Consider the following 53,972-nt stretch of genomic DNA (forward strand, 5'->3'; position numbering starts at 1 on the left):
CCCCCGACTGACTAATTCAAATTCTGAATATGATTTATTTTTTGAAGACAATGACAAGACATTGCATTGTTATGTCCCCAATAGACATGGCATTTGGGAAATTCACAAAATTGGTGATGAAAAATTTTCTATAAGGTTGTTCAAACCAGAATCAGTATCGCATAATGATGAGGAAGCCGAATTCCATGAAGGCACGCCTTACCAAATTATACAAACTCAGTATGAGAGAAACCCAAATGCACGAGCTGCATGTTTAAAGCATTATGGACATTCTTGTTGTGTTTGCAATTTTAATTTCACAAGTTATTATGGTAAAATTGGAGAATACTTTATTCATGTTCACCATTTAAATAAAATATCAGATATCAAGAAACATCACTCAATTGATCCGATAAAAGACTTGAGACCAGTATGCCCAAACTGCCATGCTATGCTTCACACATCAAACCCACCTTTGTCTATTGAAGATTTGCAGACAATAATTATAGAAAGAGCACAATAGAATATTGGTTCATCAAACTTTAACAACCTAAGCGAGATACACTATCATTTGCTGCTTAAGTTGCAGCCATTATGAGTCGAAGAGTACTGGAAACCGACGGGCGGGACTGGGTGCAGCGGGGCATCATTGCGGAAGAGCAGCGCGTGCAGCTGCTGGCGCTGTACCCGGCCGAGCGGCCGCCCCTGGCGCTGCTGCCGCTGCTGGGCAGCCTCCTGATTCTGCTCAGCGCCCTGAGCGTGGTGGCGGCCAACTGGCAGGGCCTGCCCGAAGTGGTGCGGCTGGCGTTGCTGCTGGGCTCGTTGGCCGGCACCTACGCCGCCGCCGAGTACTTTCTGCGCCGCCAGTACGAGTCGTTGGGCATGGGGCTGCTGGGGCTGGGGCTGCTGCTGTTTGGCATCAGCATCCTACTCACCAGCCAGATGTACCAGCTCATTGGCTACGACCTGTCGGGGCTGGTGGCGTGGGCAGTGGCGGGCGTGGCCCTCACGTGGGTGTACGGCAGCCGGTTCCTGTTCATCCTGACCGTGGTGATTGGCGGGCTGGTGCAGGGCTACAACACCGGGCAGCTGGGGGCGTTCAGCTACCTCACGGCCGGCCTCACGGCGGGCGGGCTGGGGTACTACTGGTGGCGCCGCCCCGATTCGGTGCTGGGGGCGGTGTTGGCCTCGGGGCTACTCTGGCAGGCGGCGCTGCTCATCAGCCATTTGCACATCAAAATCACCTGGTTTTTCCTGCCGGCCATGCTGCTCTACGCTTTCGGCGACTGGCAGCCTGACCGGCCGGCCGGCCGCGCCCTGCAGGGGCCGCCGCTGGTAGCCGCGTTTGTGTTCACGCTGGGGCTGGCTTTGTTCGGCGAGTCGGACATCTATGCCGGGCGGCTGCGGGCGCCTATGCTGCCGTATCTGGCGGCGCTGGGAGTGGTACTGGCGCTGTCGGCAGTGGGCAAGCAGCGGCGCGGCCGCCTGGGCAGTCTCACCGACTGGCTGCTGCTGCTGCCGGGCTTCTATTTCACGGGCGGACTGCCGCTGGCCGTGGCCACGCTGGTGGTGCTGTACGCCTATTCCGGGGCCGTGCTCTGGCGCGCCCACCAGGAGCAAAACCCCGACCGGGTGACGCTGGGCACCGTGCTGTTCATCCTGACCACCGCCGTAGCCTACTTCAAGCTGACGTGGGGCTTCATGGATAAGTCGTTGTTTTTTCTGCTGGGCGGCGGGCTGCTGCTAGGTTTGAGCTGGTGGCTGCGCCGCCGGGCAGCGCGCACGTTTTCAACCTCTGAAGCTTCCAAGCCATGAGCGCGCCTGCTACGCCCATACCTGCGGCGGCCGGCGCTCAGGTAGCCACGGCCATCGTTCGGCCCAGCCACACGCTGCCCGAGCCCCGGCGGCGCCGCTGGCTGTGGGGGCTGGTGGTGGCGCAGTTGCTGTTTGTGCTGGCGGTGGCCGGAGCCGGCTACGCCACCGAGCAACTGGGCACCACCATCACCCTGCGCACCGCCCCCGCCGACCCGCGCGACCTGCGTTTCCACGATTATCTGGAGCTGCGCTACCTCATCAGTGAGCTGCCCGGCCACCTCTGGAAGGGCAGCGCCGTGCCCCGCCGCAAAGCCCCGGTGTACGTGGTGCTGGAGCAGCGCCAAGGCGTCTACGAGGCCGTGGCTGTGCACCCGGAGCAGCCGGCCATCGGCCCCGGCCAGACTGTTCTGCGCGGCTGGGTGCAGGAAACGTGGCGCCGCAGCATGCGCCTGCGCTACGGCCTGGAGCGCTACTACCTACCCGAGGAAGCGCGCCGCCAGCTGCGCCGCCCGCAGCCGCTGCAGGTCACGGTTAGTATTGCGCCGTGGGGGCAGGCGCGCATCTCGCAGGTGCAGGTGCTGCCCGCTTTGCCCCGCTGATGACGCGCCGCTTTCTGCTTTTGCTGCTGGGCTGCGGAGTGGTGGCCGTTGTGCTGGCCGGCCTGTTGGTGGGGTTCGGGGCGCTGCTGCAGCCGCAGCTGGATATTCAGCTGCACAACACCTACATCGTGCTGCCGCCTTACTGGCTGGTGCTGGCGCTGCTATTGCCTATGCTGCTGCTGGCGCTGGCAGGCACGGCGTTGTGGCGGCGCAGTCCGCGCCTGACATATGCCGTGCTGGTAGCGGCCAGCCTGCTGCTGCTGCTTGGGGCCGACTATGCCACCGACGCCCTTACGCAACTGGCGGCGCTGGCGGTGCCGCCGGCGTTTCCGGCCGGCAGTGCGGCCGCTCCGGCCCGCTGGCTACTGCTGGCGCGGGCGCTGCACCTAGCCGCCATAGCCGGGGTAGGCTACGGGTGCTACCAGTTGGGCCGGCGAGCCATGCGCCGGTAGCGGCTAGTGCCGCACCTGGGGCCGGTAGTCGAGGAGCTGCTGGTCGGCGGGGGTGAAATCAACCAGAGCGTATTGCTGCTGGTCGGTGATGTTCATTTCGTCGAGCACGTCTACCAGGTCGCGGTATTTGGCGTCGGGGCCGGCCTTGATGAGCACGAAGGGCGCAGGCTGCTGCTGCTGGCGGTCCAGCAGAATCTGGCGCAGGCCAGCGGAGCTAAACGTGGTGGTACGCAGCGTCGGCTTGGTTTCCGCATCGTTCAGGCCGAAGAAGTAGTGCACCTGGCTGTCTTTGCCCAGAATCAACGTCAGGGCTTTGCTTTGTTTGAGCGGGGTGGCGGGGCCTTTGCCGGCGGGCATGGTCAGGTCCATGGCATTCTGCCGGGCAAACGTGGTGGTGAGCATGAAGAACGTGAGCAGCAGAAACGCCAAATCCACCATTGGGGTCATATCGAGGCGGAAGGCCGACTTTTTCACGCGGGGTTTCGAGCCACGGGCGGCAGGGGCGGCGGTTTGGAAGTCGGCCATAACGATGCTGGGGGTTAAGTGAATACCGTTTGTATTCAGCCAACGCTATGGTGCAGGTCGGTATTGTGCGCCTGCAGGGTTTGCGGCTGGTCAACCAGTGCTGACACCACTATGGTAGGCTCCACCGCCACCTACAGGCGCTTACGGTTCATCTGTTGCGCGTATTCAATCAGTTGCTCGTCTTCTGCCGTGAGGTCTGCTATGGCGTAATTGCTGGTTTCCGTAATGTTCATTTCGTCCAGCACATCTACCAGCGCTTGGTAAGACGATTGGTTGCTGGGTTTGATGAGGACTAACGCTGCATACGGATTCTTCCTGTTCTCTAACAGCACTTGACGCAAGCCCTCAGCACTGAAATCAGTCTGCTTCAAATCGGCTTTAGACAGCACCGAAGCCAATCCAGGATAACAGTAAAGTTTATCGTCTGCATCAATCAATACTGTCATAACATTCAGATAGCCACCACAAACAGCGCCCATATCCTCTGGCTTTGGCTTCACGGGCATCGCCAGTTCCATAACCGTAGGCCGGGCAAAATAAGCCGCCATCAAAAAGAAGCTAACCAGCAGAAACCCCAGCCCTACCATCGAGGTCATATCGGGCGACGAGGCAAGGCGGCGGCCGGCACGACGGGCGCGACCGGTGAAATGCGGGGATTGAATGTGGGCCATAGCCTGAATGTAGAGAATCGGCGTCATTCACGCACATCTACTCCACACAAAAAACTGGCTTACAGCGGCTCTCCGCCTAAAACCACCACACCCGTTCGGGCGTGAGGCAGGCATGCAGGGGCACGTCGCCGGCCCAGGCATCGGTAATGCGCGCAACCGGCGGCTCCAGGCTTACGCCAATACGCAGCGCGTCGGGGCGGCATTCAGTCAGAAAACGGTCGTAGAAGCCTTTACCGTATCCGACGCGGTGGCCGGCTTCGTCGAAAGCCAGCAGCGGAATCAGCACGGCATCCAGTTGTGCGGGGTGCACTTCGGCGGCACTTACCGGCTCCGGAATGCCCCAGCGGTTTTCTACCAGCGTCGTTTCGGGCGTGAGGTGGAAGTGGCGCAGCGTGTGGCCGTCGGGCTGCACCACGGGCACGGCCAGCTGCAAGTGCGGCTGCTGCGCCCACAGCTGCCGGATCAGCGGCCAGGTATTGGGCTCGTGCTGCTGCGGAATTGGCAGAAACAGGTGCAGCCACTGCCACTGCGCTACCGGGAAACCGGCCTGCAGCTGCTCCCACAATGCGGCGCTGCGGTGCGCCACTTCGGCTTCGGGCAGGGCGCGGCGGCGGGCCAGGGCTTCGCGGCGCAGGTCGGCTTTGGTCATGGGCGACGGGCAGGAGCCAGTTGGAAGGCCTTCATTGCCACGGTGCTGCCGGCGTCGATGCCGAAATAGTCCCACGGGTACGGGGGGAAATGACCGCCCAGCGCTACCAGAATGGCGTTGCGCTTTTCCCGCTCCCCTACTAAGTGGTACAGATAGGCTAGGTTGTTATTGGCATAGATGGATACCAACGTGTTGCTCAGCGGCAGCTGCGGCTGCGCCAGCACTTCTTCCAGCAGCTCCTGGTAAGCCGGATACCACCGCTGCAGGGCCGATGACTCATTTTCCAGGTCGGCGTCGCTGTACGCCTCTACCAGAAACATCAGCCAGAGCGTGTGGCGCAGCGCATCGTCCTCCACCGACTGGATGTAGCCCACCAGCTCTTCTTCGCTGCCCAGCCATTTGGGCGAGGCCAGCTTGAACACGTGGTGGTAGGCCCAGAACTTGCGCGCGTCCACCGCAATGCTTTGGTGAAAGGCCGTCATGGCGTGGTCGGGCTCACTCAGGCCCATTTCCACCCGCACCAGCCGGGCGCGTGCTTCGCAGAGGAAGGCTGGGGTGGCGAAAGGGCCACCCAGTAGCCCGCGGGCCAGCAGCAGGTAGTGCTCAAAGCCTTCCATCTGTGACTTCGATACATCCTTGGCCAGCAGGCCGGAGCGCGCCTGCCAGGCCTGGTAGAGGTACCAGGCTCCCAGCACCAGCCGGGCAAACTCCGGCTCTGGGTCCTTTGCCAGCGGCAGAATCTGCTTATTGAATTGTTCGGTCAGGCAGATACCGTCCAGCAGGCGGGAAAGCTCATCCGAAGTCACGCTCAGCGCTATCTGCCCGATTTGGTCCCACTTTTCCTGCTTTACCAAAGGCGTCAGCTGCCGGGCCTCCAGCAGGCCAAACGACAAATCACGGGCAGTAGGGGCGCCAAACAAAGCACGGATCCGGGAAAACATAGGTTGCAGTTATAAGGCCGGCGGGCGGCGTAAAAGCCCTCAATATATACCGCAGGCTGATTTGAATGGTCGGCGGGCCAGTGCTTACAGCGCTAGTCCTGCACCGTCACGTAGAAGCTGGCGCGGGGTTGCATACCTGCCAGATACGCCCCGGCCGACTGCCGCTCCCAAGTTCCCTGGCTGGTGGTGCGGATGTACAGGTCGTTGTTGGTATACCCGATGCTGGCGGAGAAGGCCAGGGCATTGGTGACTTTGGCCGCATCTGCTCCGCCAATCCATTCCAGCGCCAGAAAGAAGTCGTCGTCGAGAATCAGCTGGTCGGCGGTCAGGTCCACGGTAATCGGGCCTTTGGCCACGCTGCTGGTCACGATGATGTCGCGCTGCACCAGCTTCTCCATGGAAGGCTTACCGTTGGGCAGCAACCGGTACAGGTTCACCCGGAACTTCAGCGCGCCGGCCCGATTGTAGGCCACGTTGAAGTTGGCGTTGAGCACCTTCGTGGGCTTGTGTTTGAGGCTGATAACCGTCCCGATTTCCGCCCCCAGGTCGGTGGCCGCCAGCGTAATGGTAGAGTTTTCGGAGTTGGTGCTGATGCCCAGCGTGCGGGTGCGCCGGAAGTAGCCTTTGGCTTTCACCTTCACTTCGCGCAGAGCCACGGCATCCTCGGTAAGCTGCACGTTGGGCTGGGTTAGCAGGGCCTGCACCGTCAGGCGGCGCGGCCGGAACCCGATACTGGAAATGCGCACCGTGTCGGTGGGAGCGGCAACGCTCAGGCGGTAGCGGCCCTGTTCGTCGGCCACGGTACCCACGGCTTTGCCCGGCACGCCAATGTTCACGAACGGCACCGGCTCTTGGCTGCCAACCTTCGTGATGATGCCATTAATGGACTGAGCCGCGGCACCTGCGGCCACTGTCAGCAGCAGAATGAAGAGCGTAATCGAAAGGCGTAATGACCGCATAAAACTCCGGATAGTGTGAGGGATATGCGGGCAAGATACCGGGCGGCGGCCAACCGTTGGCTGAGCGGGTATTTTTTTGAGCCGCTACTCCTCCTCCAGCACCGTAAACTCCAGCGCCAGCGGGTCGAAGGCATCCAGCAACTGCCCGATAAAGCCGGGGTTGTTGATGAGGATGCTGAGCACGTTGTCTTCGCGCTCCTGCAGGTGGCCGTTGGGCATCAGCTTGTCTTTGAGGGCTGTGAGCTGGTTGTAGGCGGTTTCGTGCTTGGCTTCGGCGGCTTTGCTCAGGCGCTTTTCCAGGCCCTGCACAATGCCGACTACTTTCTGTTGTTCGGCAGCCACCGTTTTCACCAGCGTCGGATCGAGGCGCTGGGCGAGGTCCGACATCTGCTGGAAAGCAGAAGCCAATTGCTGCTGCTGCTGCAGCAGGCTCACTTCCTCCTGACCCAGCGTGGCGCCCACCTGCTTTTTCAGCTCGGGTAGCGGCCGGAAAATGTCCAGTGAGGTGAGGCCCAGCTTGCGCAGCTTGCCGGCGTTGGCCTTGCCCACGTACTGGGCCGAGTTGCGGGGCAGCAGAATGGGGAACGGCACCTTATTCTGGTCGAACACACCCTTCAGCTGGAACCAGTAGGCCACTTCCGCCCCACCGCCGATGTAGCAGAGGTTGGGCAGCAGCAGCTCTTGATACAACGGCCGCAGCACCACATTGGGGCTGAATTGCTCGGGGTGCTCCTGGGCCAGCGCCAGCAACTCGGCCTGGGTGTGGCAGTGGCCGGTGTTACGCACCGTAATCTGCACGCAATCTTGGGCCGCGTCGTACTCCAGCCGCTCCCGCTTGCCGGCGTCGGTGAGGAAGAACAGGTTGAGGGGGCGCGAATACACCTGGGGCTTGTAGCCAGCAGCTTCGAGGCGGGCGTTGGCCGCCTGCACGGCCTGGTTGGAGGCCTGCGCCTGAATTTCCTGCTCCAATACCGGAACCAGCGCCTGCTTCAGCGCCGGCGCATCCGCATCCAGGCTCACCAGCCCGTACTCCCCAAACAGGTCGTGCGTAAGGCGGCGGGTGGCTTCAGCCAAAGTACCCGACTGCTCATACGCCTCGCGGAACAGCGCCGGCACATCGGCGGGCAGCTGGTCGAGCAGCTCTTCTCTCAGGCCACCAAGCGGCAGCCGGCCCACGGGCCCGCCCTGGTCGGCGGCGTTCCACTCGTATTTCTTGCCGAACAGATTGAGGTGGTTGATTTCGGCGAAGTCGTGGTCTTCGGTGGCCATCCAGTACACCGGCACGAAATCGTACTGCGGGTACTGCTGCTTGAGCTGCCGGGCCAGCTTCACGGCCGTTACAATCTTGTAGATGAAGTACAACGGCCCGGTGAGTAGGTTGAGCTGGTGGCCGGTGGTGATGGTAAACGTCGTGTCCTTCGCCAGCAGCTCCAGATTGGCCTGCACCGCCGGGTGCACCGCGGGCAGCGCGGCGTACTGGCGCTGCAGCTCCGCCGTGAGCCGCTGCCGGGCCGCGGGCGGGTACTGAGCCTGCTTTTCCTGTATCTGCTCCTCGAAAGCGGCCAGCGTGGGGAAGCGGTGGTAGAAGGGCTGCAGCGCTTCCGCTTGGCCCAGATAATCAGTGAGCAAAGAGGAAAACGCGCCGGTTGCGGCGTACGAAAGAGTCGTGACGGACATACGAGAGAAGGATAATCGGGCTATAACCGGCCAGCGGCCACAAAGTAACTGAGCTTTTTTAAGCTGTTGGCTTTTAGCTGCTGGCTGATAGCTCTCCGGGCTCAGCAAAAAACCTTAAAAGCAATTGGCTGTCAGCTGGCGAGGCATCTACACCTTTCACCAGCTAACAGCCAACAGCTAGTAGCTAACAGCTCAAAAAAACCTACACCAGCTTACCGTACAGGTCGAAGTCGGAAGCTTCCGTGATTTCCACCTGGGCGAAGTCGCCGAGGCGCACGTAGGTGTCTTTGGTGGCGGGCACCAGCACTTCGTTGTCCACTTCGGGCGAGTCGTACTGGGTGCGGCCCACGAAGTAGCCGCTTTCCTTGCGGTCGAAGAGCACCTTGTGGGTCTGGCCCACGCGCTCCTCGTTCAGCTCCATCGAAATGCCCTGCTGCAGCTCCATGATCTGGTCGGCGCGGTCCTGCTTCACCTCGGCCGGCACATCATCGGGCAGCGTGAAGGAGTGCGTGTTGTCCTCGTGCGAGTAGGTGAAGATGCCTAGGCGGTCGAAGCGGGTTTCCTCCACGAAGTGGTAGAGGTCCTCAAAATCCTGCTGGGTTTCGCCGGGGTGGCCGGCAATGAGCGTGGTGCGCAGGGCAATGCCCGGCACCCGCTGGCGGATGGTGTCCACCAACTCCACCGTGCGGCGCTTGCTGATGCCACGGCGCATGGTTTTCAGCATGTTATCCGAAATATGCTGCAGGGGCATATCCAGGTATTTGCAGATGTTGTCCCGCTCGTTCATCACGTCCAGGGCATCCATCGGGAACTGCGAGGGGTAGGCGTACTGCAGCCGAATCCAGTCGATACCGTTCACATCCGACAGGTTGCGGAGCAGGTCGGCCAGCTTCCGCTCGCCGTAGTGCTGCAGGCCGTAGTATGTCAGGTCCTGAGCAATCAGAATCAACTCCTTGGTACCCATGGAGGCGAGGCGGTTGGCTTCCTTCACAAGGTCCTCAATGGGGCGGTCCATGTGCTTGCCGCGCATCAGCGGGATGGCGCAGAACGAGCAGGGCCGGTTGCAGCCCTCGGCAATCTTGAAGTAAGCGTAGTGCTTGGGCGTGGTCAGCAGCCGCTCGCCCACCAGCTCGTGCATGTAGTCGGCCTCCAGCGTTTTCATCAGCTGGGGAAGCTCCAAAGTCCCGAAGAAGGCATCCACCTGCGGGATTTCCACCTCCAGGTCGTCCTTGTAGCGCTGGGAGAGGCAGCCCGTCACGTAGAGCTTTTCCAGGCGGCCGGCTTCCTTCTCGTCGGCATAGCGCAGGATGGTGTCGATGCTTTCCTGCTTGGCGTTGTCAATAAAGCCGCAGGTGTTGATGATGACGATGTTGGCGTCACTCTTCTCGGCTTCGTGCGTCACCTCAAACTGGTTGGCGCGGAGCTGGCCCATGAGCACCTCCGAGTCCACGATGTTCTTGGAGCAGCCGAGGGTGATGACGTTGACTTTATTGGCCTGCTGGCTTCTTACTTTCATGCTGGATTGGGTAGGCGGGTGGCCGGGCAATTTCTTATCAGTGAGAAACTTGCCTGCCTAAAGCCCGCGACGAAAATCGGACCGCAAAGGTACGCAGGCGGCAACGCCTTTTCCTACTGAGGAAGTTTCTTTGTGCGCCGGGACCGTGGGTATAGAAACAGTCATTCCGAGCGGAGCGAGGAATCTCGCGTGCTGACGTTGAGTCACTTCTGCAACGTCAGCACGCGAGATTCCTCGCTCCGCTCGGAATGACGACCCGGATGATAGGGCCTATTTCTTAAACAGCGAATTCACAAACGTTGTCCTGTCGAACAGCTGCAAATCGGTCATCTTCTCGCCCACGCCAATGTAGCGCACGGGCACCTGGAGCTGGTCGGAAATACCGATGACCACGCCGCCCTTGGCCGTGCCGTCGAGTTTAGTGATGGCCAGGGCCGATACCTCGGTGGCTTTGGTGAACTCCTTGGCTTGCAGGAAGGCGTTCTGGCCGGTACTGCCATCGAGCACCAACAGCACCTCGTGGGGCGCATCGGGAATCACCTTCTGCATCACGCGCTTGATTTTGCTCAGCTCGTTCATCAGATTCACCTTGTTGTGCAGGCGGCCGGCCGTGTCGATAATCACCACATCGGCCCCCATTTCCACGCCTTTCTGCACCGCGTCGTAAGCCACGGAGGCCGGGTCGGTGTTCATGCCGTGCGAAATGACTGGCACGCCCACCCGCTGGCCCCAGATGATGAGCTGATCCACGGCCGCCGCCCGGAAGGTATCGGCAGCACCGAGCACCACCTTCTTACCGGCCGAGTGGAAACGGTGCGCCAGCTTACCGATGGTCGTGGTTTTGCCCACACCGTTCACGCCCACTACCATAATCACGAAGGGCGAGCCGGGGCTATCGGGCCTATCCAGGATGGCGCGGGAGCCGGTGGCGCCGCTGTTGGCGTCGAGCAGCTCCACGATTTCCTCGCGCAGGATGCGGTCCAGCTCCGAGGTGCTCACGTACTTGTCGCGGGCCACGCGCTTCTCGATGCGGTCAATGACCTTCACCGTGGTGTCGATGCCCACATCGGCGTGCACCAGCATGGTTTCCAGGTCGTCGAGCACCGCCTCGTCGACGGTGTTGCGGCCGGCTACGGCTTTGCTGAGCTGATCGAAGAAGCTGGTTTTGGTTTTTTGCAACCCCTCATCAAGGGCCTGCTGCTGCTCCTTGCTTTCCTTATCCTTCTTGAAAAAATCGAAAAGTCCCATGCGGAGAGTAGCGCGAAGCTCCAGCTTCGCGCATCGTTGCTGACGATGGACGATGACGCTGGCCCTGCCCGCACGACGGGCCGACCAGCGGCACGCGAAGCTGGAGCTTCGCGCTACAACGCAAAAAAGTCCCACGCTGGCGGGACTTCTTCACTTCAAATCAGGGAGCCACAAAGGCGCTGGTTTACTTAACGCCGGTGGCGAGGTAATCCTGCACTTTGTCAACGGGCACCATTTCCTCGCGGAAGGTATAGGCACCGGTTTTCTCCGATTTCACGGCGCGAATGACTTTAGCCCAGTCCTTGCCGCCTGGAGTTTTCAGGGTTGCTACTACTTTCTTAGCCATTGCTCAATTACTTGATTTCCTTGTGAACGGTCATCTTCTTGAGCACGCTGTTGAACTTCTTCAACTCAATGCGCTCAGGAGTGTTCTTGCGGTTCTTGGTGGTGATGTAGCGCGAGGTGCCCGGCTGCCCCGAGTTTTTATGCTCAGTGCATTCAAGGATCACCTGCACCCGATTGCCTTTCTTAGCCATCTCGACGGGGGTTTTGGGATTAAGGACTGCAAAGGTACGAGGGTTTTCGGAATAGGCAAGCTGTTAATTGTTTAATTGTTAAATGGTTGAATGGCTGCGTATTCCGGCCTTTAACGACGCCGGAATACGTCCCGCTGGTCAACAATTTGACAATCAAACCATTGAACCTTAGAGTTTCGGCAGCTGCAGGCTCTCCAGCACGCTGGGCTTGGCCATCAGGGCCTCAATATCGGCTACGGTGCGCGGCGCTTCCTTCGACAGATTTTCGGGTCCGGCGTTGGTGATGAGGATGTCATCTTCGATCCGGACGCCGATATTCCACCACTTTTTGTCGCAGGGGCTGCCCTCCGGAATGTAGATACCAGGCTCTACGGTGATGACGTTGCCGGCCTGCAGCGGGCCGTAGGCGCCCCGGTCGTGCACGTCGAGGCCGAGGTAGTGGCTGGTGCCGTGCGGGAAGTAGCGGCGCATTTCCTCGGGCGTGGCAATGATGCCCAGCTTCTGCAGGCCGGCAGCCACTACCTGCTGGGCCGCCTTGCCCGGGGCCCGGAACTCGTTGCCGGCGCGGCACTCCCGGATGCCGGCTTCCTGCGCCGCCAGCACCAGCTCGTAGATCTGGCGCTGGGCCGCACTGAACTTGCCCGAGGGCGGCACGGTGCGCGTGACGTCGGCGGTGTAGCCGTGGTATTCGGCGCCGCAGTCCATCAGCAGCAGGTCGTTGCCGAGACGAGGCTTGTCGTTGGTTTCGTAGTGCAGGATGCAGGCGTTGTTGCCCGCGCCCACGATGCTAGGGTAGCCCTCGAACTCAGCCCCGTATTTCTTGTAGATGTACTCGTGCAGGCCCTGCACTTCCATCTCGCCCATCTCGGGCCGCACGGCCTTCATCACCTCCTGCTGCCCAACGGCACTGATGCGGATGGCGCGGCGCAGCAAGGCCAGCTCCTCGGGCGTTTTCACGGCCCGCAGGGCGTCCAGGGCGTCGTTGAGGGTGGTGTTTTCGTGGCGGCTGGGCGGGCGCGTGGTGAGGGCCTGCTGGCGGGTAGCGTCGGTGGTGGCCTGCAGGTAGCCCAGCACATAAGGGTCGGTGGCCAGCACCGGCTGGGCTTTCATCTGGTTTTCCAGGTAGGGGCGCAGGGCCGTGGCATTCACTATGCCTTCGCGCTGCATGGTCAGGTACACGGCTTCGCGGCGGGCGTCGTAGTCGGCGGGCACGGCGGCCTGGCGGCGGAAGGCGGCTACCAGGTTGAACAGGTCGGCGGGGTCCTGGGCATCGTCGCGCACGTCGGTGGGCAGGTCCAGGAAGTGGATGCGTGCGAAGCTGGCCCAGCGGATATCAGCCGTGGCAAAGGCCGTGTTGTCGGCCACGTACTGCAGCTTGAGCTGCTGCTTGGCGCCCTCGGTGCCCAGGCGGCGGCCGGTCCAGAGTTCGGCTTTGGGGTCGCGGGGCTGCACAAACAGCGCCTCCGTGACGCCCGCCTGCCCGCCCAGCGTCTGGGGCTCCTTGAACAGCACCAGCACCGCGTCGGGCTCGTCGTAGCCGGTGAGGTAGTAGAGGTCGGGGTGCTGGTGGTAGAGGTAGTTGACGTCGTTGGCGCGGTTGCGGACCGGGCTGGCAAACAGCACCGCCACCGAGCCCGCCGGCAGCGCCTGCCGCAGCTGCTCGCGCCGGCTTTTGTGGAAGGCCGGGTCGAGGAAGTCGGTGGGGCGGCCGGGGCCGGCGGCACGCTGGGCGTGGGCGGCCGGCGCCAAGGCGCTCAGCAGCAGGAAAGCCCACAGGCAGCGGGCGGCGGAAGTCAGACGGAATACGGACACGGCAACGAAGCTAGCAGGCAGATACAACAAAGACGCGTACCCGCCCCGGAAATTGCTTCCGGGGCGGGTACGCGTCTGAATACAATTCGCTCCGAGAAGCGGCCGGGGGCAGACTAGTAAACGATGAAGCCTTGCTCCTTCGCCTTCTTCAGGACCGACATGATGCCGTTCTTGTTGATGGTGCGGATGGTGCTGGTAGCTACTTTCAGCGTTACCCAAGCATCCTCTTCGGGGATGTAGAAGCGCTTTTTCTGCAGGTTCGGGTAGAACTTGCGCTTGGTCTTGTTGTTGGCGTGCGACACGTTGTTACCTACGCGGGTACGCTTGCCGGTCAAATCACAAACTCGGGCCATGATATCAGGAACTTAGAGGTTTCAAAGCGGAAAAACGGGGCCGCAAATATCGGCATAAGTTTGATAGAAGCAAAACCACTGACTGAAAAATAGCGGGTTAGCATTTCGGGGAAGGGTGACAGGTGACACGTAACAGGCGAAAGGCGGGTTGCAAAAGCGTTGTCCCCGGGCGCTAGGCACGCCTTTTTTGTTGTTTCGTCAAGCTCAAGTGCCCTCGCGACCGGCGCCTGGCGGCCAAGTCTTCCCTTTCTGCCGACCCTCTCCACACTCCCGCCTCAGCCTGGATAAGCTTTTGTGCATCAGCCAAATCTGCCGCACACTGCTCACCCACGTGGCGGCAGCAGGCCTGCCAGCGCACCGGTCGCCGCTACGCGGCTGCTCCGCCATCCAAGTTTACCAACCAGCCCGCCCTACACCTCATCACCTGTCACCTCATTACTTCATCACTTATCCCGCTTGCCCTTTTTGCGCCAGGGGCAGTGGCGGCAGCCGTTGCCGCAGCAGCTGCCGCGGCGCAGGTGGTACTGCTCCGTAAAGACCATGTAGCCTTCCGGAGTGAAGTAGAAGTCGCCGGGGTGGAGCGGTTGCGGGGTGGAATCGGGCACGGATGGCACAAATGGGCCCGCAAGATACGTTGGGCAACAGGAAGTGCTCATACCGGCCATTTATAGTATCTTTCCACTATATAATTAAACTCAACAGTTGTTTCACGCTCATTCTCTGCCCGAATGCGGTACTGGATTCTGCTTTTGATGTTGCTGGCGGCGGGGCCGGCAGCACACCCCCAACAGCCCGAAATGCCGGTGGCCGCCACCCGCCTAGCGCTGCAGCTGACCACGGCCGAAACGCTGCCCGCGGCCCCGCTGAAAGAGGCCCGGCGCACGCTAAACCAGGCCCGGCAGCGCTTCAACCGGGGCTTGCCCACCGGCGACAAGCTGTTTGTAACGGCCACGCTGCTGGATGATGCCGCCAACCGGGTGCCGCAGCTGGTGCAGGTGTACAGCTGGCAGGATGGCCGGGTGGCGGGCCGGCTAGTGGGCACCAACCTGCCCGAAGGCAACAACCGCGAGGAGTTCGACGAGGCTGACATCGTGGACTGGATGATTCTGCACCCCGACGAATCGGAGGAAGGCAACTACGTGGGCAAGTTCCTGGACCTGGAAGACCGGCTGGGCAGCCTCTCGGCGCCACGCTGAAGCGGGCCGCCGAAGCGCGGGTTTTTGCGTAATTTTCGGCGGTGGGCAGCGTAGGCGGCTCACCGCTTTTTGCTGATCTGCCCCCAAACTCCTGCCCATATGCACGCTCCCTCCGCCCCCACCACCCAGCAAAGCCGCAGCCAGGAGCTGATGGCCCTCGAAGACCAGTACGGCGCCCACAACTACCACCCACTGCCCGTGGTGCTGAGCCGCGGGGAAGGCGTGCACCTGTGGGACGTGGAGGGCAAGCATTATTTCGATTTTCTCTCGGCGTACTCGGCCGTCAACCAGGGCCACTGCCACCCGCGCATCATCGGGGCCCTCACGGAGCAGGCCCAGAAGCTGACGCTCACCAGTCGCGCCTTCTTCAACGACCAGCTGGGTGCGGCTGAAAAGCAGCTCTGCGAGCTGTTCAACTACGACAAGGCCCTGCTGATGAACTCCGGGGCCGAGGCCGTGGAAACGGCCCTGAAGCTGGCCCGCAAGTGGGGCTATCAGGAAAAAGGCATTGCGCCCAATCAGGCCCGCATTCTGGTGGCCGAGCACAACTTCCACGGCCGCACCACCGGCATCATATCCTTCAGCACCGACGGCGACTCCACCGGCGGCTTCGGCCCCTACATGCCCGGCTACCAGGTGGTGCCCTACGACGACCTGGCGGCGCTGGAAGAAGCCCTGCAGGACCCGCACGTGTGTGGCTTCTTGGTCGAGCCGATTCAGGGCGAAGCCGGCGTGATGGTGCCTTCTGAGGGCTACCTGTTCAAGGCCGCCGCGCTGTGCAAAGCCCACAACGTGCTGTTTATTGCCGACGAGATTCAGACGGGCCTGGGTCGCACGGGCCAGCTGCTGGCCGTGTGCTACGAAGGCGTGCACGCTGATATTCTGATTCTGGGCAAGGCCCTAAGCGGCGGCGTGCTGCCGGTATCGGCGGTGCTGGCTCGCAACGACATCATGCTCACCATTCAGCCCGGGCAGCACGGCTCCACCTTCGGCGGCAACCCGCTGGCCTCGGTGGTGCTGCGCGCGGCCCTGGACGTATTGCTGGAAGAAAAGCTGATCGACAATGCCCGGGCCATGGGCGAGGTATTCCGGGAGCGGATGCGCCGCGTGATGGCCAAGCGCCCCGACGTGGTGGAGCTGGTGCGTGGCAAAGGCCTGCTCAACGCCGTGGTCATCAAGCCCGCCGCCGACGGCCGCACGGCCTGGGACGTGTGCGTGACGCTGATGGAGCGCGGCGTGCTGGCCAAGCCCACCCACGGCGACATCATCCGGTTCGCGCCCCCGCTGGTCATCACCGAAGAGCAGCTCCACGAAGCCTGCGACATTATCGAGCAGGTGATTCTGGAGTTCTAGCCGTCCTCTTCTCTTTTATTGCCTCACTAGCCGTTGCCGGGTTGGATACCAATGGGTGTCCGGCCCGGCAACGGCTGTTTTGGGGGCGCTTGGGTGAAGGGCGGAGGCGCTTTGGCAGGGTCATCCGCCCGCTGGTCGGGCGCGGCGGGGGCTTGGTCGAGTAGGAAAGCAGCGAACCGCCAGAGGGCGTAATTTTGTCGTGTTAGTCCTTCATCTGCACCTGATTATGTTTACGCTTCGCCCGCTGATTGTTGTATTATCTGCCGTACTGTTGCTGCTGGCGAGCTGCCAGACCAGCCGGGTAGCCTTCCAGGCCCGGCCATTCGGGCACGTAGCCGCCACCCCTACCGATACGGCCACCACCGTGCTGCTCCTGCACGATTCGCAGGGCCCGCAAGCCACCCGCGTTTCCCTGACCACGGCCGAAGCGGCCGTGTGGCGGCAGCAGTAAGCCGGCCTGGCCGGGCGGCCGTGGGCGCACCAGTTTCCTTCTGATTATTTTGCTGATCTGGCCGGCGGCCTTACTTCCTGTTTGGGAGTGAGGCCGTCGGCCAGCTGCTTTTCGGGGCTGCAGCCGGCCGGCGGCGCATGGCAAAGCGTGCAGGGCTGGCTACCTTGGGCCATCCATTCGCTTTATCTCTGCCCATTGAACTTCCGTTTTTCTCTTTTCGGCCTGCTGCTGGCTGCCGGTTGCCGCGGCCCGCAGGCTGCTTTCCGCTTCGCGCCAGCTCCGGCCCCCGTGGCCGTAACTCCGGCTTCCGCAACAGTCCCGACCGAACCCGTAGTAGCGGCACCGGCAGCCCGCCAGGCAGCTGATGGTCAGCAGCCCAAGCATCCTTTGCCCAAAGCACCACGGCACGCACACCGGGCAGTCGCCATGCGTGCGCCCCGGCTGCGGACGGCAGCCACGGAGGCAGCCAGCCACCAGCTACGGCGGCAGCGGCGCCAGTCTTCGCGGCCGCAAGAGCCGCAGCTGGAGCACTCCGGGGCTTTCGTGCTGGGGGTGGCGCTGGTGGCGGGTGGCGTGGTGGCGGGCTTGCTGCTGGGCGGCTGGCTGGGGCTGGGCGTAGGGGCGCTGGTGGTGCTGGGCGGCTACTACTTCCTGGGCGTGGGCCTGGGTGGCAAGCATGCCTGGCTGGAGGTGTTTCAGGAGTTCTTCAATATGTGAGTTGCCCTGCGGGAACGGCTGGCCGAATAAAGCTGCCGCCGGCAACCTTACCTTTGTGCCGGTTGTTCTCTCCCGTCTTACCAACTGACTTTCCTCATGCCCCAGCTCCCCACGCACCGCCCGCGCCGCAACCGCAAGTCGCAGATTATCCGCGACATGGTGCAGGAAACCCGCCTGACTACGCACGACTTCATCTTCCCGCTCTTCCTGATTGAAGGCCACAGCCAGCAGGTAGAAATCCACTCCATGCCGGGCATTTTTCGGTTTTCAGCCGATAAACTCATCGATGAGGTGGGCCGCTGCGTGGAGCTGGGCATCCAGAGCTTCGCGCCGTTTCCGAGCATCAACGACGGCCTGAAAGACCGGCTGGCGCGCGAATCGGCTAACCCGGAGGGGCTCTACCTGAAGACCATAGCCGAGATTAAGCGCCAGTTTCCGGATGTGGTACTGATGACTGACGTGGCCATGGACCCCTACTCCTCCGACGGCCACGACGGCGTAGTGGATGCCGAATCGGGCGAGATTCTCAACGATGCCACCCTGGAGGTGCTCGGCCAGATGGCGTTGGCCCAGGCCCGCGCCGGCGCTGATATTATCGGCCCTTCCGACATGATGGACGGCCGCGTGGCCTGGATTCGGGACGTGCTGGATAGCAACGCCTTCAGCCACGTGAGCATCATGAGCTACACGGCCAAGTACGCCTCGGCTTTCTACGGCCCCTTCCGCGACGCGCTGGACTCGGCCCCAAAAAAAGGCGACAAGAAAAGCTACCAGATGAACCCTGCCAACCGCCGCGAAGCCCTGCGCGAGCTGGCCCTCGACGAAGCAGAAGGTGCCGACATGGTGATGATCAAGCCGGCCCTGAGCTACCTCGACGTGATTCGGGAAGTGCGCGACAACACCCACCTGCCCGTGACGGCTTATAACGTATCGGGCGAGTACGCCATGGTGAAAGCCGCCGCCCAGAACGGCTGGCTCGACGGCGAGAAAACCATGATGGAAGTCCTCACCAGCATCAAGCGCGCCGGTGCCGACGCCATTCTGACCTACTTCGCTAAGGAAGCCGCCGAAGTGCTGCGGCGCGGGTAAGTCTCGATCAGCCAAATAGTTTTGCAGGATAGGCAGTAGTTGTGGCAAGCGCCGCAACTACTGCCTAATTTTGTTCCAGGGCCTGTACTAACCAGCCCTCGTACACGATGAACCAGGAATTGCGGAGCCGACTAATACCCCTTACAGGACTAGCACTGTTGATCTTGACAGGGGGCTCCCGAGCACTGGCTCAACAGCCCAAAAAGCCGCCAGTATCCCCGGAGCCCTACGCGGCCGTTGACCACAAGATGGAGTTGGTCCCCGACTCCTCGACCCACTCGGCGGCGGGGCTGGCCCGCTACATCACGGCCAATTTTACCACCGAATCCGACCGGGCCCGGGCCGCGTTTAGCTGGGTAGCCCGCCACATCCGCTACGACCGGGAGAACATGTACCTGCTGGAGTTTGAGCGCGAATCGGCAGTGGTGGTGCAGGAAACCCTGGAAAAGCGCCGAGGCGTGTGCCGCCATTATGCCGAGCTGTACGCTGCCATTACCAACCTGACGGGGCTGAAATCCTACATGGTGCCGGGCTACGCCAGCCTGCGCGACCCAGTGGGCCATGCTTGGTGCGCCACCCGCATTGATGGGCAGTGGTACCTGATGGACCCTACTTGGGCCCTGCAAACCCGGACGGTCAATGGCAAGCCGCTGGTGGTCTTCCGCGACGACTATTTTCGCATGAAGCCCGCGCAGGCCATCGAGTCGCACATGCCCTATGACCCGCTGTGGCAACTGCTGAAAGCCCCACGTACACCCATGCAGTTTCAGGTGGGCACAGTGCCGCCGCCCCCGAAGCACCCCTTCAACTATCCCGATTCGGTGGCGGCGTATGAGCAGCAGGATGAGCTGCAACGCCTGCGCGCTACCAACCGACGCGTGCAGCAGAACGGTGTGAAGAGCGGCCTGATCTTCAACTATCTCAGCAACAACCAGGTGAAGGAGCATAACTACTTCATCCACCTCGATAACCGGCAGCAGGCGGCATTCAATCAATCGGTGCACACATTCAATGCGGGCATTGAGAAGCTCAACTTGTTCATTGAGTACTACAACCACCAGTTTCTGCCCAAAAAGTCCGACGATGAGCTGCGGCAGATGCTGGCCGCAGTAGCCGCAGACTTTGCCCAGGCTCAGGCATTGGAGGCCCAGGTACAGTTTCACTCCCCCGACCTTGTCGCGCTGCACCGGCAGCAGCAGCAGTTGGCGCAGCAAGCCAGCGTTAAGCTGCAGAGCTGCCAGGTGTTTGTAGATCGGTATTTGCGTACCGGCAAGCTGCTGCGCCCCACGCTGTTCCATCCACTCAGTGGCACCAACGAAATAGTTAACTGAGCTATACAACCCGTGGAAGCGTTTCAACTGGCTGCGGTTGGCTTCACAGTTTCTTCTGCTCGTTCCTCCTCTGTACTCTGTATGACTACACTTCTGCGCCTCGCCACCGCCGCCGACCTACCCGCCATTCTCGACCTCATCCGGCAGGTGGTACCGTTGATGAATGCGGCCGGCAACTGGCAGTGGACGGCAGAGTACCCGAACGAAGAAGTATTCCGGCGCGATATTGCCCAGGGCCACCTCTGGGTGGCCAAGCTGGACGGCCGCGTAGCCGCCGTGGCCGCCCTCACCCACAACGACCAAGATGCCGAGTACGCCCAAGCCGACTGGGACGCCACCGAGCCGGCTCTGGTCACGCACCGCCTAGCCGTGCATCCGCAGGCGCAGGGCCATGGCTTGGCCGCCACGCTGCTGGCTCAGGCCGAGGTGCTGGCGCGGCAGCAGGGCCTGCGGGTACTGCGCGTAGACACCAACTCCGAAAACCAGGCTACCCAACGGCTTTTCCCGAAGCCAGGCTACCGCTATGCCGGCGAAATCACGCTGGCGTTCCGGCCGGGCCTGCGTTTTTTCTGCTACGAGAAGTGGTTGGGGTAGCGGCCAGCACTTCAGCTACCGCCCGAACGGCCAGCGGCCCAGCCGGCGGCTCCAGAGCAGAAACGCCCCCACCCCGGCCCCGATAACGGCCAGTCCGGAGAGCATGAACTGCGGGCCGGTGCTCCAGAACACCCACAGCCACACGGCCACCACCAGCACCACCGGCAGCGGATACAGGGGCATCCGGAACGGCAGGTGCGCCGTGCCGTTGCGGCGGCGCAGCAGCACCAGCCCCACGGCCTGGCCCACAAACTGCACCAGAATCCGCATGGCCAAGATGGCCGAAATGACCTCACCCAGCCGAAACAGCAAGCTGAACACAAACCCCACGCCGCCTAGAATCAGCAACGACACGTGCGGGAAGTGCTTGGTGGGGTGGGTTTTGGCGAAGATGGGCAGAAACTCGCCGTCGGCGGCCGCCGCATATGGGATGCGCGAGTAACCCAGCAGCACCGCAAACAAGGAGGCAAACGCCACCCACAGCACCAGCGCCGTAGCGGCCTGCGCCGCCAGCGGCCCGTAAATCTTCTCCACGAAGCTGCTCACGATGAACTCGGAGTGCTGCGCCTCCTGCCACGGAATAACCGAGCCCACGCTCCAGTTCAGCAGCAGGTACAGCGCCATGATGCCCAGAATACTCAGAAAGATGCTGCGCGGAATCACACGCTGCGGCTCCTTGATTTCGCCGCCCAGATGGCACACGTTGTAGTAGCCGAGGTAGCTGTAGATGGTCTTGACGGTGGCCTGCCCCATGGCGGCCGAGAGCAGCACGCCCGGCAGCGCCGACAGGCCGCCCTCGGGCAGCCACGCCACCGGCACCGTGGCGTGCGTGACGCCCCCGAAAATCAGCCAGCCCATGAGGCCCAGCACCCCCACCCACAGCATCACGCCGAGCTTGCCGATGTCCTCGATGCGGCGGTAGAGCAGCGCAATCAGCAGCACCACCACCACACCCGACACCAATTTGGGCTGCCACCATTCGGTAAGTGGGACCAGATAGCCGAAGTACTGCGCGAAGCCGATGGCACCCGAGGCTACTACCAGCGGCGCCTGCACCAGCGTCTGCCACACGTACAGGAACGAGAACAGCCGGCCCCACTTCTGCTCGCCGTAGGCCAGCTTGAGGAAGCGGTAGGAGCCGCCGGCCTCGGGGTAGGCCGCGCCCAACTCACTCCAGATCAGGCCATCCACGAGGCTCAGGCCCGCCCCCACCAGCCAGGCCAGCAGGAAGTTCGGCCCCATAAACCCCATCACCAGCGGCAGCGTCACGAAGGGCCCGATGCCCACCATGTCAATCATGTTTAGGGCCGTGGCCTGCACCAGCCCCAGGCGGCGGCGCAGCGGGGCAGTGGTTTCGGAAGTAGCAGTAGGGGAGTCGAGGTCGGGCATACGCGGGGAGAGAAGCTGTAAAAGTCGCGGAAACCCGGAATGTTCAACCGCCCGTAGTCTACGCTCTTCGAGGAAGGGGCGGTGAACCCGGCTGCGCATTTCCAACCTCAATCCGATGCGGCGCGTACCAGCAGGCACACGCACTCTACCTTATGTCTGCCGGTTCTTCCAAGATTGCCATTTACGGGGCCATTGGGGCCAACGTCGCTATTGCCATCAGCAAGTTTGTGGCAGCTTTTTTCACCGGCAGCTCGGCCATGCTGTCCGAGGGCATTCACTCCCTGGTGGATAGTGGCAATGGCCTGCTGATCCTCTACGGCGTGAAGCAGTCGGAGAAGCCGGCCGATGCCCGCCATCCGTTCGGACGCAGCAAGGAGCTGTATTTCTGGTCGCTGATTGTGGCCGTGCTAGTGTTTTCGGTAGGCGGCGGCATGTCGTTCTACGAAGGCATCGAGCACCTCAAGCACCCCGCCCCCATCACTGACCCCACCTGGAACTACTGGGTGCTGGGCCTCTCGATGTTGTTTGAAGGTATTTCCTGCTTCTTGGCGTTCCGCGAGTTCAACAAAACCCGCGGCGACGCGGGCTTCTGGGCCACGCTGGGCAGCAGCAAGGATCCCTCGGTTTTTGCTATCCTGATGGAAGACTTGGCCGCCCTGGTCGGCCTCACCATTGCCCTGATCGGCGTGTACCTCGGGCACGCCCTCAACAACCCGTATTTCGACGGCGGCGCCTCCATCTGCATCGGCGTACTGCTAGTATCGGTGGCCATTTTCCTGATCTATAAAACCAAAGGCCTGCTGGTGGGCGAAGGCGTGGACGACGAAACCCTCGACAGCCTCGAAGCCATTGCGCGGCAGCAGCGCGGCGTGGAGCAGGTGCGCCGGCCCCTCACCATGTACATGGGCCCGCAGGATGTGGTGCTGGCCCTCGACGTGGAGTTTCACGACCACCTGTCGGCCGTGGAGGTGGAACGTGAGGTAGACGCGCTGCAGGACAGCATCCGGGCCAAACACCCCGAGTTCAAGCGCATTTTCATCGAGGCCAAAGGGCTGACCGGCAAGGAGCGCGGGCCGCTGGACAGCGCATCGGTATCACCGCAGATTTAGCGGCGGGCGAGGCCGGCGGCGAAGCTCCACGCTAACCCCACCGGCGGTTTTGCGGTACACAAGGCGGTGCGGCCACCCTTCCGGGGCGGGCCGCACCGCTTTTTTCGTTCATCTACCCGCGCTCCTATGTCTGTTGCTACTGCCCGCTCCAATCCGTTTCACTCGTTCTGGATGGCCGGCTACGAATGCACCGATCAGCTCAACGCCTTCGGCCACCGGGTTGATTTTCTGCCCCTGACCGGCCACCTGCAGTTCATCGACGACGATTACCAGGCCCTGCACCAGCACCAGCTGGGCACCGTGCGCGAAGGCATCCGCTGGAGCCAGATCGAGAAAACGCCCTACCAGTACGACTGGAGCACCGTGCGCCAGATGCTGGCTGCCGGCCAGCGCCACGGCATCCAGCAGGTCTGGGACATCTGCCACTTCGGCTACCCCGACGACCTCACGCCACTGCACCCGCTGTTTGCCCGGCGCTTTGCGGCGCTGTGCCGCGCCTTCGTGGCTTTCTACCGCGAAGTGAGCCCCGAGGGCGAGCTGATTGTGACGCCCATCAACGAGGTGAGCTTTATGAGCTGGCTGGGCGGCGACGTGCGCGGCACCTCGCCCTACTGCGTGGGGCAGGGCTGGGAAGTGAAGCGCGGCCTGATGCGGGCCTACATTGAGGGCGTGGCCGCCATGCGCGAGCTGGACCCCAGCGTCCGGATTCTGACCACCGAGCCCCTTGTCAATATTGTGCCGCGGGCCGGGGCCAGCCGCCAGGAGCGCCAGCGCGCCGCCGAGTTTCACGACAACCAGTTCCAGAGCGTGGACATGCTGGCCGGGCGGCTGTGTCCCGAGCTGGGCGGCCGCCCCGAGTATATCGATATGCTGGGCTTCAACTTCTACTACGACAACCAGTGGGAACTGGACCCGCACTGCCGCATTCCGTGGGCCGACGTGCCCGCCGACCCACGCTGGCAGCCGCTGCGCCACCTGCTGGCCGCCGCCCACCGCCGCTACAATTGCCCGGTGGTGCTCACCGAAACCAGCCACCCCGGCGTAGACCGACCCCTCTGGATTCGGATGATTGGCGAAGAATGTGCCGCCGCGCTGCGTATGGGCGTGCCGCTGTGGGGCGTGTGCCTCTACCCTATCGTGGACCGGCCCGACTGGGACTTTCCGGAGCGGGAGTGGCACCGCTCGGGCCTCTGGGATGCCGTGCTGCGGCCCGACGCGCCCCCGCTGCGGGTGCTGCACGCGCCCTACGCCGAGGCCCTGGCTGAAGCGCAGCAGGTGGTGGCCGAGGCCGCGCCGGAGCTGGCTGGTTCGCTGGCGCTTTCTTTATCTTAGGCCGCATGAACCCACGGCCCAACTCCCCCACCGACCTGCTCCAGCACTTCCAGCGCGCCTTCGCCGATTCCACCCTCTCGCCCGACGAGGCCCGGCAGCTGCGCCAGCGCCTCACCGAGCGCGCCCAGCACCCGGCCGGCCTCGCCGATTTGCGCCACCGCCTGTTCGGGCTGGCCCGCGACCGGTTCAACAACTTTCAGGATAAGGCCGTGGTGGAATGGCTGGAGGCGGCCAGCGCCCTGCTGCTGCCAGCTCCCGCGCCGGCGGCAGCCCGCGCCACGCACGCCGAGGTGTATTTCAGCCCCAACGACGACTGCGTGGCGGCCATCCGGCGGTTTCTGGGGCAGGCCGCGTGCCAGCTCGATATCTGCGTGTTCACGATTGCAGATGACCGCCTGACCGACGCCGTGCTGGCCGCCCACCGGCGCGGCGTGCGCGTGCGCCTGCTCACCGACAACGACAAGCTCCACGACCGGGGCTCCGACGTGCGCCAGCTACACGCCGCCGGCCTCCCCATCCGCGTCGACCGCACCGACAACCATATGCACCACAAGTTCGCCGTGGCCGACAACCGCACCGTGCTGACCGGCTCATACAACTGGACCCGCTCCGCCGCCGAACTGAACCTGGAAAATCTGCTCATCAGCGACGACGAAACGCTGGTGAAGCGCTATACCGGTGAGTTCAACAAGTTGTGGGACGCGCTGGAGGAATTCCGGGGCTAGGTCAGCCCCAGCATCACCTACCCAACGAAACAGCCCGCCCCGGATGTACTATCCGGGCGGGCTGTTTCGGTATGTAGAGGCAGTGAAGCCTTGCGCAAGGCGTGGCAGCTATTTAGCGGCTTCCGGCTCCGGCGTAGCTTCCGGAGTACCTGCATTCGGGCGGCGGATGCTCACCATCTGGCGGGTGGTGGAGGCGCCTACGGTCAGGTTGAGGTTGTAGTCGCCGGAGGGTAGGCCCGTGAAGTCGATGGTCTGGTGGTGCGAGCCAGCCGTCTGGCGGCGGTAGTCAGACACGCGCACGGCCGAGCCGCGCTGGTCGTAGAGCACCCAGCCCATGGGCTGGTCCTGGCCGAGCTGGTAGGCCATCTGCACCACGCCGCTGGAGGGGTTGGGGTACACGCTCAGGCGGTTGGCCCCCGTCACGGGCACGTCGGCGGGTGGGCCCGCGAACTGCTGTTGCTGCTGCGCCACGGCCTGCAGCTTCCATTGCTGGTTGGGCTTGCTGGCGTAGCGGCGCTGCTGCAGGCCGCCTTCTTCCTCGGTGCCGGCCGTGAGGGCCTTTTTGCTGTGCTTGGCAGTGAGCTTGTAGTAGCCGTCGCCGGCATCTTCAATTTTCCAGAGCTGGTTGTTGCCGCTGTAATACGGCCACAGGCTCAAGGGGGCGCCGTTGGACGTGGAGCTGCCCAGCACCTCCATCACCTTGCGGCTGCCCTGCACCGTGAGCTTGTAGAAACCGGCCCCGGCTTCCTCAATCTGCCACTGCGGAGCCCCGGCGGGCGCAGAAGCCAAACCCGGCTCCTTGGATACAGGGGCTTCGCCCTGCACTTCCAGGGGCTTGCCATCGGTGCGGCCCATGATGGTGAACACGCCCGGAATGCCCAGCGTCTTAGCCAGTGCCTCCGGCGCCGGGGCCTCGGCTTTCGCGGGCTTAGCCGGGGCTGGTGCTTTGGCTACGGCCGGCTTGGCCGGAGCAGCGGGCTTGGCAGCGGCAGTAGCTTTGGCGGCAGTAGCTTTGGCCGCAGCGGCTTTCGCGGCGGCCGCTTTGGCGGCATCAGTTTTGGCGGTGGCTTTGGCGGCCGCGGCGGCCGTAGCTTCGGCATCGGCTTTGGCGCGGGCCTCAGCCTTAGCAGCAGCTTTGTCTACAGCGGGCTTGGCTTCCGGCGCTGGCGGCGGCGTGATGGCCACCGGCGGCGCCGCTACCGGCATGCCCGGGCCTTCCAGCGGATACAGATATACCGAAGGCACCGTCTGGGGGCCCTGGCCGGGGCGCACCCACTGCAGGCGCACGGTGGCCTCACCTTCCTGGTCGTAGTATTCCACCTTGATGGTCGTCCGCTCGCCGGCGGCCAGGCTTACCTCGGCGCTGGTGATGGTGGTGGTGCCTTGCCCGCTCCAGTTGTCGAGGATCTGCTTGCCGTTCACCCAGAGGCGTACGCCGTCGTTGGAGCGGGTGATGAACTTGTAGCGGCCCGTAGCCGGGGCTTCCACCTGCCCTTCCCAGCGCACCGAGAAGTTGTCGTTGCGTACTCCGGGGGCCGGAATGCCTTCCTTCCACTCAAAGTCCACTACTGCATCTACGCGCCGTAGCAGCGGCGTGCCGGCCAGCGAGCCGTTGTTGAAGTAGGAGCCGGTGAGGCCCGTGCCTTCGCCCACTCCGGCCAGCCCTGCTACGGCAGGAGTGCCCGGCAAGCCGGCGGGCCCCGAAACGGCGGATCCGCCCAGCGCTGGGGCCGTGGAGAGCAGGCCGGCTACGAAACAGAACAGTAAGTGTCGCACAATGCGTTAGGTCTAAAAATGAATGAATTGCATGCATCATGGATAGAATGAAGCAGCAACTGGGAATCATTATTTCCAGCCGCCGTTTGCCGCATGCTGAAGCAATATAAAGCATTCTTTTTCCACCTGCATTGCCGGACTCCGGACAACCTGTTCATTTCCAATTTTTTCCTCCGTAGAGTCCATTACCGGCGATATTCCGCGGCTGGGACGTGATGAGCAGGCTTTTTTGCATTTTTGCTCTTTCCCATCTTGCTCTCGCCCTAGTCTATGATTGACACGCAGGCCTATCTTTCCACGCCGCTCGGCTGCCTGCGCCTGCAGGGCTCTGATGCCGGCCTGGCCGCCGTAGAATTTCTGGAGGCAAACGCCGCGCCGGCCCCTACGCCCCCGGCCGCCGTGGCCACACCGCTGCGCGAAGCCTACCGCCAGCTCCAGGCCTACTTCGGCCGCGAGCTGCGTGACTTCCAACTCACCTACGACGTGCAGCAAGGCACCGACTTCCAGCGGCGGGTGTGGGCGGCCCTGCCGGCCGTGGGCTACGGCCGCACGGCCTCCTACCTGGATCTGGCCCGGCAGCTCGGCAACCCCGGCGCCGTGCGGGCCGTGGGGGCGGCCAATGGCCAGAACCCTTTGGGGCTGGTGTGGCCCTGCCACCGCATCATCGGGGCGGGCGGGCAGCTCACGGGCTACGCCGGCGGCCTCTGGCGCAAGAAGTGGCTGTTGGAGTTCGAGCAGCCCACCGTGCAAACGGCGCTGTTTTAGGGCTTAGGATGTATGAAAGAGGCCCCGCCGGGTTACGGCGGGGCCTCTTTTCTTTCGGTTTATTTGAGCATAATCACCAAACCCTATTACCTAAGCCCTGTTCCCTAAGCCCTAAGCCCCTATAAACTTCAGCAGCTCCTGATAGATGATGTTGTGCTGGAAGTAGAGTTGCAGCACCATGGGGGCGTGTTTTTTGCCGGGCAGCACGGTCAGTTCTGGCTGCTGGCCCAGGCCCTGCAGCTTGCTCACGAACTTGCGGCTGCTACTGCTGATGGACGGATACGTTTCGCCGCCGATGAACAGCCGCATGGGCGGCGTCTGGGCCGTGACGTGGTACATGGCCGACACCTCGCGCCACACGACCGGATCCTTGCCGAACGGCACCAGGTACTGGGCGTCACCGGGGTACTCCTGCTTCTGCAGGTAGTCGTACATATCGAGGCCGGCAGGGTCATCGAGCAGGACGCCTTTGACGGGGTTCTGAGGCCAGCCGTGGCGGGCCAGCAGGCGGTTGTCGGCGGCCAGTAGTGCGGCCAGGCCGGCACCGGCCGAGTGGCCCATCAGGAACAGGCGCTGGGGGTCACCGCCGTACTCGGCAATGTGCTGCGCGGTCCAGGCCACGGCGCGGGCGCAGTCATCGGCCATCTGGGGCACCTGCACGGCCGGAGCCAAGCGGTAGTTGATGACCACGGCCACCACGCCCTGCTTGGCCAGCCGCCGCCCAATAAAGGAGTAGAAGTTCTTGTTACCGCTGTTCCAGCTGCCGCCATGGATGAACACCACCACCGGATACGGCGCCGCAGCTTTCTTCTTGGGCGTATATACATCGAGGCGGTGACGCTCGGTGTCGAAAGCAGGGTCGGAGGCGGGCACGTAGGCCACGTTTTGGGTGCGGCGGCTGGGGCGGGCGGTGGCGTATTCGTTGGCCAAACCTAACAGCAGGGGCAGCACCAGCAGAGCCGGCAGATAGAGCCAGCGGCGGGAAAAAGACATAAAAGCAGAGAAAAAGCAGGGCCGGACCGGCCGCGCTTTGCACCTACGCAGCCAGGCCCTGCCCGGATGCCACCCCGCTGCACACCAGCGCCCGGCAAGCCGGCGTTATATTTGCCGGAAGCCCCTGGCTGCCAGCCGGCGGCTTCGTTCTCCGTTCTTCTGTTCTCTCCATGAAATACCCTTTCTACGCAGCCCTGGGGCTGCTTACGCTACTGGCCGCTCCTGCCCACGCCCAGCGCAAAGTCAAAGTTAAAGGCGACGCCGCCGTGGCACTGAGTGCGGCCAATCGCCTGCAGCCGCTGTTCGGCGGCGCCACCCCGGCCCAGGCCGAGGCCCTGCTGGGCGCCGGCTACGTGGAGAAAGTGGCCGGCAGCTTTGCTTCCCGCGAAGAAGCCAGCCGCTTCCTGTCGGGCAAGGGCTACGAGTATCTCTCGGAAGGCCTCACCGACACGGCCGCGTTCCGGTTCAACCTCGCCTGGCTGCTCGACGCCAAAAACCCCGACGTGTACCGCGGCCTGGGCATCGTGGCCAGCCGCCAGCCCACCCCCGACCAAGCTATTGCCCTGCTCACGCAGGGCTTGGCTTTGGCGCCCACCAACGCCCTTATGCTCAGCGACCTGGGCTCCAGCCACCTAATTCGTTACGAGCAAACCAAGAAGAAGAAAGACCTCACAACCGCCACCGACCTGCTGCAGCGCGCCCTCACCGCCAGCCCCGACAACGCCATTGCCTGGCAGCAAATGGCCCGCGTGCACTACCTGCAGGAAGACTACGCCAAAGCCTGGGAGGCCGTCCACAAAGGCCAGGCCCTGAGCATGACCAGCATCGACTTCGACTTCCTGAGTGAGCTGATGACCAAAATGCCCGACCCGCAGGGGAAGTTTAAGTAAAATGTGATGAGGTGATGAGGTGAAACGGGGCAGGAGACAAGTGACAGGTGACAGGCTATACGCCACAGGTGAAGGGGGTAATATGCGTGGCAGGGAGGGAAAGTGACGCGCGCAGAAACCTATTTTCAGACCAAAGCCGTACTTGCTTGCGTTGTAGGCTTGCCGCTGCCCCAACCGCGCCGGCAAGCCTCTCCCCTACCCCGTCACGTATCACCTGCTACGTGTCACCTCATCACCCCATCACCTCATTACCCCCACTGCGTGAAGCGTCTTGTGCTCCTTTCTTCTTTAACGGCCAGCGTGCTGCTGGCCCACACCGCCACCGCGCAGGATGGGCCGGAGCGTCGCCGACGCTACTATAGCAGCCAAGCACGGGCCTATTACCGGGGTCCGGTTCGCTTTACAGTGGGCGGTGGCGCGGCCTTTTACAACGGCGACCTGGCTGGCAACCTCAGCAATAACCTGCCGGGCCCCAGCGCCAGCCTGGGTGTGCTCTACCTGCTGCGCCCGCGGCTGGTGGTAGGCGGCGAGGCCACGTATTTTCAGATTGGGGCCAAAGACCAGCTGCCGGAGCGCGGCCTCGCTTTCCAGGGCCGCAACGTGACGGGCGTAACATTTCTGCGATATGAGCTGCTGCGCGACGAAAGCCAGTTTGCCACGCCCAAACGCCCCCCGTCCCTGATCAAGCCCTACGTGAAAGCTGGCGCCGGCTTCCTGCTCTACAGCCCCAAAGCCTACCGCGGCACTCTGCGCCCCGACGACCGCACGAACTACCTGGAGCCCGAACGCAACGACTACCCCGCCCTGGGCCTGGTCGCGCCGGTCGGGTTCGGGGTAGTGTTCCGGCTCACGCCGCAACTCAATGCCACCGCCGAAGCTTCCTACTACTTCACCACCACCGACCAGCTCGACGACATCAGCCCCGCCAGCGGCCGCTCCAGCTCCAGCCTCAACGACGGTTACGGCCTGGCCGAAATCAAGCTGGAATACGCGCCCTGGGGGCGGTAGAGCAGCTTATTATTTCAACCGGCACCTGACTAATGCCATCGGCTACGAGCCGGCTACACCCCAAGGCGTTGTTCATAAACCACAAAAAAAGGCCCGTCTTGCGACGGGCCTTTTTCATTTTACTGGCAGCGCAACGCACTGGCCGGGGTTCGACTATTGCTTGATGAAGCGCTGGTGGAACACTTTCTGGCCGTCGGTGGCGGTGAGGGTGTATATGCCCTTGGCCAGTGCCGATACGTTCAGTTGGTCGCCTTCCACCTGCACGCCGGTTACTTTGGCGCCGCGCAGGTCAGTCAGAGTTACGGATACCAGCGGAGCGTTGTCGGGCATGCTGATGCGGACTACATCGGTAGCAGGGTTCGGGTACAGCTCCAGGCCGCGGGCTGTGGCGCCCTGCGTGAGGCCCATGCTGCTGCCGCCGCCGGTGGTTACGCCGGCAATGGCCGCGCCGCCCGTGATGGTCACGGTGTAGTCTTCGGTTTCGCCGTAGCTGTAGCTGTTGCAGCTGGTCGTGGCCGAGTTGTCGCTCATGATGACGCGCAGACGGGTAGCGCCGTTTTTAGCCGTAGCCGGAACCGTGAAAGTACCCGTGAGCGTGCCGGTGCTGGCCGAAGAGCCCGATACTACCAGTTCGCCGGCGTCCGTGAACAGGCCGTTCTGGTTGTAGTCGATATAGATCTTCCAGTTTTCGGTGTACGCCGTGGAAGCAAAGCCAGCCGAGAAGCTGATGGTCTGCGACGAGCCAGCGGCAATCGAGGTGCTGGTAGCAGTACCGTTGTAGTAGCCGGCGTCAGCAGCCGAAGTGCGGGCGATGGTGCCCAGCTTCACGTAGTCGATCCACTCGTAGGCTACGCTGGTGCCTTTGCTGGCGCAGTAGGTAACCGTGGTTGGAGGAGGCGTAGTGCCACCACCGGCGGCAGCGCCTACGCCCACAGCGTACCAGGCGTTGGTAACGGCCGTTACCTGAGCCGAACCGGCACCGTACAGGTCGGTGGCAGCGGAAATGGCGCCGGCGCGGGCGTTAGCGTAGGTCGACGAAGCCGTCAGGTACACACTTTCGGTGCGGTAGGCAATTTTGGCGGCGGCATCGATGCCCACACCCGTTACCGAGTAAGCGCTGCCGATGTCGTTGGTGCCCGAGCCACCCTGGCTCAGCAGGTAGAACCAGAAGTTGAGCACACCCGAGTTGGTGTGCACTCCACCATAGTCGTTGGCCTGAGTAGGGCTGGTGGTGGTGGCGCGCCAGTTGGTGCCTTTGTAGGTGTCAGGTTGGCCGTACTGGTTGGGGTTGCTCATGGAGCGCAGAGCGCCGCCGGCTTTCATGATTTCCTCGCCGATGAGGAAGGTACTCTTGCCGGTCAGGCCGAAGGTCGAAGCTGCGCGGGCCTCTACGCAGGCACCCCAGATATCGGAGAAGCCTTCGTTCATGGCGCCCGACTCGTTCTGGTAGGTCAGGTTAGCGGTTTTCTCGCAGATGGCGTGGCCGATTTCGTGGGCGCACACGTCCAGCGACGTGAGCGGCTTGAAGGTGCTGGCCCCGTCGCCGTAGGTCATCACCGAGCCATTCCAATAGGCGTTTTCGTAGCCCGCGCCGCCTGGCACGTCATCGAAGTGCACGTAGCTCTTGATTTTAGCACCGGCGTTATCGTAGGAGTTGCGGTTGTGCACCAGCTTCCAGTAATCGTAGGTGGCCTGAGCGCCGAAGTGGGCGTCGCCAGCGGCATTGTCGAAGTTGGCGTTGTTGTATTCGGCAGCCGTCCAGTTGTTGTCGGCGTCGATGAAGTCAACGGCCGCGGTGTAGCTGTTGCCTTTCTTGCAGTTGTAGGTTTCGATGCCGAGGCCACGGGTGGCTTCGCGCAGGTTGTAGCCGCCGGTGGCGGTGCTGTTGGCAATGGAGCGGGTGCCGCTGTAGGCAGTAGCAAACGTAGCCGTAGCCGCCGCGTGCTTGATGATTTTGTCCTGGGCTACTACGTCGCCGGTGTGGGCATTCACATACACGTACGCGCGGCTAACTGGAGCCTGAGCGTAGATGTTGAATTTCCAGGCCAGTACGGGCTTACCGGCCAGCAGCGGATTGCTGGTGCGCTCGGTGCGCACCACCACCAGTTCGCCCTGAGGCAGGTACGTGGCGTTGGGGTTGTTTTCCTGCTGCTTCAGGCCGGCTTCCTCGCGGGCATCCTGCCACATGTATTTGCTGGCTCCCACAAACGAGAGGGCGCGCTGCAGCGCGTCGGCCGCCGTGAGGGAAGGCGTGGCGTTCAGGCCGCGGATCTTCTCAAACTGGCCGCTGATGCTGGCCACTTGGCCCTGGCGGGCGTGCACCGAGTAGGTGGCGTGCTCTACCTTGATGCCTTTGTAGTACTGCTGGAATTTCTCGTGCACGAAGCCCAACTGATCGGCTTCCGATTTGGCGGGCAGCAGCTGGTCGTCGGCGGTCAGCTGGAGCTGCTCGCGCAGCAGGGTGCCGGCTTCCTGCAGCTTGTAGGCGTTGCCATCGGCGCGGAACTGCACCAGGTAGGGCGTGCCGTCATCGTTGAGGGTTTTAGCCTGCACCCGGGAAAAGTCCTGAGCCAGTGCCGATGTGGTAAGGCCACCAAGCAGCAAGAGTGTTGCCGTAGAGTACTTGTTGAGCATACAATGTGGTTGTGAAGAGGTGAGAAAGCGCGAACTGCCTTATTTCGATAAAGCAGGCTGCCAATTTACAGTATTTTCAAATTATCAATCATTCTGTTGATAATTTATTTTCAAACCACACCATTCGTTACAACGCTTATAAATGAACATGTATTCATTTATAACAATTTAATTTCGTTTTAATACAACTATCCTGCTATTTACCCTCCTCCCGGCTGCCCGTCTCTGCGTAGACATTGCCTGATTCTGTCCAACTTTTTTTCTGACTACCCCATGCATTCCCCCGCTTTTTCCGCTACATATTCCTCCCGCTGGCGCCTCGATGGCCAGCTGGCCATCGTCACGGGCGCCTCCAAAGGCATTGGCGCCGCCGTGGCGGCCGAGCTGCTGAACCTGGGCGCCACCGTGCTGGCCGTAGCCCGCCAGGCGCCCGACCTGGAAACCCAGGTGGCCGACTGGCGCGCCCAGAACCTGGCCGCCTACGCCATAGCCGCCGATGTGAGCACTGCCGACGGCCGGCAGCAGGTGCTGGAGGCCGCGGGCCGGCTTGGGCCTGCCCTGCACATTCTGGTGAACAACGTGGGCACCAACATCCGCAAGCCCACCATCGAATACAGCCCCACCGAGTACCAGCACCTGCTGGCCACCAACCTGGAGTCGGTGTTTGGGCTGTGCCAAGGCGCGTATCCGCTGCTGCAGGCGGCGGGCGGCGCCAGCATCGTGAATGTGTCGTCGGTGGCGGGGCTCACGCACGTACGCACCGGCTCCATCTACGGCATGACCAAAGCCGCCATGAACCAGCTGGGCCGCAACCTGGCCGCCGAGTGGGCCCCAGCCGGCATCCGGGTGAATACGGTGGCGCCGTGGTACATCCGCACCCCGCTGGCCGAAACCGTGCTGCGCAACCCCGAGTACCTGGAGCAGGTGCTGAGCCGCACGCCGGCCCGCCGCGTGGGCGAGCCGGAAGAAGTGGCCGCCGCCGTGGCGTTTCTGTGTCTGCCCGCCGCCAGCTACATCACCGGCCAGACCCTGAGCGTGGACGGTGGCTTCAGCGTGAATGGTTTCTGAATCACGGATTTTAGCGAATTAGACGGATTGGTCGGATTTCGTGGACGATTCTGTTCTGCCGGATTGGGCGGATTTTGTGGACGATTCTGTTCTGCTTGGTTCTGCCTTGATTGCCTATTCAGCCAAACAGAAAGGGCTTGCCGTGTGGCAAGCCCTTTCTGTTTAAAACGAAATCTTCTACAAAATCCGGCTGTTCCGGCTAATCCGCTGACATCCGTGCTAAGGCCTGGCTGTAGCGGGTGAGGCTGTGCTCGTCGGAGGCCAGGTAGAGGAAGGGCTCGATAAGCTCCAGCTCCATGAGCAGCAGCTCGCCGTTGGCGTCTACGCCGTCCACGCGGGCGTAGAGGCAGTTTTTGGCGAAGTCACGCACGATCTGGTCGGCGGTGGCGCGCAGGTGGGTGGGCGCCTCTTGGGGCTCGATGCGGCCGCCGAGGTAGTGCTGCACCCGAAAGTCGCCGGCTTTGGGGGTTTTCAGCACGCAGTGGCTGAACTCGCCGCCCAGGTAGATGAGCGACCATTCGCCCTCGGTCTGAATTTCGGGCTGGAAGGGCTGGGCCAGAAAGTCCTCGTGGCGCAGCAGCTCGGTGAGCTCCGGCGCGCGGCGCAGGGCTTCCGGCAGCGTGAGGTCGAAGGTATTTTTGGCGCCGCCGCTCACGGCCGGCTTCACCACCAGCCGCTCGGTGCCGAGGGCCGCAAACACGCTTTCAGCATCGAAAACGGTGTCTTTCGTGAGCCAGTGCGTGGGTACGATGCGCACGCCGGCCTGCTGCATATCGAGCAGGTACTTCTTGTCGGCGTTCCAGCGCACGGTGGCCACGGGGTTGAGCAGGCGCACGCCCAGCGCGTCCAGCCGGTCCAGCCAGGCGTAAAACTCCTGCACCCGGTCGAAATAGTCCCACGGCGACTTGAGCACCACGGCGTCGTAGCTCAGCCAGTCCACTGCGGAGTTGCTCCAGATGCGCGGCTCTACGTGGTGGCCCTGCGCCCGCAGGTGGCGCGTGAGCAGGTTGTCTTCATCATCGACGTTGGGAGCCGCGTATTGCGCCAGAGTTTCGCAGGTGACGAGGGCGATATTCATTGTGATGGGGTGAATCGTGATGGGGTGAATCGTGATGGGGTGAATCGTGATGGGGTGAATCGTGATGGGGTGACAGGTGATAGGGAGAAGTTGGCAAGAAAGGGCGTCGCGCAAGGAAGAGCTTCTGCGTGGAGGCGTCGATGGGGCAACGGGGCGCAGGCGTCAGCGCGCGAGATGCTTCGCTCTGCATGACGTTCTTTTTCACCTGTTACCTGTCACGATTCACCTCATCACCCCATCACCTCATCACCCCTCACAACTCACTTTTTCATGGTTAGATAGTCGGCGGCAAGGGCGGCGAGGGTGCGGACGCCGAGGGTGAGGCCGCTTTCGTCGATGAAAAAGCCGGGTGTATGGTGCGGGGCGGTGGTAGCGGCGTCCTTGCCTTTGGGCATGCCGCCCACAAACAGGAAGAAGCCGGGCACTTTCTCCTGGTAGTAGGCGAAGTCCTCGGCACCGGTGACGGCCTTCTGCAGCACCACGTGCTCGGGGCCGGCCACGCGGCGCAGGGTGGGCAGCATCTGCTCGGTGAGGCGCACTTCGTTGAAGGTCACGGGCGCGTAGTTCACGATGTCAACCTCGGCGGTGGCGCCGGCGCTTTCGGCAATGTTGGTGGCCGTGCGGCGCACAGCGGCCCAGATCTGCTGCTGCATTTCCTTGTTGAGGGTGCGAATGGTGCCAGTCAGCTCCACCTGCTCCGGGATGATGTTGTTGCGCACCCCGCCGTGCACCATGCCTACGGTCAGCACAGCCGCGTCCTGCGTCAGCTCGGTCTGGCGGCTGATGATGGTCTGCAAACCCACTACAATCTGCGCGGCCGTCACCACGGGGTCCACGGCCAGCCACGGATACGCCCCGTGCGCCGACTTGCCTTTCACCTTGATGGTAAATACATCCGACGAGGCCATGGTTCCCTCGGGGCGGTACTTGAGGGTGCCCACTTCGGTCTGGGCGTTGATGTGCACGCCGAAGATGGCGTCGACCTTAGGGTTGTCGAGCACGCCTTCCTGCACCATCAGCTTGGCGCCGCCCGTCACGCTGGGCAGGGAGCCTTCCTCGGCGGGCTGGAAGATGAACTTCACGGTGCCGCTGAGGTCTTTCTTCATCTCACTGAGCACGTTGGCGGCGCCCAGCAGCATGGCCACGTGGGTGTCGTGGCCGCAGGCGTGCATCACGCCCACTTCCTGGCCGTTGTACTGGGTGCGGGCTTTGGAGGCGAAGGGCAGCGTGGGGCTTTCCGTCACGGGCAGGCCGTCCATGTCGGCGCGCAAAGCTACCACGGGGCCGGGCTTGCCGCCGCGCAGGATGCCTACCACGCCGGTGCGGGCCACGCCGGTCTGCACTTCTAGGCCCAGCCGCTTCAGCTCCGCCGCAATGATGCCGGCCGTGCGGGTTTCCTGGTTGCCCAGCTCGGGGTGTTCGTGCAGGTCGCGCCGCCAGGCAATCACCTGCTTTTCCTGCTGGGCGGCCAGCTTGGCAATGCGGGCATCGAGGGCGGTGGTTTGGGCCGACGCGGCCAGGGGCAGCGTGAGGGCAAGTACGGAAAGCAGACGCTTCATAAACTACAGGCTGAAATGGGCCGCAAAAGGTACAACACGCGCGCCGGAGTGCCCCGGCATAGCGCTTGGTTTGTGGGCGTACCTGCCGCAATAAACTCCCGAGCGTACAGCAGGCTTGGCAGTACACGCCGGTCAGGCTGTACTTTTGCCGCATGCCTGCTCCTACCGCCGATTCTGCTGCTGCCTCCCCTCCCCTGCGCTGGCCCGAAGCCTGGCGCACGCCGGGCTTCCGGGCGCGGCTGCTGCTGGTGCTTGTGCTGCTGCTGGCACTGCTGGCAGTGCTGCCGCGCTTCTTCGCCTACATTCAGGCTCGCCCCGGCGTGGTGCTGCCCGACCCGCTGCTGGCCGCCCTGCCCGCCCACGACGTATCGGGGCTGGTGTTCGGGACCATCTACCTGAGCGTGGTGACGGGCTTGTGGGTGCTGCTGCCGCGGCCCCGTCTGCTGCTACGGGCGCTGTGGGCGTATCTGCTGCTGCATGTGTGCCGCTGCCTGCTGCTGTGGCTGCTGCCGCTGGAGCCGCCCGTGGGTTTGGTGCTGCTGCAGGACCCGCTCGTGGATCAGCTGGTATACGCCGCGCCGGCGCCCATCACCAAAGACCTGTTTTTCTCGGGCCACACGGCCACCGTGGTGCTACTGGCGCTGGCCGTGGGCCGAGGCCGGCTGCGCACTGTGTTGCTGGCGGCGGCGGCCGTAGTAGGCGCGCTGGTGCTGGTGCAGCATGTTCACTACACCTACGACGTGTTGGCCGCGCCGCTGTTTGCCTGGGGCTGCTACCGGATGGCTGGGTACCTCACCCCCTAACCCCCTCTCCGAAAGAGAGGGGGAATTAGCTCTGGAGTTACAGATTTAGAAAGTTAGGACTAGAGCCCCTCTCTTTTGGAGAGGGGTTGGGGTGAGGTGCCTTACTTCAGGTGCTTTTCGTAGATGCCGGCCGCAATCTTCTCGGTCAGCGACTTGGGCACGAGGCCGGTGAGCTTCGAGGAAATCTTGTTCAGGGCGCCCGGAATCAGCTCGGCCTCACCGGAGAGCATGGCCTCAATGCCGGCCTGGGCCACCTGCGCGGGCGTCATGGATACCTTGTTGGCGGTTTCCTGCAGGCCGGCGCTCATGCCGGCGCGGTCGGCGAAGTCGGTGGTGGTGGCGCCGGGGCTCAGGCAGGTGACCGACACGCTGGTGTCGCGCAGCTCGTAGCGCAGGCCGCGGGAGAAGCTCAGCAGAAACGCCTTGCTGGCGGCGTAGAGCGTGAGCGTGGGCACGGCTTGGTAGGCGGCGGTACTGGCTACGTTCAGAATGTAGGCCCGGGGCTGCCGGCGCAGCGTCGGCAGCAGGCGGTGCGTGAGGGCCACCGGCACGTGCATGTTCAGCTGCAGCATGTTCTGTTGCTCTTCCAGGGCCAGGTCCTCAAACCGCCCCCACAACCCGTAGCCGGCATTGTTGACCAGCACAGCCAGCTCCTGCGTCTGGCTGCCGGCCCACTCTGCCACAGTTTCCACGGCGTGCGGCGCGGCCAGGTCCTGGGCCAGCACGGCGGCCTGCACCTTGAACTGCTGCCGCAGTTCGGCGGCCACTTCTTCCAGCTGCGCCGCCGAGCGGGCCACCAGCAACAGGTTGTAGCCGCGGCGAGCCAGCTCGGCGGCAAAAGCACGGCCGATGCCGCGGGAAGCGCCAGTAATGAGAGCAGTAGGCATATGGTGGGGTGATGGATTAGTGGGGTGGTGGATTAGTGGGGTGGTGGGTTATTCTTCCCGGATGGTGCGGCGGGAAGAGGCCAGCACGGCAGTGATTTTGTTGAAATCCTCGTAAAGCGCCGCCAGCTTTTCAGGGCGAATGATGCCGGATTCCATTAGCAACTCCATCCAGTACAGCGTTTCATCTGCTTCCTCTACGCAGATGCAGAGTTTCGCAAAGTACTCGGCACGGGAGCGGCCACGGCAGGCAGCCCGGTGATTGGCTCCAACGGATGTAGCGGAGCGTAGTAACTGCTTGCCCAATATCCGCGCCTCGTCGGTTTGAGGCATTGCCTGATACAAGCGAATCACCCGTAGCGCAGCCTGCTTGGTACGCTGACGCGTTTCTTCTGCAAAAGCCGCTGATCCTTCCATCATGCTGATAAATGAGGTTGGTTCACGCAAAATAGCGCATCCCACCAATCCACCACTCCAGCAATCCGGCTCTACTTCACCAAGTGCAAAAACCGCAGATAAAACGGCGTGGGGCTGTTTTCGTGCTTGGGCTGGTACTTGCCGGCCACGATGGGCACGTACATCACGCGGCGGCGCGACACCTCCCCTACCAGCGGCGACTGCGCCACGCGGTGCCACATGCGGCCGTCGTGCACGGTCAGGTCGCCGGGCTCGGTTTCCACGGCTATTTCGTGCGGGTCGGGGCCCACGTCTTTGTAGTACTTCTTGCGGAACAGCATTTCGCGCAGCGGCTGCTGGTGGGTGCCCGGAATCAGGCGCAGGCCGCCGTTGGTGGCGGGGGTGCCGTCGAGGTGGAAGCCTACGTTGAGCATGGGGCCGATGCGCTTGCCGTAGAACACGTCACGCAGCGAGTCGGTGTGCCAGCCCATCTGCGAGAACTCCGAGCCCGGCACATTCACGTAGTGGTTGATGACGAGGCCATCCTTCTCATTAACACCTACCCGGCCGCCGGGCGCTTCCAGCAGTGGAAACAAGGCCCGGAACCGGGCATCCTCCAGGAAGTCGGCCAGCACGGGGCTATAGTGCGAGGCAAAGGCGAAGCGCTGTACGATGGGCGCGCCATCCACGTCTTTGCCGTATTTGATGGGCACGCCGTTTACCTTCTGCACCCCCTCGGCCAGCCACTGCTGCTGCACCGCCTCGGTGGCGCGCAGCAATTCCTGCACCTGCTCGGGGCTGGCAAAGGCACGAAAATGAAGGAAGCCGTGCTGTCGGAAAAAGGCCTGTTGCTCAGCCGTGAGCGTGGCCCCTAAAGTAAACCGCGGATAAGATTTCAAGGACGTCATAAGAACCCAGGCCGCCTGAAAGCGGGCCTGCGGGGGCAAAGATACGAGGGGAAGATGGCGCACCTCGGATACGCAATGAAAAACGACCACCTGAGTAGCCGCTAATCTGCGCCGGGCAGCGTGAAGAACAAGTGAATAGCAACCGCCCGGGCGCGCGCAGGTTTTCGGCGCCCCTCGTACCTTCGCCGGTATGCCTGGCTATCAGTTACTCCCGTTTTCGTTGCGCCGGCCGCTGTGGGCGGTGGTCGGGCTGCTGCTGACAGCCGAAGCCGCCGCCCAAACTCAGCAGCCCCCCAGGCTGGTACCGTTCCGGCAGGGCAGCCGCTTCGGCTATGCCGACCTCTCGCGCCGCCTGGTGCTGCCCGCCCTCTACGACGACGCCGGCCCCATGGTGAATGAAGTGGCCTGGGTGCGCCGGGGCGCGCTCTACGGCTACATTGATGGCAGCGGCAACCCCGTGACGCCAGTGCAGTACGCCGCCGCCGGCACCTTCGGGCCCGACGGCCGCGCCACCGTGGTGCTGGCCGCCGACACCTTCGCCATCGGCCCCGACGGCCAGCGCCTGACCGGCCCCGCTGCCCCCGCCTCCGAAACCGACTACCTGGAGCAGGGCGACCTGGTGCGCCGCCAGGGCAAGGTGGGATTCCGATTCACGAGCGGCTCCAGCACTGTGGTGCCGGCCGAGTACGACGAAATCCGGGACCTGCACCACGACGGGCTGCTGCTGGTGCGCCAGGGCACCAAATGGGGCGTGCTCAACGCCAAAGGCCGCCTCACGCTGCCCTTGGAGTATGATGCCATTCGGGCCACGCCAGCCAACGGCTTCGTGCTGCCAGTGGTGGAGCAGGCCGGCCGCTTCGGCTACCTCGGCCCCGACGGCAAGCTCCTGACGCCCATCAAGTACGCCACCGCCGCGCCCTTCGTGCAGGACGTGGCCCGCGTAACCACCGCCACCGGCCAGCCCGGCTACCTCGACAGCCGCGGCCGGGAGTTCTGGGACGACAAGTAAGCGTAGCTGTGGCCCGGACTTCAGTCCGTAGCCCGTTGGTACCGCGCAATCTATCGGGCTTCAGCGGGCTACGGACTGAAGTCCGTGCCACAGGCAGGCGCCGCCCGCAATAATGCGGCGCGGAAAGCGTATTTTTCAGGAGCTATCTATTCCCTCCTGCCTATGCTACCGCTGCCTATCCTCGACGTGCGCCTGCAGCCCTGCTCCGAAAACTGGCAGCAAATGACGCCCACCGCCCAGGGTCGCCACTGCGCCAGCTGCCAGCGCACGGTGTTCGACTTCACCGACAAGACCTCAGCCGACCTCGAAGCCGCCCGCGCCGCCTCCCCCGATGGCCGCCTGTGCGGCCGGTTCCGGCCGACGCAGCTGGCCCACCCGCCCCGCCTGCGCCCCAGGCTGCGGCGGTTTCTGGTGGCGCTGGTGCTGGTATGTGGCCTGGGCTTAACGAGCCAGCAGGCTATAGGCCAATTTCTTGCCTGCGCAAAACCTCCTACAATAGATTTTCAGTCCATTGCTGATGCTACAGCAGAAGCATTAGGATTGGAGCCTGTATCAATCTCTCGGACGCGTGAGTATCCTATGACTGGATTCATAACAACCGAACCCATGCCGGTTTTCCCAGGCGGACAGGATTCTCTGGTGGCTTACATGAAAAGAAACCTGCGCTACCCTGATTCCACCTCTGACGAAGGCAAGGTGTTTATTAGCTTCGTCATCACGAAAACCGGGCACATCGCGCAAGCAAAAGTGTTGAAAGGTGTCACTCCAACTCTGAATGCTGAAGCGTTGCGGGTGGTGCGTCAAATGCCCCGCTGGATACAGCTGTCCCGGCAGCATCCGATAGAAGTGAGCTACACGCTGCCCATCACCTTCAGCCAGAAGTAGCCATGAAACTGCTGCTGTTTCTGACACTGTCGGCGCTACTGGCTTCGCGCACGCAGGCGCAAAGCCCCCGCCCGTTCGGCCCGCCGGACGACCCGCTGTGGCACTGCTTTGCGTGCAAGTATCCGGAGTATCTCGACGGGGGATTTGAGGGGATGCTGCGGGCAATTGGCCAGAACGTGCGCTTCCCGCAGCAGTTGCAGCAGTTGCAGCAGGATGGCCGGGTATTCGTGCAATTCACCGTCAGCGAGCAAGGGCAGGTGCGCAACGCCGTGGTGGCGCAGTCCTTCCGGCCCGATGCCGATTCGGCCGCCGTACAGGCCGTGCGGCGGCTGGGAGCGTTCAGGCCGGCCCTGGATGCGCAGGGCCGGCCCATTGCCGTGAAGCTGACGGCGCCCATCCATTTCAGCCGGAAATAGCCATGAAAACGATGATGCTCTTGGCGCTGCTGTGCCTGCTGAGTGGCGAGGCATGGGCCCAGGCGAGGAAGACAAGTACGCCGGTCGCTGCTCAGCCCCGACAGAAGCAGGCCCGAAAAAAACCGTTACCTGGCAAGCCGCATATCGAAGCGCCTACTTTGTCAACGGTTACCGTGGTAAGTGACAATGAGCAGCAGGTGTATTGTTTGAAAGATACCACAAGCTCAACCACGCCCATCATCTACAACTACGTCAGGCAGATGCCGGCATTTCCGGGTGGACATGAGGCCATGCAGGCGTTTTTGCAAAAGAATCTACGCTGGCCCGAAAACGGCGGAATGATCTGTGCCGAAGGACGTGTGTTTGTCAATTTCATCGTCGGTAAAGAAGGCCGCTTGCGGGAGTTTAAGGTGCTGAAAGAACTTGATCCGTTGCTGGATGCCGAGGCGCTGCGCGTAGCCCAGCTGCTGGATGGCCGGTTTACGCCCGGCGCCCAAGATGGCCGCCCAGTGGACGTATATTATACTGTTGCAGTCACCTTCCGTATCAGATAGTCAGCCATGCGAGAATTATTACTTCTGCTAATGGCCCTGCTTCTGCACCACGTCGGTACTGCCCAAACCGTCCCGGCGACAGTCAATACAACTAGAACTTACATACCAGAAGTCATGGTTGCCCCCACTTATCAGCCCACCCAATCATTGCCGGGCCGAAGCGTGCACATCGACCAAATGCCCGTATTTCAAGGCGGCACTGAAGCCTTGCACTGCTTCCTTTACCAGAATAACCGATTGAGCCAACCAAAAAGTGGATACCCGACCGGAATAGTATTCGTCGGGCTCGTCGTAGATACTGCGGGGCGAGTACGAGATGTGCGGATTCTGCGCGGCCTGCACCCGGCCCTGGATGCTGAAGCATTGCGACTGACGAACCTGCTGAGCGGGCGTTTCACACCGGGGCAGAACAACAAGCGGCTGGTTGCCGTCCCTCTTACTCTCCCAGTTCGATTTCCGGCAATAGCCCCCGTTGGCAGAAAGCAGCAGAAGCGCTGCGCTTCATCTTTTACTACCAGTACCCGTTGAGGTAGCGAAAACCTTCCTATTTTCCCCGACCCGATTCCTCACTCCAACCGCGCCCGCCCTATGGTCTTCACGCCCAGCCCCATGCTTCTCAAGCTGCTCTACACCCGCGGCAGCCTGCACAATACGCCCGAAGGTGTGGCCTTCAGCATCAAAAACCGCCTAGATACGGTGCGCATCACCCGCATCGATCATGTGCAGCTGGATGGCGTGAAGATTGGCGTGGAGCAGATTGCGCTGGATTTGGGCGAGGGCGACGTGCGGCCCGCCACCATCTTCAACGCCGACAGCGCCGGCTACACGCTGCCCGTTGGCCAGGCTGCTACTTTTCACCTGGCCACCGAGCACCTGAAAGAAGGCCTGCACACGGTGCAGGTACAGTTTGTCGCCGACCCCTTCGGCGACCTGAACGTGGAGGTGGAAGACGCCATTGCCGCCCAGCCCGACAAACGCACCCGTATTCCGCGCTCCGACCAGGACGACTACTCCGACGACGCCATCCGGGCCCGGCAGCAGTTTGCCGAGGAGTTTTCGGGGCAGGAATTCAAGCACCTCAAGCACTACTCCTTCGATGCCCACGACCTGCAGGGCAACTGCGAGCATTTCACGGGCGTGACCCAGATTCCGGTGGGGCTGGCCGGCCCGCTGCGCGTGAATGGCGAGCACGCCGACGGCGAGTTCCTGATTCCGATGGCCACCACCGAAGGCACCCTGGTAGCCAGCTACAACCGCGGTATTCAGCTCCTGAACCTGTGCGGCGGCGTGAAGTGCACCGTCATCGGCGACGCCATGCAGCGGGCCCCGGTGTTCGTGTTCGACGATGCCCGCGGCGCCCGCGACTTTGGCAAGTGGGTGGAAGACAACATCGACCAGATCCGGCCTGAGGCCGAAAGCACCTCCCGCATTGCCAAGCTGCAGTACATCGACACTTACCTGAGCAACAAGTTCGCCTTCCTGCGCTTCAACTACAGCACCGGCGACGCGGCCGGCCAGAACATGGTGGGCCGCGCCACCTTCGCGGCCTGCTCCTGGATTCTAGAGCACTACAAAGGCGCGCCCATCCGCCACTTCTACCTCGAATCCAACTTCGCCACCGACAAAAAAGCCTCCCAGATCAACGTGATGCGCACCCGCGGCAAGCGCGTGGTGGCGGAGGCCGTCATCAAGCGAGACATTCTGCAGCAGCGCATGCGCGTGACGCCCGAGCAACTGGCCTACCACGGGCAGGTCAGCAACGTGGGCGCGTTCATCTCCGGGGCCAACAACAACGGCGCGCACTCGGCCAACGGCATCACAGCCCTGTTCATCGCCACCGGCCAGGACGTGGCCAACGTGTCGGAATCCTCAGCCGGCGTGCTCTACTCCGAAGTCACGGCCGAGGGCGACCTGTACATCAGCATCACCATCCCAAGCCTGATTGTGGCTACGCACGGCGGCGGCACCGGCCTGGCCACCCAGAACGAGTGCCTGCGCATGCTGGGCTGCGTGGGCCGCGGCACGGTCAATAAGTTCGCTGAAATAGTGGCCGGCGTGGTGCTGGCCGGCGAGCTGAGCCTGGGCTCGGCCATCAGTAGCTCCGACTGGGTGAGCAGCCACGAGCAGTACGGTCGCAACCGGTAGACGCCGGGCACGAGCATCCACCCACAAAAAAGGCCGCCCTTCTCATGTGAGAAGGGCGGCCTTTTTTGTGAACCATCCAGCTACTGCAGTGCGCTACAGCGGGTCGGCAGTTACTTTGAACTTAGAGTCGGAACGTAGCGTGAGCTCCCGCGCTACGTTGCCGCGCAGCGTTACCTCGGTGTAGAGCGTGTAGCTGGGGGCCTTCAGGTACTTGTCGAGCTTGGCGTTGCTCGACTGCAGTTCGATGCTGGATACGCCCGTCGGAACGTTATCCAGCGAAGCCAACGGCACTTTGTCGTTCTGGTCGGTGCCGATGGAGATTTTAATGCTGCGCAGGAAGTTGAAGTTCTCGGCAGCCGGATCGGTGATGGTGAGCGTGAGCTTGGTGAGGCTGACGTCCTTCACTAGGTCGGCGCTGGTGTTGTTGTTTTTGAAATTCTCCTGTGAGCGCGCCGGCACGGCTATAGGCAAGATGATAGGCGGCGTAACCAGACCGCTGGCCGGGATTTTAATGTTCTGTGAATCCGAAATTTCGAACGTCAGCAGGTCGTTGATTTTTTTGCAGCCTACCGTGAGCAGCAGCACCGCCAACGGCAGCAAAAGCAGGATTTTTTTCATGGTCATTGAATTTTTCCCCGAAGATACGTAGTCCGGCGCATGATGGACTTCGTAACGGCCGGGGCAATACTACCGGCCCGCGTTAGAGTTGGTCGGCCTGCATCTGGTAGCGCAGCTGCAGCTGCACTCGGGCCACCGTCTGTCCGGGCTGCCGGAGCTCCAGTTGCGGCGTGAGGAAGTACTGGTCGGAGTGCAGGTAGCTCAGCAGGGCGGCATTGGTGGGCGTGAGCGTCAGGGTAGTGGCACCAAGAGGCACGTTCGGCAGCGTCGCCAGCAGTATCCGGTCGTTGCCCTGCTCCGAGGTGATGTACCAGGTCAGCTGGCGCACAAAATCGAAGTTCTGGCCGGCGGGGGCCTGCACCGTAAGCGTGGCCTGGCTGAGGGTGGCCTGCCGCAGCTGCTCCAGGGTGGTTTTGTGGCGGCGGCAGGAATCCGCAGTGGCAGAGTAGATGCGGGTGGTGGGCAGAAACAGCGTGAGCGGGCCCCCAGCCGGCGCCGTTACATCCAGGACCGCCGCCCAGGTATCCACCACGTCAAAGGTCACGGTGGTGTCCTGCGCCTCTTTTTTGCAGCCGAAGCTCAGAGCGGCCAGCAGCAGAAATCCCAGCAAGTTGTGTAGGCGCATATCGTAGCTAAACAGGTAACATTCCCGCAAACCTATGCCCCGCACGAACCGGGACGCTTGATGCAGATCAAGAAAAAACGAACGGGGCCAACCGGTTTCCCCAGCCAGCCCCGTCCACAAAATCCGGCTAATCTGCCCAAATCCGTGATTAGTCCATCATATCGGCCGACCGTGGCGGGTCGGGCACGAAGCCAGGCTGCCAGCTCATGGGGTAGTGCGGGTCTACGTAGGGAAGCGCGGCCTCGGTGAGGTAGAGCGGGCGGAAGGTGTCTACCATCACGGCCAACTCGTGGGTTTCCTTTTTGCCGAGGCTGGCTTCCACGGTGCCGGGGTGCGGCCCGTGCGGAATGCCGCTCGGGTGCCACGTAAACGAGGCCAGATCCACGCCCTTGCGCGACATGAAGTTGCCGGCCACGTAGTACAGCACCTCGTCGGAATCGACGTTGGAGTGGTTGTAGGGCGCCGGAATGCTCAGCGGGTGGTAGTCGAAGAGGCGCGGCACGAAGGAGCAGATGACGAAGTTGTTGGCCTCGAAGTGCTGGTGTACCGGCGGCGGCTGGTGCAGGCGGCCCGTAATCGGCTCGAAATCGTGGATGCTGGTGGCGTAGGGGTAGAAGTAGCCGTCCCAGCCCACCACGTCGAACGGCGAGTGGCCGTAGGTGAGGTGGTGCAGTTGGCCTTCCTTCTTGATCTTGACCAAGTACTCGCCCGACTCCTGCACATCGCCCTCAATCAGCTCGCTCGGCGGCCGGATGTCCCGCTCGCAGTAGGGCGAGTGTTCCAGCAGCTGCCCGAAGTGGTTGCGGTAGCGGCGGCACGTTTCCACGGGGCTGAACGACTCGATGATGAGCAGGCGCACCGGCCCGTCCTCGAAGTGCAGCTGGTGGATGATGGTGCGCGGAATAACGATGTAGTCGCCGGGCTCGAAGGCCACCTTGCCCATCTGGCTCCACAGCTCGCCGCGGCCCTCGTGCACGAAAATCACCTCATCGGCCAGCGCGTTTTTGTAGTAGTACTGCATCCGCTTCTCGGTGGGGTTGCAGATGCTCATGGTCACGTCGGCGTTGCCGAGCAGCGTCTGGCGGGCCTGCAGATAGTCGCCGCCGGTGCTCACCTGGCCGAGGGTGCGCAGGTGGCTGGGCTCCAGCGGCCGGTCTTTCAGCAGTTTGGGGCTGTAGGGCTCGGGCGTGCCTACCTTCTGGATTTCGGTGGGCGGATGCTGGTGGTAGAGCAGCGACGAAACGCCGTGGAAGCCCAGCGTGCCCACCAGCTGCTCGGCGTAGAGCGTGCCGTCGGGCTGGCGGAACTGGGTGTGGCGCTTGCGCGGAATCTGGCCGAGGCGGTGGTAGTAAGCCATTGCGAAACGGACGTTGGGTGGGTGGGAAGTATGGGGAGGTGAAGGTAAGAAGGTTTGGCGGCACCCACGCAGCCCGCGGCCCCACTGGAAAACGGCCAGCTCTAATTGCACCAACTTCAACCGTTAGGCTCCAATACCGGTCCGGGGCGCCGGCTGCCGAAACGGAATGGCCTACCTTTGTGTTAGCACTATCCAGGCGGCCGTTGCCGCTGTTTTTCTGTTCGTTATGCGCTTTACCTTGCTCCGCTGCCTGCTGCCCGCTGGCGTCGCTTTGCTGGCGGCCGGCCCCACGTCGGCGCCCCGCACCCGCACCTTCACCTTTGAGTACACGGCCACCGTACCCGCCCTGCCCGCCACCACCGACTCGCTGGAGCTGTGGCTGCCCGTGCCCCACCCCGACGCCTCGCAGGAGCTGCGCAACCTGAAAATCAGCACCACCGCGCCCTACACGCTCACCAAGGCGCCGTTCGGCAATACCATGCTGCACCTGAAAGTGCCCGCCGCCCAGGCTGCCGGCCTCACGGTGGCCATGCGCTTCGAAGCCACCCGGCGCGAGCACCAGAACCCCTACCTGGCCGGCGCCGCGCCCAAGAAACTACGCGCCGCCGATGCCGCCGACCCCAACATGGCCCGCTGGCTCCAGCCCGACCGCCTCGTACCGCTCGACGATAAAATCAAGTTTTGGGCCCTGGAAGTGGTGGCCAAAGCCGGCGCCAAAACCGACCTCGAAAAAGCCCGCGCCATCTACGAGCACGTGGTGAGCACCGTCACCTACGACAAATCGGGGCAGGGCTGGGGCCGCGGCGACATCTACTACGCCTGCGACGCCCGTCGCGGCAACTGCACCGACTTCCACGCCGTGTTCATCGGCTACTGCCGGGCCGTGGGCATTCCGGCGCGCTTCAGCATCGGGTTTCCGGTGCCCGCCGAGCGCGGCACCGGCGAAATCAAGGGCTACCACTGCTGGGCTGAGTTCTACACCGCCCAGACCGGCTGGGTGCCCGTCGATGCTTCCGAAGCCGCCAAAGACCCCAGCCGCCGCGCCTACTTCTTCGGCGCCCACGACGAAAACCGCGTGGAGTTCAGCCGCGGCCGCGACCTAGCCCTCACGCCCCGTCAGCAGGGTCAGCCGCTCAACTACTTCATCTACCCCTACGCCGAGCTGGGCGGCAAGCCCTTCGAGGGCGTGAAGCGCGAGTTCCGGTATCAGGATGTAGGGAAGTAACGGGGGGAGTCCCGTAAGAATGTCATGCAGAGGCGCAGCCGAAGCATCTCGCTAGTGTAGTAATCAATGAGGTTACCACACTAGCAAGATGCTTCGGCTGCGCCTCTGCATGACGTTTCGGTTTTACTCAGATTCCTCCTTCGTCGGAATGACAGTTCTTACCCACCCCCAAAATCAAAACGGCCGGAGTCCCCACCCCGGCCGCTTCGCAGTATAGATTTCCCCTAATTGTAATGCACTTATTTCATGGACAGCTTTTGCATGGGATTGGCGGAACCGTCGGCCATGGCCTGCACCGCCTGTTTCAGCTCGGCGTCCTGCTCCCGCAGGGTGGCGTAGTAAGCGGGCTTACCATAGGCACTACGAGCAATATACGCTTTTAGTTGATTACGAAGTAGTTCGGCACAGCGCTTCAGGTGAATGGGGTTGGCCGGCATGCCGTCTTTGGCGGCCACTTCGGCCAGCTCCTGCAGCTGCGCATCGCTGATGCGGAAGGTGGCCAGGTACTGCTCGGGGCGCAAAGCCTCCAGCTCTGCTTTGTGGCCCTGGAAGTAGTTGAGCGCAAACTCGCGCACCAAATTGTGGCTCTGCAGGCGGGTGTAGTAGGCCGAAAACGCCGTGGTGTCGCGCGGCACAAACAGGTCGGGCATGATGCCGCCGCCGCCGTACACGGTGCGGCCGTGCACCGTTTTGTAGCGCAGCGAGTCGGCGAAATGGATGCTGTCGGCGTGGAACAGCTCGCCGTGGCGCAGGCGGTTCTGCAGGTCCTGCTCGTAGGCGGCCAGCCCGTGGCTGTATGATTTCTGAATGCTGCGGCCCGAGGGCGTGTAGTAGCGTGCAATGGTCAGGCGCAGCTCCGAGCCGTCGTTGAGGGCAATGGGCTGCTGCACCAGACCCTTACCGAAGGTGCGGCGGCCTACCACCAGCGCCCGGTCGTGGTCCTGCAGAGCGCCGGCCACCACCTCGGCGGCCGAGGCCGAGCCTTCGTCCACGAGCACCACCAGCGGGCCTTCCTCGAACTCGCCCAGCACCCGCGAATAGGTCTGGGTGTCGTACTGGTCGCCTTTGCCGTCGGTGTACACGATTTTGCGGGTTCCCCCGATGAACTCGTCGGCCAGCTTGGTGGCGCGGTCGAGGTAGCCGCCGGGGTTGCCACGCAAGTCCAGCACGAGGCCGGTCATGCCCTGGCGGCGCAGGTCGCCGAGGGCCTGCTTGAACTCGTCGTAGGTGCCGCTGGCGAAGCGGCTGATTTTGATGTAGCCGGTGGTGGCGTCGAGCAGGTAGGCCACGTCCACCGAGTTGTTGGGGATGCGGTTACGCACCAGCGCCACGTTGATGGGCTTGACCACTGTGTGGCGGCGCAGCTGCAGCACCACCTTGGAGCCGCGCGGACCGCGCAGCTTCTGAAACATCTGCTCGGTGCTGATGTGCATGCCCGACACCCGCTCGCCGTTCACGGCCAGAATACGGTCGCCGGCCTGCAGGCCCGACTGCTCGGCCGGGCCGCCGCTGAGCGGGGCCACCACCGTTACGGTGTCGTGGAAAATATTGAACTCCACCCCGACGCCGTCGAAATCACTCTGCAGAAACGCCGAGGCGGCCTGCTGCTGCTTGGCCGGAATGAATACCGAGTGCGGGTCGAGCCGCTCCAGCATGCGCGCAATGGCGTAGTCGGACAGGGCTTCGGCGTCCACGGAGTCCACGTAGTCGCGGTCCACGTAGCTCAGGATTTCCTTGAATTTCAGGTAGCCACGCGCCGTGCCGTCGGGGTTCTGGTCGGAAGGCCGGAACGGATTGGCCCCGATCAGCACGCCGCACACCAGCGCCAGCGCCAACAGCCACGGCTGCCGCGCCCGCCGCCGCGCAAGACGCGGCTCAGGCCCGGGAGAAAGCACTGGCTGAAGCAAAGGCTCGGCTGCCATAAGACACTGAGGGAGTAGAGGTTGGGGCTATAGAAAACGCTTCTGATAATGGACAGGATTTCAAATCTATTGAAACTTTTCCAAGAAAATTACAGTGTACATACAGTGATATGAATTATCCGATAACAATGCAATTTCATCTTTGTATAGCTCAAAATATTGCCATTTCAGGCCGAAGTCAGTGCAAATCCTTTTGCCTTGCGGCGACAGGCAATCAAAGGTATGTTTATGATTATATGGGGATTAAATCTTTCGCTGAACCTTACGAATTCCCGGACCGACCGGATTGTTGGGCCGTTGGATTGTGCGCGGCACCGGCACACGGTTCCAGCCCCCTGTCGTATCTTTGCAGCAGCCGGCGGCGGGTGCTGCCAGGCCGCGTACTTTCTCCTTTGCTTCCGTGATGGGCCGTATTCTTGCCATCGATTATGGCCACAAGCGCGTGGGGCTGGCCGTCACGGACCCGCTCCAGCTGATTGCCACCCCCCTCGACACCATCCACAGCAAAGACCTGCTGGCCTACGTGAAGGCCTACCACCTGCGCGAGCCGCTGGCGGCGCTGGTGGTGGGCATGCCGCGCACACTGCTCAACGAGGCCACCGACAGCACCAGCGCCGTGGTGGGGCTGCTGCGCACGCTGCGCCGCGAGTTGCCCGAAGTGCCGGTGCACGAAATCGACGAGCGCTACACCTCGCGCATGGCCCAGGCCGCCATGCTGGCCGGCGGGCTGGGCAAGAAGGACCGCCGCGACAAAGCCACCGTAGACAAGGTGGCGGCCACCCTCATTCTGCAATCTTTCCTCGAATCAAGATGATTTACCCCATAGTTGCGTTCGGCGACCCGGTGCTGAAAGCCCGCGCCAAAGACATTCCGGCCGATTTTCCGGCCGCTGACCTCCAGCAGATCGTGCAGGACATGTACGACACCATGTACCACGCCCACGGCGTGGGACTGGCCGCCCCGCAGGTGGGCAAAGGCATCCGGCTGTTCGTTATCGACTCGGAGCCGATGATGGACGAGGATGAGGACGGCAACCCCATCATCGAGGAGCCCACGGCCGGGCCGGTGAAGCGCGCCTTCATCAACCCGCAGATGGTGAGCGAAACCGGCGAGGAATGGGGCTTCGAGGAAGGCTGCCTGAGCATTCCGGGCGTGCGCGAAATGGTGTACCGCCATGAAACCATCGTGATTCGCTACGAAGACGAGCAGCGCCAGACGCACGAGGAAACCTTCTCGGGCATGACGGCCCGCGTGATTCAGCACGAGTACGACCACCTGGAAGGCGTGCTGTTCACCGACAAGATTTCGGGCTTCAAGAAGCAGCTCATCAAGGGCAAGCTGGCGCGCATCAGCAAAGGCGACGTGAATGCCGACTACCGCATGCGTTTCGCGGGCCAGGGCCGGCGGTAGGCAGTAGGCGTTTACCTGCAGAAAAGGCCCACGGCATTGCGCCGTGGGCCTTTTGCGTGTGCTGATGGCGCGTGTGTTCCGGGCAACGGCCTGGCGCTGGCGCTACGGCAGCTCGTTGAAGCTGACCACCTTCACGCCGGGCATGGCGCGGAGCAGCTCGGTCATCAGCTGGCCGTGGGAGGCCCCGACGGCTACTACCACCCGGCGGGCGCCCTGCTGGCGGGCCAGGCGCACCACATTGGCGCACATGCCCTGGTTGCGCAGCATCCATTGCGCTTTCATGGCTTTCACTTCTTCGGTGGGGAAGCCGGGCGCGCCGTACAGGGCCACGCCGCCGTAGAAGTTGGCGGGCTCATCTACCTGCGCATAGGCGGGGACGTTGAGGGACTGGTAGACGGCCAACGGCTCGTTGGTGGTGGGGCCGTAGTTGGCGTAGGCGGTGCCGGCGGCGTTCATGCGGCGCCAAGTGGTGGCTTCGGCCGAGGTAGAATCGAGCTTGAAGCGGGCTCCCAGGGCGTTTACCTGTTTGTCGGCCTGCTCCCAGGCAGCGCTCCAGGCTGCATCGTAGAGCTGGCAGTCCATGGGGTATATCTGGGGGTGCTGCAGCTCGTAAGCCAGCGGGAAAAAGATCTTGTGGTACTCGCTGGTAGAGCGCACCAGGCGGCGCTGTTTCAGGGAGTCGGAGCCGCCGAATACGGTGTTGAAGTAGGCCAACTCCTGCGCGCCGAAGCGGGGCTTCATTTCCTGGTTGAGCAGGTAGAGCTGGTACTCAGCATTGGCGCGGTCGGAGCCGAGCACGTAGCTGCGGGCCAGCTCCATGCGGGTTTTGTGGTAGTAGGGGAAGCCGGCCAGCGCCTGCCGGGCTTTTTCCATCTGGCGCGCCGTGAGGGGCCGGGCTTTGGGGCTGCGCTGCTGCACAAACTGCTGACGGGGCCGGAACATACGGGAGGCGTAGTTGTCGGCGGGCAGCTGCTGCAGCTCCGTGGCCGAGATATACTCGCCGAAAATCATGTCGGGCTTGCAGGCTTTCAGCTTCTCGATGACGGGCCGGTAGCTGGCCGCGGGGCCGGTGTTGACGTGCGAAGAAGCCACCATCACCACTTCGAGCGGCGCGGCAGATTGGGAACGGGCGGCCAGGGGAAGTACCAGCAGCAGGCAGAACAGCAGGTGGCGGAGCGTGGAAAGCAGCATAACGAAAGAGGAAAGTAGGTGAGGTGGCAGAACTGAGTCAAAGGTGCAGGTCCCGCCCGCCGGGCGAAACTTTATTATCTCAACCACCCAAAACCAGCTGTCAACTTCCCATTTGCCCGCCCGGGACCCGGCCGCCCGGTTCACAAGCCAAACCGGCGGGTTCACATAATAAACTGCGCCCGCCGGGCGGCTCCTGCTACTTTTAGGGCATGACGAAACGCCAACTCATCGGGCTGCATGTGCTGGGCTGGGGGCTGTGGGCCGGCTACATCGGCCTGGGCCTCTACCTCGACCACGCGAAACGCTCGTTTGCCATCCTGACCTACACTCTGCTGCTGGTGAAGTGCGTGCAGTTCTACCTGGGCTACCTGTGGGTGTTTCCGCGCTACCTGCGGCGCGGCCGGCTGCCGCAGCTGCTGCTGGGTGTGGCCGGTATGATGGGCGCCTTCATTGTGCTGCGCTACCTGCTGGAAGAAATATTGCTGCCCGCCACCGTGGGCATCAGCAACTACTCGCCCGATACGCCTTTTAGCAGCTACGCCCTCGATAATCTGTACTGGGGCACCTCCTACATGGTGCTGAGCGCGGCCGTGTGGGGGCTGGAAAACGCGTTTCGGCGGGAGCGGGAGCACCAGCAGCTGCAGCAGGAGAAAACCCGGGCCGAGCTGGCCTTCCTCAAAACCCAGATCAACCCGCACTTCCTCTACAACACGCTCAACTACCTCTATGCCGAAGCCTACCTGGTGTCGGAGCCGCTGGCCGATGCGGTGCTGCGCCTCTCCGACCTGATGCGCTACATGCTCACCGAGAGCCCCGACGGCACGGCCAGCCTGCA

57 protein-coding genes (2 of these 57 only partly in view) are annotated in these 53,972 nt (G+C 62.7%); 30 read left to right on the top strand and 27 right to left on the bottom strand.

Annotation, left to right across the window (positions count from 1 at the left end; translation table 11 throughout):
- From O9Z63_RS15815 to O9Z63_RS15830, 4 genes are all read left to right on the top strand, one after another.
- On the top strand, positions 1–502 hold the 3' portion of the coding sequence (locus O9Z63_RS15815) for an HNH endonuclease (protein ID WP_270126293.1). 191 nt of this gene lie to the left of the window's left edge; only the last 502 of its 693 coding nucleotides appear in the window; its start codon lies off the left edge, out of view; the stop codon is at positions 500–502.
- Between the two features lie 71 nt (positions 503–573).
- Positions 574–1,794: a DUF2157 domain-containing protein gene (locus O9Z63_RS15820; protein ID WP_270126294.1), complete on the top strand. Its 1,221-nt coding sequence runs from the start codon at positions 574–576 to the stop codon at positions 1,792–1,794.
- Positions 1,791–2,393 carry a GDYXXLXY domain-containing protein gene (locus O9Z63_RS15825; protein WP_270126296.1) on the top strand — a complete coding sequence of 201 codons (603 nt, stop codon included), beginning with the start codon at positions 1,791–1,793 and terminating at the stop codon, positions 2,391–2,393. The genes O9Z63_RS15820 and O9Z63_RS15825 overlap by 4 nt, the downstream gene beginning before the upstream one ends.
- Positions 2,393–2,845, top strand: coding sequence for a hypothetical protein (locus tag O9Z63_RS15830; RefSeq protein ID WP_270126297.1), 453 nt, complete (start codon positions 2,393–2,395; stop codon positions 2,843–2,845). The genes O9Z63_RS15825 and O9Z63_RS15830 overlap by 1 nt, the downstream gene beginning before the upstream one ends.
- A 3-nt stretch (positions 2,846–2,848) precedes the next feature.
- On the opposite strand, the gene O9Z63_RS15835 is transcribed toward O9Z63_RS15830, so the two are convergent.
- The 13 genes from O9Z63_RS15835 to O9Z63_RS15895 all read right to left on the bottom strand — a co-directional run bounded on the left by O9Z63_RS15835 (position 2,849) and on the right by O9Z63_RS15895 (position 14,337).
- A complete protein-coding gene (locus O9Z63_RS15835) occupies positions 2,849–3,370 on the bottom strand; it encodes an ExbD/TolR family protein (RefSeq protein WP_270126299.1) in 522 nt (173 codons plus the stop codon).
- 131 nt (positions 3,371–3,501) lie between these two features.
- On the bottom strand, positions 3,502–4,041 hold the full coding sequence (locus tag O9Z63_RS15840; protein ID WP_270126301.1) for an ExbD/TolR family protein: 540 nt from the start codon (positions 4,039–4,041) through the stop codon (positions 3,502–3,504).
- 76 nt (positions 4,042–4,117) lie between these two features.
- Positions 4,118–4,690: a 5-formyltetrahydrofolate cyclo-ligase gene (locus O9Z63_RS15845; RefSeq protein WP_270126303.1), complete on the bottom strand. Its 573-nt coding sequence runs from the start codon at positions 4,688–4,690 to the stop codon at positions 4,118–4,120.
- Complete coding sequence (locus O9Z63_RS15850; RefSeq protein WP_270126304.1) at positions 4,687–5,631, bottom strand: hypothetical protein; 945 nt, start codon at positions 5,629–5,631, stop codon at positions 4,687–4,689. Before O9Z63_RS15850 ends, O9Z63_RS15845 begins: the two co-directional genes overlap by 4 nt.
- A gap of 92 nt (positions 5,632–5,723) precedes the next feature.
- Complete coding sequence (locus O9Z63_RS15855; RefSeq protein ID WP_270126305.1) at positions 5,724–6,590, bottom strand: carboxypeptidase-like regulatory domain-containing protein; 867 nt, start codon at positions 6,588–6,590, stop codon at positions 5,724–5,726.
- An 84-nt stretch (positions 6,591–6,674) separates the two neighbouring features.
- Entirely contained in the window at positions 6,675–8,267 is a 1,593-nt protein-coding gene (gene bshC / locus O9Z63_RS15860; protein ID WP_270126306.1) for a bacillithiol biosynthesis cysteine-adding enzyme BshC, read from the bottom strand.
- Between the two features lie 202 nt (positions 8,268–8,469).
- Positions 8,470–9,783, bottom strand: a complete 1,314-nt coding sequence (gene rimO / locus O9Z63_RS15865; RefSeq protein ID WP_270126307.1) for a 30S ribosomal protein S12 methylthiotransferase RimO — start codon at positions 9,781–9,783, stop codon at positions 8,470–8,472.
- Positions 9,784–10,053: 270 nt separating this feature from the next.
- Entirely contained in the window at positions 10,054–11,031 is a 978-nt protein-coding gene (gene ftsY / locus O9Z63_RS15870; protein ID WP_044015542.1) for a signal recognition particle-docking protein FtsY, read from the bottom strand.
- A 184-nt stretch (positions 11,032–11,215) separates the two neighbouring features.
- On the bottom strand, positions 11,216–11,377 hold the full coding sequence (locus O9Z63_RS15875) for a DUF4295 domain-containing protein (protein WP_071843814.1): 162 nt from the start codon (positions 11,375–11,377) through the stop codon (positions 11,216–11,218).
- A gap of 7 nt (positions 11,378–11,384) precedes the next feature.
- Complete coding sequence (gene rpmG / locus O9Z63_RS15880) at positions 11,385–11,567, bottom strand: 50S ribosomal protein L33 (RefSeq protein ID WP_044510387.1); 183 nt, start codon at positions 11,565–11,567, stop codon at positions 11,385–11,387.
- Positions 11,568–11,735: 168 nt separating this feature from the next.
- Entirely contained in the window at positions 11,736–13,379 is a 1,644-nt protein-coding gene (locus O9Z63_RS15885; RefSeq protein ID WP_270126310.1) for an aminopeptidase P N-terminal domain-containing protein, read from the bottom strand.
- Between the two features lie 113 nt (positions 13,380–13,492).
- Positions 13,493–13,732, bottom strand: coding sequence for a 50S ribosomal protein L28 (rpmB, locus tag O9Z63_RS15890; RefSeq protein WP_044015540.1), 240 nt, complete (start codon positions 13,730–13,732; stop codon positions 13,493–13,495).
- A gap of 443 nt (positions 13,733–14,175) precedes the next feature.
- Complete coding sequence (locus O9Z63_RS15895; RefSeq protein ID WP_270126312.1) at positions 14,176–14,337, bottom strand: DUF5522 domain-containing protein; 162 nt, start codon at positions 14,335–14,337, stop codon at positions 14,176–14,178.
- 123 nt (positions 14,338–14,460) lie between these two features.
- On the opposite strand from O9Z63_RS15895, the gene O9Z63_RS15900 reads away from it, so the two are divergent.
- The 7 genes from O9Z63_RS15900 to O9Z63_RS15930 all read left to right on the top strand — a co-directional run bounded on the left by O9Z63_RS15900 (position 14,461) and on the right by O9Z63_RS15930 (position 20,463).
- A complete protein-coding gene (locus O9Z63_RS15900) occupies positions 14,461–14,928 on the top strand; it encodes a hypothetical protein (RefSeq protein WP_270126314.1) in 468 nt (155 codons plus the stop codon).
- A gap of 99 nt (positions 14,929–15,027) precedes the next feature.
- On the top strand, positions 15,028–16,281 hold the full coding sequence (gene rocD, locus O9Z63_RS15905) for an ornithine--oxo-acid transaminase (RefSeq protein ID WP_270126316.1): 1,254 nt from the start codon (positions 15,028–15,030) through the stop codon (positions 16,279–16,281).
- A gap of 226 nt (positions 16,282–16,507) precedes the next feature.
- Positions 16,508–16,732, top strand: coding sequence for a hypothetical protein (locus O9Z63_RS15910; RefSeq protein WP_270126318.1), 225 nt, complete (start codon positions 16,508–16,510; stop codon positions 16,730–16,732).
- A 426-nt stretch (positions 16,733–17,158) separates the two neighbouring features.
- Positions 17,159–17,449, top strand: a complete 291-nt coding sequence (locus O9Z63_RS15915; RefSeq protein ID WP_270126320.1) for a hypothetical protein — start codon at positions 17,159–17,161, stop codon at positions 17,447–17,449.
- Positions 17,450–17,545: 96 nt separating this feature from the next.
- Complete coding sequence (gene hemB, locus O9Z63_RS15920; protein WP_270126322.1) at positions 17,546–18,538, top strand: porphobilinogen synthase; 993 nt, start codon at positions 17,546–17,548, stop codon at positions 18,536–18,538.
- Positions 18,539–18,786: 248 nt separating this feature from the next.
- Complete coding sequence (locus O9Z63_RS15925; protein ID WP_270126324.1) at positions 18,787–19,869, top strand: transglutaminase domain-containing protein; 1,083 nt, start codon at positions 18,787–18,789, stop codon at positions 19,867–19,869.
- Positions 19,870–19,950: 81 nt separating this feature from the next.
- On the top strand, positions 19,951–20,463 hold the full coding sequence (locus O9Z63_RS15930; protein WP_270126326.1) for a GNAT family N-acetyltransferase: 513 nt from the start codon (positions 19,951–19,953) through the stop codon (positions 20,461–20,463).
- 15 nt (positions 20,464–20,478) lie between these two features.
- Here O9Z63_RS15930 and O9Z63_RS15935 read toward each other — a convergent pair whose 3' ends face one another.
- Positions 20,479–21,852 (bottom strand): APC family permease, encoded by a 1,374-nt coding sequence (locus O9Z63_RS15935; protein WP_270126327.1) that lies wholly within the window; start codon positions 21,850–21,852, stop codon positions 20,479–20,481.
- Between the two features lie 152 nt (positions 21,853–22,004).
- On the opposite strand from O9Z63_RS15935, the gene O9Z63_RS15940 reads away from it, so the two are divergent.
- The 3 genes from O9Z63_RS15940 to O9Z63_RS15950 all read left to right on the top strand — a co-directional run bounded on the left by O9Z63_RS15940 (position 22,005) and on the right by O9Z63_RS15950 (position 25,018).
- Positions 22,005–22,961: a cation diffusion facilitator family transporter gene (locus tag O9Z63_RS15940; RefSeq protein WP_270126328.1), complete on the top strand. Its 957-nt coding sequence runs from the start codon at positions 22,005–22,007 to the stop codon at positions 22,959–22,961.
- Positions 22,962–23,087: 126 nt separating this feature from the next.
- The gene (locus O9Z63_RS15945) at positions 23,088–24,293 is read left to right on the top strand and encodes a glycoside hydrolase family 1 protein (RefSeq protein ID WP_270126330.1); all 1,206 of its coding nucleotides are present in this window, start codon (positions 23,088–23,090) and stop codon (positions 24,291–24,293) included.
- Positions 24,294–24,298: 5 nt separating this feature from the next.
- Positions 24,299–25,018, top strand: a complete 720-nt coding sequence (locus O9Z63_RS15950) for a phospholipase D-like domain-containing protein (RefSeq protein ID WP_270126331.1) — start codon at positions 24,299–24,301, stop codon at positions 25,016–25,018.
- A 108-nt stretch (positions 25,019–25,126) separates the two neighbouring features.
- On the opposite strand, the gene O9Z63_RS15955 is transcribed toward O9Z63_RS15950, so the two are convergent.
- On the bottom strand, positions 25,127–26,794 hold the full coding sequence (locus O9Z63_RS15955) for an RICIN domain-containing protein (RefSeq protein WP_270126332.1): 1,668 nt from the start codon (positions 26,792–26,794) through the stop codon (positions 25,127–25,129).
- Positions 26,795–27,064: 270 nt separating this feature from the next.
- On the opposite strand from O9Z63_RS15955, the gene O9Z63_RS15960 reads away from it, so the two are divergent.
- Positions 27,065–27,559 carry a methylated-DNA--[protein]-cysteine S-methyltransferase gene (locus O9Z63_RS15960; RefSeq protein WP_270126334.1) on the top strand — a complete coding sequence of 165 codons (495 nt, stop codon included), beginning with the start codon at positions 27,065–27,067 and terminating at the stop codon, positions 27,557–27,559.
- A gap of 111 nt (positions 27,560–27,670) precedes the next feature.
- Here O9Z63_RS15960 and O9Z63_RS15965 read toward each other — a convergent pair whose 3' ends face one another.
- Positions 27,671–28,552 carry an alpha/beta hydrolase gene (locus O9Z63_RS15965; RefSeq protein ID WP_270126335.1) on the bottom strand — a complete coding sequence of 294 codons (882 nt, stop codon included), beginning with the start codon at positions 28,550–28,552 and terminating at the stop codon, positions 27,671–27,673.
- Positions 28,553–28,722: 170 nt separating this feature from the next.
- On the opposite strand from O9Z63_RS15965, the gene O9Z63_RS15970 reads away from it, so the two are divergent.
- The gene (locus O9Z63_RS15970; RefSeq protein ID WP_270126337.1) at positions 28,723–29,442 is read left to right on the top strand and encodes a tetratricopeptide repeat protein; all 720 of its coding nucleotides are present in this window, start codon (positions 28,723–28,725) and stop codon (positions 29,440–29,442) included.
- Positions 29,443–29,703: 261 nt separating this feature from the next.
- A complete protein-coding gene (locus O9Z63_RS15975; protein ID WP_270126339.1) occupies positions 29,704–30,450 on the top strand; it encodes a hypothetical protein in 747 nt (248 codons plus the stop codon).
- Positions 30,451–30,603: 153 nt separating this feature from the next.
- On the opposite strand, the gene O9Z63_RS15980 is transcribed toward O9Z63_RS15975, so the two are convergent.
- A complete protein-coding gene (locus O9Z63_RS15980; protein WP_270126340.1) occupies positions 30,604–33,084 on the bottom strand; it encodes a M4 family metallopeptidase in 2,481 nt (826 codons plus the stop codon).
- 273 nt (positions 33,085–33,357) lie between these two features.
- Between O9Z63_RS15980 and O9Z63_RS15985 the strand changes: the two genes are divergently transcribed.
- Together O9Z63_RS15985 and O9Z63_RS15990 are read left to right on the top strand one after the other, a co-directional pair.
- Positions 33,358–34,152 carry an SDR family oxidoreductase gene (locus tag O9Z63_RS15985; protein WP_270126342.1) on the top strand — a complete coding sequence of 265 codons (795 nt, stop codon included), beginning with the start codon at positions 33,358–33,360 and terminating at the stop codon, positions 34,150–34,152.
- A gap of 40 nt (positions 34,153–34,192) precedes the next feature.
- Entirely contained in the window at positions 34,193–34,318 is a 126-nt protein-coding gene (locus O9Z63_RS15990; RefSeq protein ID WP_270126343.1) for a hypothetical protein, read from the top strand.
- 33 nt (positions 34,319–34,351) lie between these two features.
- Here O9Z63_RS15990 and O9Z63_RS15995 read toward each other — a convergent pair whose 3' ends face one another.
- Both O9Z63_RS15995 and O9Z63_RS16000 read right to left on the bottom strand, forming a co-directional pair.
- Complete coding sequence (locus O9Z63_RS15995; RefSeq protein WP_270126344.1) at positions 34,352–35,230, bottom strand: ATP-grasp domain-containing protein; 879 nt, start codon at positions 35,228–35,230, stop codon at positions 34,352–34,354.
- Positions 35,231–35,490: 260 nt separating this feature from the next.
- Positions 35,491–36,789 carry an amidohydrolase gene (locus tag O9Z63_RS16000; protein WP_270126345.1) on the bottom strand — a complete coding sequence of 433 codons (1,299 nt, stop codon included), beginning with the start codon at positions 36,787–36,789 and terminating at the stop codon, positions 35,491–35,493.
- Positions 36,790–36,941: 152 nt separating this feature from the next.
- Here O9Z63_RS16000 and O9Z63_RS16005 point away from each other — a divergent pair, with 152 nt between their 5' ends.
- Positions 36,942–37,592, top strand: coding sequence for a phosphatase PAP2-related protein (locus O9Z63_RS16005; protein WP_270126346.1), 651 nt, complete (start codon positions 36,942–36,944; stop codon positions 37,590–37,592).
- 101 nt (positions 37,593–37,693) lie between these two features.
- On the opposite strand, the gene O9Z63_RS16010 is transcribed toward O9Z63_RS16005, so the two are convergent.
- From O9Z63_RS16010 to O9Z63_RS16020, 3 genes are all read right to left on the bottom strand, one after another.
- Complete coding sequence (locus O9Z63_RS16010) at positions 37,694–38,479, bottom strand: SDR family NAD(P)-dependent oxidoreductase (protein ID WP_270126347.1); 786 nt, start codon at positions 38,477–38,479, stop codon at positions 37,694–37,696.
- 48 nt (positions 38,480–38,527) lie between these two features.
- Positions 38,528–38,896: a four helix bundle protein gene (locus O9Z63_RS16015; RefSeq protein WP_270126348.1), complete on the bottom strand. Its 369-nt coding sequence runs from the start codon at positions 38,894–38,896 to the stop codon at positions 38,528–38,530.
- Between the two features lie 68 nt (positions 38,897–38,964).
- Entirely contained in the window at positions 38,965–39,780 is an 816-nt protein-coding gene (locus O9Z63_RS16020) for a phytanoyl-CoA dioxygenase family protein (RefSeq protein ID WP_270126349.1), read from the bottom strand.
- A 190-nt stretch (positions 39,781–39,970) separates the two neighbouring features.
- On the opposite strand from O9Z63_RS16020, the gene O9Z63_RS16025 reads away from it, so the two are divergent.
- From O9Z63_RS16025 to O9Z63_RS16050, 6 genes are all read left to right on the top strand, one after another.
- A complete protein-coding gene (locus O9Z63_RS16025; RefSeq protein ID WP_270126350.1) occupies positions 39,971–40,789 on the top strand; it encodes a WG repeat-containing protein in 819 nt (272 codons plus the stop codon).
- A 162-nt stretch (positions 40,790–40,951) separates the two neighbouring features.
- Positions 40,952–41,674 (top strand): energy transducer TonB, encoded by a 723-nt coding sequence (locus O9Z63_RS16030; RefSeq protein WP_270126351.1) that lies wholly within the window; start codon positions 40,952–40,954, stop codon positions 41,672–41,674.
- Positions 41,675–41,676: 2 nt separating this feature from the next.
- A complete protein-coding gene (locus tag O9Z63_RS16035) occupies positions 41,677–42,090 on the top strand; it encodes an energy transducer TonB family protein (protein WP_270126352.1) in 414 nt (137 codons plus the stop codon).
- A gap of 2 nt (positions 42,091–42,092) precedes the next feature.
- On the top strand, positions 42,093–42,644 hold the full coding sequence (locus O9Z63_RS16040; RefSeq protein WP_270126353.1) for an energy transducer TonB: 552 nt from the start codon (positions 42,093–42,095) through the stop codon (positions 42,642–42,644).
- 30 nt (positions 42,645–42,674) lie between these two features.
- Positions 42,675–43,172 (top strand): energy transducer TonB, encoded by a 498-nt coding sequence (locus tag O9Z63_RS16045; protein WP_270126354.1) that lies wholly within the window; start codon positions 42,675–42,677, stop codon positions 43,170–43,172.
- Positions 43,173–43,253: 81 nt separating this feature from the next.
- On the top strand, positions 43,254–44,789 hold the full coding sequence (locus O9Z63_RS16050; protein ID WP_333490317.1) for a hydroxymethylglutaryl-CoA reductase: 1,536 nt from the start codon (positions 43,254–43,256) through the stop codon (positions 44,787–44,789).
- 93 nt (positions 44,790–44,882) lie between these two features.
- Here the strand turns inward: O9Z63_RS16050 and O9Z63_RS16055 are convergent, their stop codons facing one another.
- The 3 genes from O9Z63_RS16055 to O9Z63_RS16065 all read right to left on the bottom strand — a co-directional run bounded on the left by O9Z63_RS16055 (position 44,883) and on the right by O9Z63_RS16065 (position 47,389).
- The gene (locus O9Z63_RS16055) at positions 44,883–45,407 is read right to left on the bottom strand and encodes a hypothetical protein (RefSeq protein WP_270126356.1); all 525 of its coding nucleotides are present in this window, start codon (positions 45,405–45,407) and stop codon (positions 44,883–44,885) included.
- 82 nt (positions 45,408–45,489) lie between these two features.
- Complete coding sequence (locus tag O9Z63_RS16060; RefSeq protein WP_270126357.1) at positions 45,490–46,032, bottom strand: hypothetical protein; 543 nt, start codon at positions 46,030–46,032, stop codon at positions 45,490–45,492.
- Between the two features lie 148 nt (positions 46,033–46,180).
- Complete coding sequence (locus tag O9Z63_RS16065) at positions 46,181–47,389, bottom strand: homogentisate 1,2-dioxygenase (protein WP_270126358.1); 1,209 nt, start codon at positions 47,387–47,389, stop codon at positions 46,181–46,183.
- 226 nt (positions 47,390–47,615) lie between these two features.
- Here O9Z63_RS16065 and O9Z63_RS16070 point away from each other — a divergent pair, with 226 nt between their 5' ends.
- Positions 47,616–48,614, top strand: coding sequence for a transglutaminase-like domain-containing protein (locus tag O9Z63_RS16070; RefSeq protein ID WP_270126359.1), 999 nt, complete (start codon positions 47,616–47,618; stop codon positions 48,612–48,614).
- Between the two features lie 239 nt (positions 48,615–48,853).
- Here the strand turns inward: O9Z63_RS16070 and O9Z63_RS16075 are convergent, their stop codons facing one another.
- Positions 48,854–50,509 (bottom strand): S41 family peptidase, encoded by a 1,656-nt coding sequence (locus tag O9Z63_RS16075; RefSeq protein WP_270126360.1) that lies wholly within the window; start codon positions 50,507–50,509, stop codon positions 48,854–48,856.
- Between the two features lie 430 nt (positions 50,510–50,939).
- Between O9Z63_RS16075 and ruvX the strand changes: the two genes are divergently transcribed.
- Both ruvX and def read left to right on the top strand, forming a co-directional pair.
- Positions 50,940–51,350, top strand: a complete 411-nt coding sequence (gene ruvX / locus O9Z63_RS16080; RefSeq protein WP_044015484.1) for a Holliday junction resolvase RuvX — start codon at positions 50,940–50,942, stop codon at positions 51,348–51,350.
- Entirely contained in the window at positions 51,347–51,946 is a 600-nt protein-coding gene (gene def, locus O9Z63_RS16085) for a peptide deformylase (protein ID WP_270126361.1), read from the top strand. The genes ruvX and def overlap by 4 nt, the downstream gene beginning before the upstream one ends.
- A gap of 102 nt (positions 51,947–52,048) precedes the next feature.
- On the opposite strand, the gene O9Z63_RS16090 is transcribed toward def, so the two are convergent.
- Positions 52,049–53,137: a DUF5694 domain-containing protein gene (locus O9Z63_RS16090; RefSeq protein ID WP_270126362.1), complete on the bottom strand. Its 1,089-nt coding sequence runs from the start codon at positions 53,135–53,137 to the stop codon at positions 52,049–52,051.
- Positions 53,138–53,346: 209 nt separating this feature from the next.
- On the opposite strand from O9Z63_RS16090, the gene O9Z63_RS16095 reads away from it, so the two are divergent.
- Positions 53,347–53,972: the 5' portion of a sensor histidine kinase gene (locus O9Z63_RS16095; protein ID WP_270126363.1), read on the top strand. It continues 391 nt past the right edge of the window; only the first 626 of its 1,017 coding nucleotides appear in the window; the start codon lies at positions 53,347–53,349; its stop codon lies off the right edge, out of view.

The sequence above is a fragment of the Hymenobacter yonginensis genome, from assembly GCF_027625995.1.
GTDB classification, from domain to species: Bacteria; Bacteroidota; Bacteroidia; order Cytophagales; family Hymenobacteraceae; genus Hymenobacter; species Hymenobacter yonginensis.

Excerpts from the sequence above, each read along its gene's own strand:
- O9Z63_RS15820 (WP_270126294.1), top strand. The coding sequence starts at position 574 with ATGAGTCGAAGAGTACTGGAAACCGACGGGCGGGACTGGGTGCAGCGG.
- O9Z63_RS15825 (WP_270126296.1), top strand. The coding sequence starts at position 1,791 with ATGAGCGCGCCTGCTACGCCCATACCTGCGGCGGCCGGCGCTCAGGTA.
- O9Z63_RS15830 (WP_270126297.1), top strand. The coding sequence starts at position 2,393 with ATGACGCGCCGCTTTCTGCTTTTGCTGCTGGGCTGCGGAGTGGTGGCC.
- O9Z63_RS15835 (WP_270126299.1), bottom strand. The coding sequence starts at position 3,370 with ATGGCCGACTTCCAAACCGCCGCCCCTGCCGCCCGTGGCTCGAAACCC.
- O9Z63_RS15840 (WP_270126301.1), bottom strand. The coding sequence starts at position 4,041 with ATGGCCCACATTCAATCCCCGCATTTCACCGGTCGCGCCCGTCGTGCC.
- O9Z63_RS15845 (WP_270126303.1), bottom strand. The coding sequence starts at position 4,690 with ATGACCAAAGCCGACCTGCGCCGCGAAGCCCTGGCCCGCCGCCGCGCC.
- O9Z63_RS15850 (WP_270126304.1), bottom strand. The coding sequence starts at position 5,631 with ATGTTTTCCCGGATCCGTGCTTTGTTTGGCGCCCCTACTGCCCGTGAT.
- O9Z63_RS15855 (WP_270126305.1), bottom strand. The coding sequence starts at position 6,590 with ATGCGGTCATTACGCCTTTCGATTACGCTCTTCATTCTGCTGCTGACA.
- bshC (WP_270126306.1), bottom strand. The coding sequence starts at position 8,267 with ATGTCCGTCACGACTCTTTCGTACGCCGCAACCGGCGCGTTTTCCTCT.
- rimO (WP_270126307.1), bottom strand. The coding sequence starts at position 9,783 with ATGAAAGTAAGAAGCCAGCAGGCCAATAAAGTCAACGTCATCACCCTC.
- ftsY (WP_044015542.1), bottom strand. The coding sequence starts at position 11,031 with ATGGGACTTTTCGATTTTTTCAAGAAGGATAAGGAAAGCAAGGAGCAG.
- O9Z63_RS15875 (WP_071843814.1), bottom strand. The coding sequence starts at position 11,377 with ATGGCTAAGAAAGTAGTAGCAACCCTGAAAACTCCAGGCGGCAAGGAC.
- rpmG (WP_044510387.1), bottom strand. The coding sequence starts at position 11,567 with ATGGCTAAGAAAGGCAATCGGGTGCAGGTGATCCTTGAATGCACTGAG.
- rpmB (WP_044015540.1), bottom strand. The coding sequence starts at position 13,732 with ATGGCCCGAGTTTGTGATTTGACCGGCAAGCGTACCCGCGTAGGTAAC.
- O9Z63_RS15900 (WP_270126314.1), top strand. The coding sequence starts at position 14,461 with ATGCGGTACTGGATTCTGCTTTTGATGTTGCTGGCGGCGGGGCCGGCA.
- rocD (WP_270126316.1), top strand. The coding sequence starts at position 15,028 with ATGCACGCTCCCTCCGCCCCCACCACCCAGCAAAGCCGCAGCCAGGAG.
- O9Z63_RS15910 (WP_270126318.1), top strand. The coding sequence starts at position 16,508 with ATGTTTACGCTTCGCCCGCTGATTGTTGTATTATCTGCCGTACTGTTG.
- O9Z63_RS15915 (WP_270126320.1), top strand. The coding sequence starts at position 17,159 with ATGCGTGCGCCCCGGCTGCGGACGGCAGCCACGGAGGCAGCCAGCCAC.
- hemB (WP_270126322.1), top strand. The coding sequence starts at position 17,546 with ATGCCCCAGCTCCCCACGCACCGCCCGCGCCGCAACCGCAAGTCGCAG.
- O9Z63_RS15925 (WP_270126324.1), top strand. The coding sequence starts at position 18,787 with ATGGAGTTGGTCCCCGACTCCTCGACCCACTCGGCGGCGGGGCTGGCC.
- O9Z63_RS15930 (WP_270126326.1), top strand. The coding sequence starts at position 19,951 with ATGACTACACTTCTGCGCCTCGCCACCGCCGCCGACCTACCCGCCATT.
- O9Z63_RS15935 (WP_270126327.1), bottom strand. The coding sequence starts at position 21,852 with ATGCCCGACCTCGACTCCCCTACTGCTACTTCCGAAACCACTGCCCCG.
- O9Z63_RS15940 (WP_270126328.1), top strand. The coding sequence starts at position 22,005 with ATGTCTGCCGGTTCTTCCAAGATTGCCATTTACGGGGCCATTGGGGCC.
- O9Z63_RS15945 (WP_270126330.1), top strand. The coding sequence starts at position 23,088 with ATGTCTGTTGCTACTGCCCGCTCCAATCCGTTTCACTCGTTCTGGATG.
- O9Z63_RS15950 (WP_270126331.1), top strand. The coding sequence starts at position 24,299 with ATGAACCCACGGCCCAACTCCCCCACCGACCTGCTCCAGCACTTCCAG.
- O9Z63_RS15960 (WP_270126334.1), top strand. The coding sequence starts at position 27,065 with ATGATTGACACGCAGGCCTATCTTTCCACGCCGCTCGGCTGCCTGCGC.
- O9Z63_RS15965 (WP_270126335.1), bottom strand. The coding sequence starts at position 28,552 with ATGTCTTTTTCCCGCCGCTGGCTCTATCTGCCGGCTCTGCTGGTGCTG.
- O9Z63_RS15970 (WP_270126337.1), top strand. The coding sequence starts at position 28,723 with ATGAAATACCCTTTCTACGCAGCCCTGGGGCTGCTTACGCTACTGGCC.
- O9Z63_RS15980 (WP_270126340.1), bottom strand. The coding sequence starts at position 33,084 with ATGCTCAACAAGTACTCTACGGCAACACTCTTGCTGCTTGGTGGCCTT.
- O9Z63_RS15985 (WP_270126342.1), top strand. The coding sequence starts at position 33,358 with ATGCATTCCCCCGCTTTTTCCGCTACATATTCCTCCCGCTGGCGCCTC.
- O9Z63_RS15995 (WP_270126344.1), bottom strand. The coding sequence starts at position 35,230 with ATGAATATCGCCCTCGTCACCTGCGAAACTCTGGCGCAATACGCGGCT.
- O9Z63_RS16000 (WP_270126345.1), bottom strand. The coding sequence starts at position 36,789 with ATGAAGCGTCTGCTTTCCGTACTTGCCCTCACGCTGCCCCTGGCCGCG.
- O9Z63_RS16005 (WP_270126346.1), top strand. The coding sequence starts at position 36,942 with ATGCCTGCTCCTACCGCCGATTCTGCTGCTGCCTCCCCTCCCCTGCGC.
- O9Z63_RS16010 (WP_270126347.1), bottom strand. The coding sequence starts at position 38,479 with ATGCCTACTGCTCTCATTACTGGCGCTTCCCGCGGCATCGGCCGTGCT.
- O9Z63_RS16015 (WP_270126348.1), bottom strand. The coding sequence starts at position 38,896 with ATGATGGAAGGATCAGCGGCTTTTGCAGAAGAAACGCGTCAGCGTACC.
- O9Z63_RS16020 (WP_270126349.1), bottom strand. The coding sequence starts at position 39,780 with ATGACGTCCTTGAAATCTTATCCGCGGTTTACTTTAGGGGCCACGCTC.
- O9Z63_RS16025 (WP_270126350.1), top strand. The coding sequence starts at position 39,971 with ATGCCTGGCTATCAGTTACTCCCGTTTTCGTTGCGCCGGCCGCTGTGG.
- O9Z63_RS16030 (WP_270126351.1), top strand. The coding sequence starts at position 40,952 with ATGCTACCGCTGCCTATCCTCGACGTGCGCCTGCAGCCCTGCTCCGAA.
- O9Z63_RS16035 (WP_270126352.1), top strand. The coding sequence starts at position 41,677 with ATGAAACTGCTGCTGTTTCTGACACTGTCGGCGCTACTGGCTTCGCGC.
- O9Z63_RS16040 (WP_270126353.1), top strand. The coding sequence starts at position 42,093 with ATGAAAACGATGATGCTCTTGGCGCTGCTGTGCCTGCTGAGTGGCGAG.
- O9Z63_RS16045 (WP_270126354.1), top strand. The coding sequence starts at position 42,675 with ATGGCCCTGCTTCTGCACCACGTCGGTACTGCCCAAACCGTCCCGGCG.
- O9Z63_RS16050 (WP_333490317.1), top strand. The coding sequence starts at position 43,254 with ATGCTTCTCAAGCTGCTCTACACCCGCGGCAGCCTGCACAATACGCCC.
- O9Z63_RS16055 (WP_270126356.1), bottom strand. The coding sequence starts at position 45,407 with ATGAAAAAAATCCTGCTTTTGCTGCCGTTGGCGGTGCTGCTGCTCACG.
- O9Z63_RS16060 (WP_270126357.1), bottom strand. The coding sequence starts at position 46,032 with ATGCGCCTACACAACTTGCTGGGATTTCTGCTGCTGGCCGCTCTGAGC.
- O9Z63_RS16065 (WP_270126358.1), bottom strand. The coding sequence starts at position 47,389 with ATGGCTTACTACCACCGCCTCGGCCAGATTCCGCGCAAGCGCCACACC.
- O9Z63_RS16070 (WP_270126359.1), top strand. The coding sequence starts at position 47,616 with ATGCGCTTTACCTTGCTCCGCTGCCTGCTGCCCGCTGGCGTCGCTTTG.
- ruvX (WP_044015484.1), top strand. The coding sequence starts at position 50,940 with ATGGGCCGTATTCTTGCCATCGATTATGGCCACAAGCGCGTGGGGCTG.
- def (WP_270126361.1), top strand. The coding sequence starts at position 51,347 with ATGATTTACCCCATAGTTGCGTTCGGCGACCCGGTGCTGAAAGCCCGC.
- O9Z63_RS16090 (WP_270126362.1), bottom strand. The coding sequence starts at position 53,137 with ATGCTGCTTTCCACGCTCCGCCACCTGCTGTTCTGCCTGCTGCTGGTA.